We start from the raw sequence: 41,171 nt of genomic DNA, 5'->3' as shown, positions 1-41,171 counted from the left end.
GACATAAAAGTTACGAAACCGGTTCCTGCATAGGAACTTATATTGTGCTTGAGCCGTGTGCGGTGAAAGTCGCACGCACGGTTCTTAGGGGGGAGGGGTTCTGGCAACAGACCCTTCCTACCCTACCTACAGAGTGAAGTCTGTTAGCTATTAGGCCTCCGCTTCAGGCCAGCTCTCCAGTTCCCTTGCCAGCTTGCGTGTCACATATACCAAGCCAGGGTCCCCGCTCTTCCAGTTCCCACAGTGGGGACATTCAATCATTCCGACCGCCAAGCCGCTGCCAAATGCTTTACTGAACTGGTCTACTTCGAAAAGGTGGGCGCAACGGTCATTCGTACACTGCTCCAAGTGAACTGACATGGGAGTCTCCTGGCTGATTATTTTTATGCCGCATACCTGCGGATTTCCAGCATAGACATTCTTTTCCAAGTAGCAAGGGCTAACCTGCTAGTCTTGCGTCGGTTTTTCTTTCTTCCTTTACCGTCATTTTCCCGTAACTTTTACTCACTACTATGGCGTCACTCTGGCTTTTCCGAGTGAGGTTCACCTCAAGAGAACAAGCTGTTTGCACCGGAGCTGGCGGTGCGTAAAGATTCCGGCACCAGATCTCAAGCCCTCTCACTGTAGAGGGCTTCCCACTCTCCCGCTCCATTGGCATGGGTTCCTGTTGGTATAAAGTTAATTTTTACAATTGGTGCCTCGGCTTGAGTGACCTCAATAGCCTGAGCCATATCAAACTCTAGGATTCATAGACGCCTAACGCGTCAGCACAGAGCATTCGCATAAGCCAAGGCACTTCAGCGCGCTGAAATAGCAAAGGTTTATATACGAGCTACGAGCGCTGCAAAGAACAAATTGCCGGATAAGCAGCAAGAGTTCTCAGCCAGACATTAGCTCGGCTCACTAATGGAGACATCATGAAAGCCAAACAGATACTACTTCCTTCGCTTCTTGCGGCGACGTTCTCTACAGCTGCTACCGCTCAGATGCTTAACAACCCCTGGGGGAAGCCTTCTAAAGCCGACATTGAAGCGGCGAAGCAGAAAGATCGGGATCATCTCGACATGATCAAAGTGTGGGATCGTCTACCTTCACATTTGAAGCAGCAGATTACCAACAAGCTTTCTTCGCTGACAGAAGCTCAACGTCTCGCTCTCATCAATTCCATTCCTTCCCTCAGAAATCTCTCGACTACACAGAAAGAGATGCTTCTCGATAAGCTGGAGCAGGCAATACCGTACCCACCTCCACCAGAATCCGCTACCCCCGCTGTGACCAACTTCTGCGTAAGAGTTGTGGGAGAGGCACCTGAAACGGATCCGGTCTTGATCTCGCAAGCGATCGAGCAGGGATACATACCTCGATCGGTCGCTATCGAAGTCTACGGCTATCAGTACAACACGGCAGGATCGGAAGGGCCAACGGCTTTTAAATATGATGAGATCGCAGTCATCTCGCCGATGGTCACGTACGATTTTTATAATCGTGACTATCACACGATTCCGGTAGCCCAAGGGCAGTCAACCACCATTACGGTGAGTGTACGCGGGTCGTTGAATGATCTGACACAAGACGGCCTTGGTGGAACTGAGTTCTCAGCACCAATTTCTATGACTTACGTCTTACCGCCAACCCCGTACACGAGACCAGCAGGACAAAGTGTCGACCAACCATTGAACCTTTACCCACAGTGTTTTAAGTAAGCACGTGTAGCCAGCAGAAGCTCGCGGAGTCCTCTTCAGGAAGATTTCTAATCTAAGCCGGTCTAGCGTCGGCCTTTCTTTTCCCATAATGGGAATTTATAGCCAGCCGCGAACTGGGTTTTTCACGGCTCCCATATATGTAATAGAGAATTCAATAGTGCGGAGCTCATAGACTCTGCCGAAGGTCGGGCGACTTTGTTTTGAGAAATGGGGCCATATTATGCAAACAAGGATCCCAGATGTAGTATTGGCGGGCTCTATCAGATTAGTTAAATATTCTGCCGATGAAGGTTTAACAGTCGCACTTTCCGGATCGGGATTGCAGTAATACCTCAAGAGCCAGAGGCGTTTGCATCCGCTTCATGCAGCCACATGATGGCGCCAGTCATATCATTGTAGAAAACGCGATAGTCGCCCTCACCAAACGCCAACCGCGCAAGATAGGCAAGCTTTGCGTTTGGTACTACGATCGCACGTCGGAATGGAACTCGCTCCAGCCGTTCGTCCAGTGCGCGCTGTGACAGCACAACATCCACGGAAGGTGGCTCCATCTCGAGGGCGTCGAGCAAGACGCGCCCATGGCCGAGGTCTTCGACGAGCTGGAGAATCTGTTCCTGGCATTGGCGCAGTACCTGTTGCGTCGGTACGCCCCTGATACGCCCAAGGATGAGATCACCCACGGGTTCAACCCAGAGCTGGGGGATCGGTTGGTAGGTCGCGATTGTCATGGCAAGTGAAAAAAACAGATTTCCTCGAATCATACGCGCGCGTTTCGGCGTGACGGGAATGCCAGACAGAAATCTTGAGAACCATCAAATTACTGTCTCTGCCTTTTGTGTCGACGTTAGGCGAACCCAATAAAACGGGCAGCCAGTTTGCCGGGCTGCCCGTTCTAATCACACAGATCACACAGGTGCACCTTATCGCAGAGGCCTGGTGTAGCAAACCTCATGACGCATTACTTCTTGTCCGCATCAGATAAGCCGCGACCAGTTTTGTGTTGCAATTCGTCAATTTTCTTTGACGCTTCTGCTTTGGTCAAATCATCGTCTATCTGCTCATTCGCTTCTTCCGCCAGTGTAGTCAGATAGGATTTTTGGGCTCCGGTCATGGGCTCATCTCCAGTTGTCCAGTTTTGCGGATCCTTGACCATATTGCTCTTTTGGGCTTCGTTCTGGGTTTGCTTATCCATCTATCTCTCCATCTAAAAATCTGCAGTGCGGGAACAGAATGCCGTTTCACCAATGTAGCGATACAGGCAATAGCTTGTATAGAAAAGACTGTATGTTTATACAGCTTGTTCCCGCCTGAAAGGACAAAATGCCAGGGTATAAAGCCAGCTGTTTAGAAAAGCGACGCTTTCCAACATTAAATATTTACGACGCAGCATTGTTCTTCGGCGCAGTGGTATTCCACCGAACGTATAGCTGATTGACGATCATGCTATTGCATAACGACAAGCATTCTGGCCCATGATGTAAGGGCGTTGTCTCTGTAGACGCCCGATGAGCGCGACACCAGGCGCGTTGGAATCCACTAAGGCGCGTTTCCTATCTGTGCTACGGAAAAGGTGCACGCTATGCGGTAGGGAGGGAGTACGCCTCCGAGTGGATGCCGCGTTCGGCCCACGTCGAGTAACGCGAACAAAGTCTCCAACCGAATCCGACAAGCCGGTCGCCCTCCGATGTACTATGCGGGCTCTGCCACACCAGCGATGTGCTGGTCTGCGTATCCCTCACAGGAAAGCATCATGAAAAAAGTTGTTATTGTCGCCGTCGCGCTGGTCAGCCTGCTCGCTATGGCGAGTTATTTCAGCCCGCACTGGACGTTATATCGGATGCGCAGCGCGGTTGAAAGCCGGGATTACAAGGCATTTTCATCGTATGTCGATTTCACTTCACTGCGTAACAGCTTCAAACAGCAGATGACAGGGAAAGGCGGCGACGACAGGGCCGACCAGGATAGCGGCAATCCATTGGAGCCACTAACCCGCGCAATCGTCAGCGGCCTGGCGGGGCCCTTGATTGATGTGATGCTGACACCTGCCGGTATTATCGAGATGCTAGGCGCTGGCAAGCCTGGTGTAACGCAAGCGGTGGTTGCGAGCACTGTGACCCAGGTACCGAATATTTCGGTGCTTCCCGACATGAAATTATCCTATCGTGGTTGGGACAACGTGCTGTTTCGCGCTGAAGGATTGCCGGAAGCCAGCGGGTATTTTGTGCTGCAGCGCCAGGGATGGTGGAGCTGGAAACTGGCCGCAGTGGAATTGGAGACTGCGACGAAATAATTTGGTTGCGCGTCTCTTGCACCAGTTCCTGGTGTTGCTGAATCTGCATGCGGCTCCTATAGACATGGCATGTGTCCACGTCCGATACAATGTCGAACTGCTGTTTGGGCGAGCACTTACGCCATACCGGCAAATACAGGCACACAAAGCCACAGAGGGAAACCATGAAGCAACAAGGCTGGACAATCATTCAAACCATGATCGCGCTGCTGATCGCCGGCATCGTCGGGACCATTGCGGTGCGTGCGATCATTGACAAGCGTTGCGAAGAAGACGCGACTCGGTCAATCTGCGCCAAGCGCTAAGCTCCTGACATGCAACGATGCATCGCGTTGCAAAGCGTGTGAAGTCTCAGAACTTCAAGGCTTCACATCGCCATCAATGTATTTCGCTGCGCTCGGGTTCCGGTGTCGTCACAAGCTGATTGCCAGGCTTGCGTCGGCGTAGCAGGCGGCGCAGTAAATGCTCGAGATCGTCGATATAAGTAAAGACCGCCGGCACCACCAACAGGCTCAACAGCGTTGACGTAATCAGTCCCCCGATCACCGCTGTCGCCATTGGCGAACGGAAGCTCGGGTCCGCTCCCCATCCCAACGCCAGTGGCATCATGCCCGCTCCCATGGCGATCGTCGTCATTACGATAGGGCGGCTGCGTTTGTGGCAGGCGTCAACCAGCGCGTCGAATCGATTCATGCCCGCATAGCGCGCCAGGATCGCGTAGTCCACCAGCAGGATGGAATTCTTGGTCACGATACCCATCAGCATGATCAAACCGATCATCGACGGCATTGACAAGGCCTTGCCGGTTACCAGCAGCGCGACGAAGGCGCCGCCGATAGAAAGAGGTAAGGCCGCCAGAATGGTCACTGGCTGCATGAAGTCCTTGAAGAGCAACACCAGCACGCCATAGATGCACAGAACACCGATCAGCATCGCGGTGCCGAAGCTCGCAAACAGCGCCTGCATCTCCTGGGCGTCGCCGAGTTCCGCGATGCGTACCGAAGGCGGCAGGTTCCGCATCGATGGCAGGGCGCGTGCTTCGGCATTCAATTCTCCCAGCGAACGATTACCCAGTTCGACATCGAGCGTGACGTTACGACTGCGGTTAAGGCGGTCGATCTGCGCCGGTCCGCTCTCAATGGTGACGCTTGCGACATTGCCGAGCATGACCGGTCCGCGTTTGCCGGGCACGTTAAGACGCGCTATAGATTCCAGGTCGGCACGCACGTCATCGGGCAGCTTGACACGGATGGGTACCTGGCGCTCCGACAGGTTGAGCTTCGGCAGGCTGACATCGTAGTCTCCCGCCGTGGCGACACGGACAGTTTCGCCGATGCTGGATGCTGTCACGCCAAGATCGGCGGCTCGGGCAAAATCGGGGCGCACGATGATTTCCGGCCGCACCAGCGATGCGCTGGAACTGACATTGCCGATACCTTTTAGCGTACGCAACTCACGTTCAACCTTTTGTGCGGACTCCTGCAAGGCGATCGGGTCTTCGCTGCGCAATACCAGTTGCATCTTGACGCCGGTATCCGGGGGGCCGACATTGAAGCGGGCTCCCGGTATGTCGGCGAGCCGCTGGCGCAATTGTTGTTCGAGCGCCGACATCGATTCCTCGCGCTCGGTACGATGCACCGTGGTCAGCGTGAGCACCGCACGGCGCGCTTCTGCCGCCGCACCGGGTGCGAACGCATCACCACTGGACCCGCCGCCGATAGAGCTGAATACACCAACAATGCCATTCACCTGCATGGCCGCAAGCCGGGCACGTTCTGACACTTCACGGGTTTCAGCCAGCGTGCTGCCGGGGGGCAGTTCGATATTGATCTGTGTCTGGTTACGGTCGGCGGCAGGTACGAAGCCGGTTGGCAGCAGCGGCACCAGCGCAATCGAACCCACGAAAAATACCGCGGAGCCGACCGCCGTTATCAGCCGATGGCGCAGACACCACTGCATGACAACCATGTAACGCCGCATGATCCAGCCGTCTTTCTGTTCCTCCACTTTCGCCGGCTTGAGCAAATAGGCTGCCATCATGGGAGTGAGCAGTCGCGCCACGACCAGTGACGCGAGGATGGCGATGACGGCGGTCCAGCCAAACTGCTTGAAAAACAGGCCGGGTATCCCGCCCATGAAGGCGGTCGGCAGGAAAACCGCGACGAGAGCAAAGGTCGTGGCGATCACGGCCATGCCGATTTCATCCGCAGCTTCCAGCGCCGCCTGCATCGGTGTTTTTCCCATGTGCAGATGGCGCGCGATGTTTTCGATTTCGACGATCGCATCATCCACCAGGACACCCACCACCAGCGCCAGCGCGAGCAAGGTGACCGTGTTGAGGGTATAGCCGAAGTAAGACAGGCCGAGAAAGGTCGGAATCACCGACAGCGGCAGCGCCGCCGCGGCCACCAGGGTCGCGCGCCAGTCGCGCAAGAACCACCATACCACCAGGACCGCGAGCAAGGCGCCTTCGTAGAGCAGATGCATGGAGCCGTCGAAATTTTCTTCCACCGGCTGGGCGTTATCGATCACTTCCTTGAGCGCGATATTGGGATGCGCCTTTTGCAGTTCTTCAATGGCCGCGCGAGCACCTTTGGCGACTGCGAGTTCGCTTGCGCCCTTGGTACGGAAAATTTCAAAACCTACAACCTTACGGCCATCCTGGGTCGCTTCCGATCTTTGTTCAGCGATGGTATCGCTCACCGTGCCGATCTGATCCAGCCGGATACGTCTTCCATCCTGCAGGGGAATATCGAGGGCCGCGAGTTCGGATGCTGTCTTGACGGTAGCAATCGTACGTACCGCCTGCTCGGCGCCGCTGACATCGCCGCGACCGCCAGGGGCTTCCTGCTGCACCAGCCTCAGCTGCCGTGACACATCGATGGCGGAGACCCCCAGCGCGGTCATCCTGCCGGCATCAAGCTCAATGCGGATTTCCCGTGTTGCGCCGCCGATGCGTTTGATGGCGCCAACTCCTGGCACGGCAAGGATGCGCTTGGTCACGGCATCGTCGACAAACCAGCTCAGTTCTTGCTGGTCGAGGTGGCTTTCGATGCCCGGTGCGACGCTGGCGATGAAGGTCAGCACCGCGCGCCCGGCGGTCGGGTTCTTGGTGACCGATGGATCGCGCAATTCGCTGGGCAAGTCGGCGCGTACACGGGCGACCGCATCGCGCACATCGTTGACCGCTTCGGCGATCTGCTTTTCCAGGATGAACTCGACGCTGATCTGTACCTGCCCGTCGAGCACCTTGGTGTACATGTTCTTGACGCCCTGTACCGATGCGATCGAGTCCTCGATCTTGCGGGCGACTTCGGTTTCCAATTGCGCCGGTGCGGCACCGGGCAGGGAAGCGTTGACCATCACGATAGGCAGTTCGATATCGGGAAAGTCCTGTACTGCGTTCACGCGGTAGGCCAGCAATCCGGCCAGCGTCAGCAGCGTGAACAGCATGATGGCCGGAATAGGGTTCCGGATGGAGAAGGCGGAAAAGTTCACGCTGCGATCCTTATTTGGCGGCCGGCGTCACGACCTTGACCAGGTCGCCGTCGTTGAGGAAGCCGGCGCCGCTTGCGACGACGGCGGCCTCGGCGTTGATGCCTTCGAGTACTTCGACCCGGTCTGCAAGGCGACGGCCGGTTTTTACTTTGACCTGGCTGACACGATTGTCCGGATTGAGGCGGAATACATAGCTGAACCCATCGCGGACCACAATGGCTTGCTGGGGAACGGTCAGCGCTGTAGACATGCCGAGATCGAACTCGCCTTTGGCAAACATGCCGGCCTTGGCAGGTGCGACGTTATCGGCGGTCGGTGTGAGATCGACATAGACCAGTGCGGATCGGGTCTGCGGATCGACCGTCGGCGCAAACTTGCGAATGCGGCCCTTGATTTCGGTACCGTTGGCGGCGGTGACCACGGCAGGTGTGCCGACGCGCAGTTTGCCCAATTCGGTTGCCGTGACTTCGGCGCGCCATTCGAGACGGCCTTGACGGATCAGCCTGAACAACTCGGTGCCGGCAGGGACGACCGCGCCGACGGTGGCACTGCGCGACGAGATGATGCCGTGATCCGGGGCCGTCAGGCGTGCATACTTCAGGCGCAACTGTTGTGCTGATAGTGTCGCCTTGGCTGCCTCAACCTTGGCCTTGGCGGTCTGCTCGGTAGTAAGGTATTGATTGATCTGCTGGGTGCTGAGTGCGCCGGTCTCCTGCAGTGTACGGGCACGGGCTGCATTGCCCGCCGCATCGGCGGCATTGGCCTGTGCTTCCATAAGCGTTGCGCGAGCCTGTGCCACGTCCGCCTTGACGCTTTCATCGGCGAACGTTGCGAGGATCTGGCCTGCGCGTACCGTGTCACCAACGTTGACACGCACATCGGTCAGGCGCAAGCCATTGGACTCGCTGCCGACGATGGCTTCTTGCCAGGCCGCGATATTGCCATTCGCTCCCAGCTTGACAGGTACGTTGGCTTGGGACGGCTTGATAGTAGTGACGGTCAGTGCCGGTTTTGGACCCGGGCCACCCTTGTCATCGGCGGCGACCGACTTGCCCGATACCAGCATGATAGCTATCGCCGACAACACGGCTGCGGCAAACAAAGCAATCGAAAGCGGTTTGAGAAAAATGCGTTTCATGTTTTCAGTGTGTCCACGTCATAAGGGAAGTGCATGGGTCAGTATTAATCAGTATTGCGTGGTACGCCATCCGCCTCCGGCGGCTCGGTACAGCGCAATCCATGCATTGATACGTTCATTTTGCAGCGTGACGACGGCGAGTTCCGCGGCCAGGCGGGTGCGGCGGGATTCTTCCAGTTCGACCAGGCTGGCAAGCCCTCCCTTGTAGCGTGCTTCGGTCGCGGCGAAGGAATTGCGATAGCCTTCTGCCGCCACGCGCGCATCGTCGCTGCGTGAGGCTGTGCTTTGCAAGGTGACCAGGGCTTCCTCGACTTCGCGTACCGCTTGCCTGACCTGCGCCCGATAGCGGACCACGGCATCGTCATAACGCGCGCGTGCCGCTTCGGCATTGGCCGCGCGCCGCCCACCGTCAAACACCGGCAGGCTGAGCGCAAGCGGCCCTATTGACCAGGTCGTCAGATCAAGGTCCGTGCCGCCGGTACGGAATCGCGTCGCACCCACTGATCCGCTCAGGGTCAGGCGCGGGTAACGTTGCGCATCGGCGGCGCCAACGTCGGCACTTGCAGCAGCGACTTCACGTTCGGCATTGAACACGTCGGGCCGCTGCGACAAGATGTTGGCGGGCAGGCTGTCAACCGACATCAAAAAACTTTGCGGAAGCACTGCGGGGGAACTGGCAAGGCGTTGCCTGAGTGCTGCTTCGGGTAGCGTGGTCAGAGATGTCAACGCTTTCAATTGCACTTCGCATTGACCTTGTTGCTGAGTGGCCCGGCTGTTGGCATCCGCCGCGCTGGCCCGGGCAAGCGCGGCATTGGCCGGTGCCTGAAAGCCCGCGTCGGCACTGAGGCCGGCCAGACGTGCCGTCTCTGCGCGCGAAGTGGCATCTGATCTGGTAATGGCCAACAGCAGTTCGCAGCCGCATAGCTGGTAATACCGGATCGCCAGTTCAGCGGCGACCGAGACGCGCGCTTCATGCCAGCCGGCCTGCGCGCCAGCCAGGCGTTCCTCCGCTGCGGTAAGCGCTGCCCGATTGCCGCCAAACAGATCGATTTCCCACCCTGCCTGCAGGCCGGCCTGCAAGGCGCTTCCGGTTGGTGTCGGCGGTTGCGAACGGGCGCGGGTTGCGCTGACAGAACCATCCAGTGCGGGCAGCAGGGCCGCGCCGGCAGTGGTTTGGCTGGCGCGCGCCTGGGCAATCCGTGATGTGGCTGCGGAGAGAGTGGGACTGGCCTCCTGTGCCGCCGCAATCAATTCGACAAGTAAAGGATCGTTGTGCTGTTGCCACCAGTGCGAAAGGTCTTCCACGCTTCCGCCATGCGGCAAACCCGGTCGTGCATCGGCGGGTGCGGCGGGCAGGGCGGCGTGCCACTGCGGCGGTGTGTTAGCCTCCACCTTGACCGGTGGCACGGTGGCCGAGCAGGCTGCGAGCAAGAGTGGCAAGCTGGTTGTTGCAAACAGTCGAAATGTCTTCATGCTTCTTTCATATGGGTAGTCATATGCGTATTGCATGCATGGTTGTCATGGGCTTACGGTCGCAGACCCGCTATCAGGCAAGAAAATTGGGCAAGAAAAACAGGGAATGCCATCCCATAGTTCCATACCATGCGAAAACTGCATTAAATCCCGCCATGGTATAGGCAAAAGACAGCCGGTTACACCGCATTCAATGACTATAACGCGCCTGTCGCTGCACGACTTTCAGATACCAGAGCAGGCCGGCCGCAACCAGTGCAAGGCTGGCGCTATTCCCCATCCAGAAACCTGCGGCCCCCTGCAGTACCGGCGGCGCAATGCCATAGGGATTCAGTCCGAGGATATACCCGCCACCGAGTCCGATACCCCACAGTGCCACTGCATAGATGAGGGTTGGTACGACGGCTACCTTGTAAGCCCGCAGCACGAATGCCGTTGTCACCTGAACCGAATCGAAAAGCTGATAAAACGCAATGAAAACGAACAGGGGTAGCGCTGCTGTCACGATCGCCGGGTCGGGCGTGTAAGCGCGCACGATCAGGCCTCGTGATAACCACACCAGGCCTCCGATACTGACCGCCAGTATTGCGGCAAGCCGGATGCCGGATGTGCCGATACGGCGCGCGGTTTCCAGGTTGCGAGCGCCGATCGCTTGCGCGACCAGGGTGCCGGTGGCATTTGCGATCGCCAGCGGCAGCATGTACAGAACAGTCGCAAAGTTGGCCGTGACTTGATGACCAGCCAGGGTAGTTGCCCCCAGCCTTGCAATAAACAAGGCCATGAAGGTGAAGGCAGTGACTTCGATCAGATAGCTCAGACCCATCGGAATGCCGAGCCGAAGCAACTCGCGCTGAGCCTTCCAGCTTGGCAGGATGAAGCCAGTGCCAAACAGTCCGTAAGCATGGTAGCTTGTGCCAGTGCGCAGGATCACCGCGCAAGTGATGAACATGAACCATGAAATCAGCGTGGTGGCGAGCGCACAGCCGGGACCACCCATGGCTGGAATACCCAGGCCACCGAAAATGAACAAGGCATTGACTGGCACCTTCAAGACCAGGCCGGCGATTTGCAGCGCCATCACCATTTTCGGTCGCCCGATTGCGGTATTGAGCGACGCGTACAGGCGAAATCCCATGGTCGCCGGCAGGGCGAATGCAAGCGTACGCAGGTAAAGCGTCGCCTTGTCATTCAGTTCAGGTGAGGCGTGCGCCAGCGACAGCAAGGGTGTGGGAAAAACCAGCGCCATGCATCCGGCAATGGTCAGGAACAGGGCCAGCCATGCGCCCTGTTTCATTTCAGTCCCGATATCGTTGTAACGTCCCGCCCCGAACAGTTGTCCGACGACCGGAGAGATCGCCGCCAGTACACCGTTCAGACCGACGAAAATACTTACGTAGACCGATGTGCCGATGGCGAGCGCGGCCAGATCCGTTGCCGAAAAGCGTGAGGTCATCGCTGTATCGATGACCCCGTTGGCGATCACTGCCAGCTGGCCGACCAGAATGGGCCAGGCGAGGGCGGCAATGCGTGTGGTGTGGTTGCGAGTTTCTTTCAATTCAAGCGTTCAAATAGCCGGAAGCGCTCGTCCTTGTCTGACGGACGGCGCCCTTCCCAGAGCAGGCGCCATTTACTGCCGCCATACTGGACAGTCTTGATGTTATCCCGGCCACGTTTGCTATCCTGAAGCAGTAAAAACCGGCAGTCCGCATCATGGAATTGCGAAAACGGCACTTCCCCGAAATACACGAACGATGCGCGTTGCGCCGGGCCGACATTGGTATTGATACAGTACTTTCCCTGCGGCAGACGTTCGGCAAGCTGATGAGCGACACTTGCGTAACTCTTGCCGTAGTTAATCCATGGCAGCCACAGCGTCATCAGCAAGAGCCAGCACAAGATCACACCACCGGACGACAGCACTACCGCTCGCCACAGCACGGATGGCCGCCGCGCCACGCGCCAACGCACCAGCAGCACCCAGCCGATGCTGGCAAAGACTGCGACAAGGAAAGCCAGCAGGTTGAATTCCGGTTTGAAACCCGGAGCAAGCTTGAACGCATTCTTGGCAATCTGTGCCGGCCACCCTGTCTGCTTGGCAATCCATCCGATCCAGATAAACCCGGCGCAAGTCGTCAGCGTCATGACCGAGAACCAATCGACAGCATTGATCGCGCCGCGTTTCATCGTTGGGAGGCCAAATGCGGCAAGGATTGCCAACGGCGGCAGCATTGGCAACAGCACACCGTCCTCGGAGCGGGTATGAAACAGGGCGAGCAGGGCGCAGGCAATAAAGAAAGTTAGCGGAATGGTGATATGCGGCGCCTGATACTGCCGACGCCAGGCATAAACCGCCCATCCTGCAAATGGCCATGCTGGCCAGGCAAACCAGATACCGTTCTTGAAAAAGTTGCGCAGCGTTTCATACGATGGCAAGCCAAGCTGTCCATAGTTCCAGAGCATCCATGCATCATACGGGGTACTGCCGAATGGCCGAACGATGTTGCTTGCGATCAGCCAGGGACTGGCAACTGCGATTGCTACCGGAAACGTTACTGCCACCAGCCGCAGGACAATGGTGCGTTCACGAAATGATGCGAGAGACAGCAGCCCGAGCCAGAGCGCCAGCGGAACCACCCAGCCGCGCGACAGGACCAGCAGACCCATGCTCAGGCCCAGCAAGGCCGCAGCCCGCAGTGAACATTTTTCAAACAATGTCGTGGCAGCGTACAGACAGAAAGCCACCATTGATACCTGAAGCGCTTCGGTGCTGGTGCTATGGCTATGCAGCAGCAGGCCGAGGCAGCCAAGGAAAATGAGCAAGGCACCGTCAGCGAGTGTACGTCCGTAGTCACTAGGCTCAGGTTGGCCGCCGAAAGCCAGCTTCAAAGGCTGTGCTTCCTGCCGCCGCCCCAGCAGATAGGTGGTGTACCAGACTGCCATCGAACCAAGCAGGAAGAAACCGGCAGGTGCGATCCGCGCTGCAAGCGCGTCGCCCATGAGCCAGCCGAACAGCTTGATGCAAACGGCGCCGATCCAGTAAGCCAGCGGCCCCTTTTCCGCCATCGGCAGACCGACGATATGCGGGAATAACCAGTCTTCCAGTGAACCGTGCGCCATGGTCCACATGATGCCGAAGCCAGCCGCATCATCAGTTTTCCAGGGATCGCGTCCGATCAGGCCCGGCACGATATAGAGCAGGCAAAGCGCGAACAAAGCCGCGCGTGGAAGCGCCTGCGTAGCAGCGGCAGGAAGGCGGACAGGCTTCATGATGGAAACTGGAATGGTTTTTATGTGTCCAGCTGCGGAATGCCGACGCAATTCATGGAATTGGTGTTCAGCAAGGTACAGGCTGGAACCTTGTTATTGAGTTCGGCGTAATTGTGCCGGAAAAGCACTACCCATGCTGCCTGAAAAGCAAAAAAGGCAGCCTGAGCTGCCTTTTTCCAAACAACACGCAAACAGCAGGAAATTAACCTGCGGCTTGTGTCTTCGAACCACGTGTGCCGAACTTCTGGCGGAATTTCTCAACGCGGCCGGCGGTGTCGACGATCTTGTGCTTGCCAGTGTAGAACGGGTGGGACTCAGCGGAAACTTCAATCTTGACGAGGGGATAGTCCTTGCCTTCGAAGTTGATGGTTTCCTTGGTCTGGATCGTCGAACGTGTGATGAATTTGAAGTCGTTGGACATGTCCTGGAATACGACTTCGCGATAATTCGGGTGTGCGCCTTCTTTCATGCTTTTCCTCTGATTAGTTTGGTAGCCAATCGGCACTTCGTCGGTCGTCTTGCTTCTTGACCCGATTGCCGGTCACTTGCCGTGGGTGAAAACCGGAAATTATACATCAATCGAAAGGGTGGCTTCCGCTCTTTGCTATCGGTGAACAGTTAATAATCGTAGTTGATTAAATTGCAATATGGCTGGAAAATCCATCTCCGAAATACGGTTCCGTGTAATTTGCCTTTCCAAGGATCAGTGATGTTTCAGTGCCAATTTGAATTAAATAATCAGCCCATGAGCACTTTCAGGTTAAGTGGGCAGGTCTACTCAGCGTTTTCCGGCTTAGGCATACACGCAAACCAGCGCTCTTTGGCGTGTATGAAACAAATCGGGCCCATTCCTCCTGGAAGGTACTTTATCCTTGACCGGCAATCTGGAGGCCGCCTAGTGTAGTGTCCCGCAAAAAACTTCAAATAAGTGATCGCACTTTTGCGGCATCCGATAGCCATTTGATTTCCAATATTAAATAAAGATATCTGCAGGACACCACACTAGGAAAAATCAGGGACTTGCTATCTGGAAGAACAGATTGGTTTGCCTTATATGCGATAGACCAACGACTTGATGACGAGACCTATTGCGACCAAGTTAGAAGAGGTAATTTCAGATTACATCCGAAAGGGGCGCTTGGAAGAAGTGAAGGATGTGTGGTTATTGATCAGGAGGCTGATTTTCGCCACCTTCGCATGGTTTTAACCAGTGTAAGCCCTGTAAAGGTTACAGGCACTAACCTCAAAGTTTACGGGACATTGCAAGTCTCATGAAAATTAGACTGTACCTTTGGCCCGGTATCTGCAGCCTGCTACTTTCCATTCAGCTAACACGATGGTGGCTTCAAACCGAATGGTCCGAAAAGGTCTGGGCCTGGATTAATTACAAAGTTGATCGGGGAGCGGATCCTGGCTTTGCTTCTGATATCGAACTTTTACTCACCTTGGTGGTGTCAATATTGCCATCGGTCGGATGTGTATTTCTATTTACCAGATTGTTGCGGAGCATTTTCCGCAAACCAACTGTCAAAACCTGACTGAGCCCGAAATAACATCGAAAAGGTAGTACTTCAGCAAGTGAGTTTGTGTCTTAACTTCCTGAATCCCAGACAGACATGAAAAAAGGGCGCATGCGTGAAGCATGCGCCCTTTGTCCGAGCAACAAATTCCTTAGTTTCCGCCGCGTCGCATCATGTCGAAGAACTCAAGATTGTTCTTCGTCGACTTCATCTTGTCGAGAATGAATTCCATCGCTTCGATCTCGTCCATGCCGTAGAGCAGCTTGCGTAGTACCCAGATCTTTTGCAGCTGATCCGGCTTGATCAGCAACTCTTCGCGGCGGGTACCGGATTTGTTGAGGTTGATGGCAGGATAGACACGTTTCTCGGCAAGACGGCGTTCCAGGTGAACTTCCATGTTGCCCGTGCCCTTGAATTCTTCGTAGATCACGTCGTCCATGCGGCTACCGGTTTCGATCAGCGCGGTAGCGATGATGGTCAGCGAACCGCCTTCTTCGACATTACGCGCGGCACCGAAGAAGCGCTTAGGGCGCTGCAATGCGTTGGCGTCAACACCACCGGTCAGTACCTTGCCCGATGCCGGAATCACCGTGTTGTAGGCGCGGGCGAGGCGGGTGATGGAATCCAGCAAAATGACGACGTCACGCTTCATTTCCACCAGGCGCTTGGCCTTTTCAAGAACCATTTCGGCGACCTGCACGTGCCGTGTGGCCGGTTCGTCAAAGGTCGACGCGACCACTTCGCCGCGCACCGAGCGCTGCATTTCCGTCACTTCTTCAGGACGTTCGTCGATCAGGAGCACGATCAGCACGGTATCCGGATGGTTGGTCGTGATCGCATGTGCAATGTGCTGCAGCATCACGGATTTACCGGACTTGGGCGATGCCACCAGCAGGCCGCGTTGACCGCGGCCGATCGGTGCGATCATGTCGATGATGCGGCCGGTAATGTTTTCCTCGCCGCGCATTTCGCGTTCGAGGTGGAGTAACTTGTTCGGGTGCAGCGGCGTCAGGTTTTCGAACAGGATACGGTGCTTGGAAGCCTCCGGCGGTTCGCCGTTGACCTTGTCCACCTTTACCAGTGCGAAATAGCGCTCGCCATCTTTCGGGGTACGGACTTCACCTTCGATGGAATCGCCGGTGTGCAGGTTGAAGCGGCGGATCTGCGAAGGAGAAATATAAATGTCGTCAGTCGACGCCATGTAGCTGGCATCGGGGGAGCGGAGGAAACCGAATCCGTCCGGCAATACTTCGAGAGCGCCGTCACCGAAAATCTGTTCACCGCCTTTTGCACGCTTTTTAAGAATGGCAAACATTAATTCCTGTTTGCGCAAGCGGGCGGCGTTGTCGATTTCGAGACCGATGGCCATGTCCAGCAGAGCCGAGACGTGGAGCGCCTTGAGTTCAGATAAATGCATAGTGGATGTCCCGGGATGGGAAGTAAAAGGTGGGGGAGGGAACTGCGAGGATGGTTAAATCAAAAATAGAGCGTTAATACAACTGCGGCGGTACGAATGCACCGCCGCAATCTTACATTAAATGTTGCTGTCGATGAACGAGGTTAGCTGGCCTTTTGCCATCGCGCCGACCTTTTGTGCAGCCGGAACGCCGTTCTTGAACAGGATCAGTGTCGGAATGCCACGAATACCGAACTTGGCGGGCACCGCCTGGTTGGCGTCAACGTCCAATTTGGCGATCTGGATCTTGCCGTCATATTCCTTGGCGACTTCTTCCAGGATAGGAGCGATCATTTTGCAAGGGCCGCACCATTCTGCCCAGAAATCGACCAGCACCGGCTTGTCGGACTTGAGAACGTCAGACTCGAAAGATGCATCCGTAATGTATTTGATATTTTCGCTCATGGTTTCCTCAGAAGAGGTTCAAAGGTATAAATCAGCGCCTGCGACTGACCTTGCTCGATCCCGTTGACTACTATGTCCGGAATTGCAATAAGCAAGTGGAGACGTCATTGCGCGATTTCAAGCCCGTAGAACGGTGCTGCAAGACGTAGTGCGGCGGGGAGTTGGTAAATCATAACCGATTTTCGTGAAAAGTGTAGCCGGTACCTCAATTTTTGCCGGGACTCACATAAAATGCGGAAAGAGTCAGGCGCAGCCTGTGTCCGCTTTCCCTATCATTCTGCTACCAGATGCCGCTTACTTCCCTCCTGCTTCCCCCATCCGCCAACTTCTGGCCCCAGCTTGCACGCATCCTGCTCAGGCAATGGAGGGAATCGGAGCCGAATAGCCATGCAGGCGATTTTTCGACGGTGAGGGTACTGGTTCCCAATTTCTGTCATGCGCAACTGCTGAAGAGCGCCCTGGCCGCCGAATTGAACCGCACCTTTGTGCCGCCACGCATCACGACGTTGCAGGCCTGGCTGAAGATGCTGCCGCCCGATCCGGACGAAGTGCCGATCAGTTCCGGGACCGAGCGCATGATGTTGCTGTATGCGGAACTGCGTCAGCACGCCTGGCTGAAGAAACTGTTCGCTGCGCGCCGCAATGTCGACCTGCTGCCGTTGGCGCAAACCCTGATGACGCTGTTCGATGAACTGAGCGAAGCGCTGCTGCCCGCAATGCACATCGAGCCGAACGCGGCGGAAGAGAAATGGCAGGCGGCGCTTGAACAGCTTCCCCTGCCGGCACGCAATATCCTTTCCGACGAATCGCAACTGGTCTGGTCGCTCTGGAAAACCCAGCTTGGCAGTAACGACTCTACCGCGGCTTGTCTTGCTCGCATGATGCGCCTGGCGGCGCTTGCCGATGCGCCCTTGGTGTGGATCAGCCCAGGCAAACCAGATGCCTTGCATGACGCTTTCCTGCGGGCCTACGGCGAACGGCAGGCGGTCCAGCAAGTCCGGCTGGACTGGCATGCCGATGTCATTGCGCCGGTGTTTGCGAAGGCGTGGCCGGAAATGCCGGAGCAGGATGAGCACCAGCCTCCGGCATATGTCGACGAGACACACATCACCAGGCCAGACGGCGTGTCGCTGCACGCCTGCGGCAGTCTCGAAGAAGAAGCCCAGCATGCGGCGCAGACCATCATCGGCTGGCTGCAGCAAGGCAAGTCCTGCATCGCCATCATCGCGCAAGACCGGGTGGTGGCGCGCCGTATTCGTGCGCTGCTGGAGCGCGCTACCATTTACGTGTCCGACGAGACCGGCTGGAAACTCTCGACCACGCGTACCGCAGCAGCGATCGCCGCTCTGCTCGATGTCGTCAGCATGCGCGCAGAAACCGTTGCATTGCTCGATCTGCTTAAGTCGCCATGCGTATTTTCCGACCGGCCGGACAAGCCTGACCGCGTGATGGAAATCGAACATGCACTACGCCGCTACAATGTCCTGGGCGGTTGGGATGCGGCGCTCAACGTACTGAAGAACGCGCCGGAATCACGGCAACTGATTGAATTGATCGCTGCGCAGGCGAGCACACTGACCGGCCGCAAGACACTCAGCGAATGGGGTGAGGCAACAGACAATGCCTTGCGTGCGCTCGCCATGCGCGACGCGCTCGAAACCGATGAAGCCGGCGTCCAGGTAGTGTCGCTGCTCGACATGCTGATCCACGACTGTGGCGATACGCATCACGCATTCTCGTTTGCCGAATGGCGCGCCTTCCTCAGCCTGCAGCTGGAATCCACACCATATGTGCCGGAAGATTTCGATCGCCGTGTCGTCATGCTGCAATTGAACGGTGCTCAGCTGCGGACATTCGACGCAGTCATCATGGTGGGCGCCGATGCCGATCACCTGCCGTCTCAGCTCAATGAAACCCTGTTCTTTGCCGATGCCGTACGGCGCGAACTTGGCCTCGCGACAAAGGAAATGCGGCAACGCATGCAAATGCGGGATTTTGCCGAGTTATTACATGCGAATCCGCATGTAGTGCTGTCGTACCAGTCATATCGCAACGGTGAGCCGAACGCAGTGAGCACCTGGGTCGAGCGCCTGCAACTGACACTGGAACGCGCCGGTGCTGAAATACTGCCTATGCACAGTATCGACATCGCTCGCCAGGTGCTGAAGACGTTGCCGGTACGCATGCCGTCGCCGGCGGCGCCGCAGCTATTGCCGCGCAAGCTCTCGGCAAGTGCCTACAACAGCCTTGTTGCCTGTCCCTACCAGTTTTTTGCAACCCGCATGCTGGGTCTTGCCAGCCTCGACGAATTGTCCGATATGCCCGAGAAGCGCGATTACGGCGATTGGCTGCATGCCATCCTCAGGACTTATCATGAGACCGTGCGCGATCACAAGATTGCCGTGACGGCGCGCGAGGAACTGTTGCGTGACATCTCGCAAAAAATCTTTGACGACGCGCTGGCACAGAGCGCCGCTGCGCTCGGCTACTATGCGCGCTGGCAGAAGGTGATTCCGGCCTACCTGGAATGGGCTAATGAGCGCGAAGCCGGCGGATGGCGGTTTGTGTTTGGCGAACAACGTTTCGAGAAAAGCCTGAACTGGGACGGCGGGCAGATCACCCTGCATGGCTGCATTGATCGCATCGATGAACATGAAGATGGTTCACGTGCGGTGCTGGATTACAAGACCCGCAATGTGCAGGCGCTGCGCGACAAGATCAAGGAAACCGAAGACCATCAGCTTGCCTTCTATGGCATGTTGTCCGATCTCCCGGTCGCTGCGGCGCACTTCGTCGCACTCGAAGTCACCAAGGACAAGACCGGCGATGCCGAAGCAAAGAATTTCATCGAATGGCAGGCCATGCTGGAAAAACAGATTGTCGATAACGTACGCGCCATCGCCACCGGCGCACCGCTTCGGGCAAGCGGCATTGAACGTATATGCGTATTCTGCGAAGTGCGCGGCTTGTGCCGTAAGGGAGCATGGTGATGACGCTGCGTTCCGCACGTGCTTACGAAGCCAATGGCGAAGCGGTCGATGCCGCATCCTTCACCCGGATCGCCTGCGACCCCGCGCGTTCCGTCGTCGTCGAAGCCTGCGCGGGTAGCGGCAAGACCTGGTTGCTGGTTGCACGCATGTTGCGCCTGCTGCTCGCCGGCGCCCAGCCAGCAGAACTACTCGCGATCACGTTCACGCGGAAGGCGGCACAGGAAATGCGTGAGCGCCTGATGCAACTGCTGCATGACCTGGCCTTGCAACCCGAAGCCGACGTCACGGTACTGCTGGTTGAACGTGGTGTCCCGCAGCATGAGGTGCCGCGCCTGTTGCCGGTCGCACGCAGCTTGTATGAACGCGTTCTGTCCAGCCCGCAAAGCCTTTCCATCGACACCTTCCATAGCTGGTTCGCGAGGTTGGTGCAGATTGCGCCGCTGTCCTCCGGCGTTCCGCACGGCTACAGCCTCACTGAATCGACCGGCGAGTTATTGCGCGAAGCCTATGGCCGTTTCATGCAGTCGCTCAACGACGATGACCAGCAGCCCGTCAGGGCGGCCCTGATGCAGTTGTACGAGATGGTCGGCGACTGGAACGCACGCGGCCTGATCGATAGTTTCGTCAGCAAACGGGCAGAGTGGTGGGCGAGTGTGCAGCAGTCGACCGACGCGCCGCTGGAGTGGCTACGCGAGTTGTGTGGCGAAGACGGTGTAAGCGATGCGCGATTGCTTGTCTGGGAAGACGAGAAGCTGCGCGCCCGTCTGCTCAATATCGCTTGGCTTCTCGGACAGGGCGCGAAGCGCAATCAGGACCGCGCGGTTGCCATCGAAAGCGCCTTGACGGCAGGCGCCTGCATCGACAATTTCGACAAGTTGCTGAGCCAGTTCTGTGACGACAAGGGCAAGCCGCGTGGAAATGACCATCGGCGCGGCAAGCTGCTCACGGCGCTCGAATCGAACATCGGCCCGGACGGCCCCACTATCTTTGAAGAAGAATTCACCTCGGTCGCCGAGCACTTTCTGCAATTGCAACGTCGTAGTTGCGAGCGCCAGGTACTGGCATTGAATGAGGCCTTATTTACGGTTGGTCCGGCCTATCTGGAACACTATCAGGCCGCCAAAGCGGAGCAACGTGTATTCGACTTCAGCGACCTTGAATGGCAGGCTTACCGTTTGCTCAATGACATTGATCATGCGGCCTATCTGCAGAGCCGTCTTGATGCACGCTACAAGCATATCCTGCTCGATGAATTCCAGGACACCAATCCGCTGCAGTGGAGCATCGTCAGGGCCTGGCTGAATGCTTATGGTGGTGACACGCAGGCACCGAGCGTATTTGTCGTCGGCGATCCCAAACAGTCGATCTATCGATTTCGCCGTGCCGAGCCGCGCGTATTTACGGCGGCGCGCGACATGCTGGCCGGACTGGGCGCTGATGTGTTACGCACCAACCAGACGCGACGCAATGCATTGGCGATCGTGGACGTGCTGAATGCAGCATTTGTCGGCAATCCCATCTATGCGGCGCAGACTACCCTGGGCAGCGAAGGCGGCACGGTGTGGCGTCTGCCACTGATCCGCACCGAGGAAGAAGAACCGGTGGCTGCTGGCGGCTTCACCTTGCGCGACCCGTTGAGTGTTGCACGTGAGGAAGAGGAAGATGCCCGTCGCCTGGACGAGGGCAAGGCCGTTGCGGCGGTGATCCGCGCCGCCATGCAAGACCTTGGCACGAGACAGGACACGCCGGTGAAATGGTCGGACGTGATGCTGCTGGTCAAGAAGCGCAGCTATCTGACGGCGTATGAAAGTGCCCTGCGTGCGGTCGGTATTCCGTTCATTTCGGACAAGCGCGGCGGCTTGCTGGAATCCCTGGAGGTTGCCGACCTGATAGCGCTGTTGGGATTCCTCATCACGCCGGGCGATAACCGGGCGCTCGCACACGTTCTCAAATCGCCGATCTTTGGTGCCTCGGATGAAGATCTGATCCTCCTTGCTCAACGGCCCGAGCCGACATGGTGGTCGCGTCTTCAGGCGGCAGGGGAGACCGTCATATCACCGGCATTGCAACGTGCTTCATTGCTGTTGCGGCATTGGCTTGACGCGGCCCCTCGACTTCCAGTGCATGATCTGCTCGATCTGATTGTGCACGAGGGCAGCCTCGTCGCCCGCTATGCGCAATCCGCACCGCCGATGGTGCGTGCACAGGTGCTGGGCAACATTGATGCCTTTATCGAGCTCGCACTGAATCTGGATGCCGGTCGGTATCCCAGCCTGCCAAAATTCATTGATGCAGTTCGTTTGCTGCGCAATGGCGCGGTGAACGACGCACCGGATGAGGCCAATGTGGACGCCGCGATCGATGCGGTACGCATCCTGACGATCCATAGCGCGAAAGGACTGGAAGCGCCGATTGTGGTGCTGGTCGATGCCAATCACAGCGACCCGGCACGCGACGATGCGGGCATCCTGTGCGACTGGCCGCAGGACGCCGATGCACCGACACATTTTTCCTGCTTTGGACGCAAGGCCGAGCGCGGTGCGGCCCGCGATACCTTGTTCGCGGCGGAAGAAAGTTTTAAGGAACAGGAAGACTGGAATCTGCTGTATGTCGCAGCAACACGTGCCAAGCAAGCCCTGATAATCAGTGGCGTAGCGGCGACCCGGGGCGCTGTTGACAATGGCTGTTATGAAGGTAGCTGGTATCACCGTCTGCTTGCCGTGCCGGAGATGCAGGTTGATACGGTGATGTCGGTTACCGGCCGGACAATGACGGTCGACGCCGAGTTCGAGCTATCGCTATTCGAACCCCCTGTGCTGTCAGGTCCTGCACGGCCGATCAGGGAGTTCACCAATCGCGCCATCCAGGAAGGACTTGCACTACATGCCTTGCTGGAGCGGATGACTATTGGACCGCAATGGCCCCTCATTTTGCCGGATACGCGACAGCTGTCGCGCTGGCTGCGCTGCACACCGGATATTGCAAGGACAGTGCGTGAACAGGCCGTGCGCATCCTCAGTCATCCCACGTTGGAAAGATTCTTCAATCCCGCGCATTTTAATGCGGCGTTCAATGAACTGGAAATCATCACGCTGACCGAAGTGATGCGCTTCGACCGTGCCGTCGTCTGCGAGCGGGAAGTATGGATTCTTGATTACAAGCGCGACTTGCTGGATGCGGAGCGTGCGGGCTACCAGGCGCAACTGGATCGTTACCGGGAAGCGGCGAAGGAAGTCTTCCCGGGCAAGGAACTGCGCGCAGCACTGATCACGTCCGATGGCCAGTTGTGGCAAATCGAGGAGCTATAACAGCACGGAAAGTATTGGCAGTGCTGCCGCTTATTCACCGTTGCGCTGCGTTCGCTGACGAAGCATCGCCCCGATCTTGTCCAGCGGAAGAATCAATTCGGCGGCATTCAGATCAGCCGCCGCGCGCGGCATGCCATATACCGCGCTACTCGTCTGGTCCTGCGCAATAGTCGTCTTTCCGGCATCACGCATCGCCAGCAAGCCGCGCGCACCATCGCGTCCCATCCCGGTCAGGAGGACGCCGACTGCCGGTTTTTGCCAGTATTTGGCTACGCATTTGAAAAACACATCGACTGAAGGCCGGTAAGGATAATCGCGTGGCGTAGCGCTGTAACTCAATCGATGTCGGCCATCCATGACCAGGTGGTCATTGGTCTTCGCGATGTAGATCCTGCCACGCGCGAGGCGGGTACTTTCATCGATCACAGTGATCGGCACACGAATCTGGTCACCCAGCCAGCTGGCAAAACTATCGGTGAAATTCTGGTCGATATGTTGCACGATGACGGCTGCGCCATCCTCTGGTGGCGTCCACTGACCAAAGACCTTGGCCAGTGCCATTGGCCCGCCGGTGGAAGCGCCGATCGCGACCAGCACTTCAGGTTCCTGCTCCAGATTTGCGGAAGAGTTGGGACGGGTGGATGCCGGGTGCACTGCCTGGGCGTCAGCGCTGATCAGTTTGCCAATGGTGCGTATTTTGGATAGCAGCGCGAGATCGGTTCCCGGCTGCCCGGTGATGAGCGGGGTAGCCGTAACATCAAGTGCCCCGGCGCCAAGCGCGCGAAATACCATGCCGGTGTTGTCTTCCGGCGATGCTGTTACCAGGAGGATCGCGCAAGGAGAATGCTGCATGATCTGTCGCGTGGCTTCAACACCATCCATCCCAGGCATCACGAGATCCATGAGGATAAGGTCGGGGCGATTATTCATGCAGAACTGCACTGCTTGTTCGCCGCTACGTGCAACCCAGATCACCTGATGTTCTTGTGTATTGGTAATGACGCGGCGTAGGGCTTCGCCAATAATCAGTACATCATTGACGATGGCAATTCTCATTTGTCGCTTTCTCCGATCAGGTCAACCACGGCGTCCAGCAGGGTCTCATCATGGAAACTGCCTTTTGTCAGATAGTAATCGGCACCGGCGGTGATGCCGCGCGCCCTGTCTTCGGGTCTGTCCTTGTACGACACAATCATTACCGGAATCGTTCGCAGCCGCGCGTCCTGCTTGATCAGCGTGACGAGTTCTATGCCATCCATGCGCGGCATGTCGACATCAGTGATGACCAGGTCGTAGTTCACGCTGCGCACAGCGTTCCATCCATCCATGCCATCCACTGCGACGTCGACCTTATAGCCACGCGTGGACAGCAACTTGCGTTCCATCTCCCGTACCGTCAGCGAGTCGTCGATTACCAGTACACGTTTCGCCATCGCATCGAGTTCTTGTGTCACACGCTGTACCTGCCGTAATGAACCCTCGCTGGCAAGCTTGTCGATGCTGGTCAGTACATCATCAATGTCCAGAATGAGTACCGGTGAACCATCGTCCAGCAATGCGGCCGCCGATATGTCGCGCAGCTTGCCAAAGATAGGGTCGATCGGTTGCACGGCGAGGCTTTGTTCGCCGATGATGGCGTCCACTGCAAGCGCATGACGGCGCTGGCCCGAGCCGACAATGATGACCGGCAGGCTACTCTCTGTCGCGTGGGTATCGCCAAGTTCCAGCAGCTGCGCGGCAGATACCAGGCCGATATGGTCTTTGCCGATGGCGAAGAACTGTTTGTTTTCCAGGGAAAAAATATCGGATCGCGAGATCTCCATCACTCGATCGATCTTAGTAATCGGAATGGCGTACGGTTCTCCCGCGATATCCACTACCAGCGCACGAACGACGGACTGCGACAAGGGAAGTGTGATGGTGATGAAAAATCCCTTGCCGCTTTCGGTTTCAAGGCGAACGGTGCCGTTCAGCTGCCGCACCGTAGCGGACACGGCATCAAGCCCGACACCGCGGCCCGAGACGTGGGTCGCGGTGTCCTTGAGACTGAATGCCGGCAACAGTAGAAAGTCGAGCAGCTCAGCACTGCTCATTTCGGCGGCCATTGCCTCACTAGCCATCTTCCGTTCGATAAGTTTTTTACGGATGCTATCGAGATCCACGCCCTGACCATCGTCGCTGATGAGGATGGTCAGCATGCCGGCACTGTGGCGCGCCTCCAGGCGCAAGCTTCCCCGTGCGGGCTTTCCATTGGCGAGGCGCTGTTCCGGCATTTCCATGCCGTGGTCAATGGCATTGCGCAACATGTGGTTGATCGGGCTTTCAATTCGGGCAAGTATGTCGCGATCGACCAGCGTATCTTCACCGACAATCTCAAGACGCGCATCTTTCCCTAGACTTTTTGCAAGGTCTCTCACCATTCGTGGAAAGCCCTGAACACCGTCGCGGAAGGGGCGCATACGCAGTATCAGCACTTCATCCAGTATTTCCTGTGACACCGCCAGCAGACGCCGCTCATACGCTTCCAGTTCTGCAATACGTGACACCAGTTCCTGGCGTACGGGATCGATACGCTGGCGTACCTGCAGCAGCCGCTCGCGCACGGTATCGTCTATTGGCATTGAAGACAGTGCATCCGACAGCTGTTCGAATGCCGTCACCATTTCATGCTTCTTCTTTTTATAGCGCTGCATCGCTTGCATGTAAGGCCCCAGCGAATGCGTGGCTACCCGCGATTCACTTGCCAGCGACAGGAGCCGGTCGAAGCTGCGCACGCTGACTTTCAATACTTGTTCGTCCCGCGGAATGGCGGATGGAGTAATGGGGGCAACGGGAACGGCTGCTGGCACGACCGTAGGGGTGGCGGCAGCATATGCATCGGCGACAGATGGCGCAGGCGCAGTGGCCGAAGGTAGCGAAGGTAGCGGAGGTACGATGGGCGATGGTTCATTCAGCTTGGCCGGATCGGCCGCTTCGTACATGCTAACCAATAGATTTGCGACATGCAGTTTGTTCTGTTCGAGCCAGGCGGGCGTGTCGGCTTCACTCAGGGAGGCGAGCTGCGTGATCAGATCAACTCCTGACAGCAGGCGGTCTATGCGTGTACCGGTCAGCTGTAGCTTGCCTTTTTGCGCCGCGACGAAGCAATCTTCCATCACATGCGACAGTCTTTCAATCGGCTCCATGTTGACGATGCGTGCCGCACCCTTGAGTGAGTGGGCAGCACGCATCAGTGGCTCGATCGCTTTCAAGTCCTGGCCGTTCCGGTCCAGCAAGAGCAGCCCCTGCGTCAGTATCTGCGCTTGGCTTTCGGCCTCGCTGCGGAATAGCTGGTGCAGCGACAGGTGGCTGTAGTCGTCTTCGCCGTTCATCGCAGCTCCCCGGCAAGCTGATGGCCAATCAGCTGCGCATCAAGGCAACCCACGCGTCGATCACCGACCACCAGCATGCCAGTCAGGAAGCGTCGCATCGCGCTGTTGAACGTGGCAGGCAAGGCTTGCAAGTCATGTGCAGCATAACGGTGAATGCCGGTCAGGTCCTGTACCGGCAAGGCAAAAGCCTGTTGCTCGAACTGCATGACCAGCAGGCGGGGATAGACACGCTGCCCCGGAACTGCCGGCGGCTCATCGGGAGAGATACCCAGCAGGCGGTCGAGCGACATGCAGGGATAAAGCCTTCCCTTGACATTGATGATCCCCAGCAGGGAGCCGCCATGCCGATGCGGTAATCGATGCGGAAGTGCACGCTCGGCAATGGTGATCGTCATTCGCGCCGGCAAAGCCAGCCATTCATAGCCCAGACGGAAGACCAGCGCGCTGTGGTCGACCGCGGCTTCCGTTATCGCCACGGGTGCAAATTCCCGTGCCCACTCCTGACGGTAATCTGGTGGTAGGTCACGTTGCAGTAGTGCGGAGGCAGCATCTGCATGTACATCGCAGTGCCGGCAATGCCCATGCTGCGGCAGTCGGTCGCAGCTGCGATCGCCGCGTACGCCGATGCGGTTCCAGCAGTCCTCAACCGATTGTTCAGTCATATGCTGGCTCATGGTTCGTTTTGCTCCGTGCTTCTGCGCTGATAGACACGCGCAGCGCGCCTTCGGTATTGTTCAGAAGTGTTGTTATCGCCTTCATGCCCGGCCAGCAACGCCAGGTGACACAGCGCGTCGTAATGATTCGGGTCAAGATAAACAGTGCGCCTGAGATATTCGGCCGCCTCAGCAATGTTGTCTCTCTGTTCGTTCAGCAGCCCCAGCATGAAGTAAGCTTCTGCACAATCCGGCGCTATCTGCAGGCACTGTCGATAGGCCCGCTCCGCATCATCCAATGCGCCGCGATCCGCCAGCTCGCGTCCGTGCCGGAGCAGATCATCGAGGCGAGCGGTGGGAGCCGACGCTCCGGATATCTGGAGACGTGGGCGATTTTCCACGACTGCCGCTGCAGCAGTACGCATGGGACTTCGACGCTTCGGCGGCTTGGGGTTGGCCAGCGGTGCACACTGGACCACGCTGTTTGTCTTGCGCAGCGCAAAGGCTTTCGGAAATGGCGCCATCGAAAATCCATACTGGCAAAAAGTGGTGGCTTCCGCATAGCCGGCAAACAGAAGGCCGTCGTTCATCAGCAGATCGTTTAACCGCGCTATCGCCGCACGCTGCGTGGGCTCATCAAAATAGATCAACAGATTACGGCAGAAAATAAGATCGAAGCGACTTGACTGCAATTCCTGATCCGGGTTGAGCAGATTTCCGCATCGGAACCGGACCATCTTCCGCACCTCAGGGGCGAGCTCGAAAGCATCAGCCTGGCTGGTGAAAAAGCGGTCACGAAAGCTGAGGTCCGGCGTTCGAAATGCATTACGCTGAAAGATGCCTTGCCTGGCGCGTTCAATTGCCTGAAGACTGATGTCGATGCCTTCGATGATTACGTCATTTTGCGACAACCCCGCGTCGAGCAGCGTCATCGCCATGGAGTAGGGTTCCTCGCCGCCGGCGCAAGGAATGCTGAGTATGTTTACCGGGCGTCTGACCTCGCGTAGCCTGGTCACGACGAAGGACCTCGCGGCATTGAATGCATCGACGTCCCGGAAGAACCAGCTTTCAGGTACAACGACCAGTTCAATCAATGCCGTCAGCTCGTCCTGCTTGTGCATCGCTTGCGTGATGTACGCAATACGGTCATTTGCATGAAGGTCTTTCATTCGCTTTCGTACTGCCGTGTCGACAGCGGTACGTGTCAGGTCGAGACCGGTGAGCTGACGCAGGCGTAGCTGCAATGCCGCCGTTTCCGTGCTCATGAGACACTCCGTTCGGCCGCGACAAACAACGTATCCCTGATCTGTGCGGGTAATAACAGAGGCAAATCAACCAGTTGCAGCAACTTGCCGTCTTGTGCCGTCACTTCTCCCAGGTAAGGCGCCTGCGGATTGGAAACGCCGGTGTCGGAAAGCTGATCCGCATCGATGTTTGCGAATCCGGCAACACCCTCGGCAATCAGGCCGAGATCGTGCAGATTTCCGGTCGCATCGGGATACGCGACAAGCAGGATGCGCGTGTCGTAGCGCGCGGTGTGCGGCCTGCCAGACGCAAGTGCGCACAAGTCGATCACCGGGACCGGAGCGCCGTGCAGGTTCATGATTCCCGCCACGTAGTCCGGTGCCTGAGGTAAGGCTTTCAGTTCCATCAAAGGCAATACACGCACGAGTTCATGCGTCGCCAGACCGTATCTGTCCTTGCCAAGATGGAAAACCAAGTAGCGCATCGTGTCCTGAATCCTCTTGTCGATGTGATTTATTGCGGTACTTCGCGTTATGCCTGTTACGCGCTGACCGCAAAGCTTGACACGCCCGCCTGCAGATCCTGTGCCGCATATTGCAATTGCTGCACTGCTTCACTCGTTGCCTTGAGCGCATCGACTGCCTGTTGGGTTGCCTCGTTCAGTTGCGTCATGGTTTCGGTAATCTGAGAGGCGCCGATGGCTTGGGACTGCATACCTTCGAGCACCATGTCGAAGCGGGGCGGAAGCTTCTGAACTTGTTCAATTACGCTGCCGAGCGTATCGCTGACCTGCTGCGTTTCTTCCACGCTGCGCCGGATTTCTTCCGAAAATTTGTCCATGCCCATGACGCTCGCCGATACCGCGGATTGCATTTCCTTGAGCATTTGCTCGATATCCCATGTCGCTACCGAAGTCTGGTCCGCAAGGCGGCGGATTTCGGTGGCGACCACCGAAAAGCCACGTCCCGCTTCGCCCGCCTTTTCGGCTTCGATCGCGGCATTCAGCGACAGGATGTTGGTCTGGTCAGCGACCTTGGTAATGGTCGTCAGAACGGCGTTGATGTTGCTGGCCTTTTCCGACAGCGCGGCAAGCTTGCCATTGATGGATTCGGTCGCATTGACCATCCGCTGCATGGTCAGGTCCATGCGGCGCAAATTGCCTACTGCATCCGTGGTAGCCATAGTCGTATCGTCGGCGACCTGGTTCACTTCTTCCATCGCTTTCAGCAACTGAGCGGTATTGGCGGAAATCTCCTTGGTCGTGCTTAGCACTTCGATACTGGTCTGGGCCTGTTCGACGCCGGTGGATTCCTGCTGGCGCGCCGATGCAGCGATCTCGGTAGTCGAAGTCGCTACCTGTATGCCTGCCTTTTGCACACGGTCGAGCAGGGCGCGTAAATTACCGAACATCCGGGCCAAGCCGTCGCCAAGCTGTCCAATGGCATCGTTGCCACTCACTGTCACGCGACCGGTCAGATCACCGCGCGCAGCACGGGAAACAACTTCCAGCAGCGAATCGACCTTGCTGCGCAATTCGTTGGTGGCTTGCTGTTCGCGCGCCTGGTTTTCCTGGATCGTGTCGGCCATTACGTTGAACTGGGCGGTAACTTTGCCGAGGTCGTCCATGCTGATAATCTCCGCGCGCGCGGATTGGTTTCCTTTTGCTATCGCCTGCACCGCACTTGTCAGGTTGGTCAGCGGACGCAGGATAGATCGAGCAAGTGTGACGGCGATCAACAATGCGGCTAGCACAGAAGTAAGACCTCCCACCACTAGCAAAAGCATCGAGTTACGCCGCTGCTCGTCCGCATTCGCCGCACGTTCCGTCAGGAGGCGGTTCTCTTCTGCGTTAAAATCCGCCAGGATATCGTGCACACTCGCGATGTGATTGAACCCGGCGGTAATGACCGGGTCGCGAGCCACCTGATCGATCGAGTTCGATGTATTTGCCATGTCGCGGCGCTTTGCAATGTTTGGACGTACGACGCCGCCCATCCAGTCACTGATCAGGGGTTCAATTTTCTTCAAGCGCTCGTGCTGCACGGGATTGTCCGCCGACAGGGCTTTAACTTGTTGAAGATACAGTTGTACCTCCCTTTCTTTTTCGCCAATGCCTTGTAAAAATTTTTCATTGGCGGTCAAAAGGTAACCCCGGTACCCAGCCTGAATATCGAGCAGACTTGCTTCAAGTCCATTGCTCTTTAACAGAAGCTGGAGAGTGTGCCGGTCCCAGCTATTGGCCTCGGTGAGCTTGTTGAAGTTGTTATACATTGTCATCAGCAAGGCCAGCAGCAGGATGACAATTGCGCCGAACCCGGCGTACAGTTTTTTTTGTATGCTCAAATCTCTCAACATGTGTTCTCCGTAGTCCTCCGGGCCATCATCGGCCGAACGGCGCGTGCAACGCCGCAGGAAGTGTGCCAAGTGTAACGCGAACTGTTTCGACTGATGTAGTCCAGGTGGAATGGACGGCAGGAACGGGCAGGGCGGACTCCCGTCAATGGAGAACAAACCATGTATTGGTGGCGGAAACAGGAGGCATGTAGGGGGAGTGGTTCGGAAGTGCTGTCGGCAGGTTCGGCGCCTTCGCGGCCTATGCCAAGTAAGGATTCCGGCAACATATATGGTGGAGCGGAGGAGGATCGAACTCCCGACCTTCGCGTTGCGAACGCGACGCTCTCCCAGCTGAGCTACCGCCCCATGCCGGAATTTTAGGGCGCACATCGTGGAGCGACAAGACGCGACGCCGCATATCGCTAAGACGCCTCTTCAAAAAAACGACCCAAGTATTTGAATCTATTGACGGAAATTCCTTTAGGCCACTATAGTTGCAATATGATTGCCGAATTTCATCAACTTTCCGAAAAAATCACCCGGTTGGCCGAACTGGCTCAGTCCCTGCGTCGCGAGAACGCTGAGCTGCGCCTCGCGCTGGCATCGGCGACGGCAGAGAATGCGGATCTGGCCAGACGCATCGAAGAAGCATACCAACGTGTGTCCGCCTTGCTCGACAAGATCCCTGCATCGGATGAACCGAATGAATCGAATGAGGAGGTGGCATGATCCAGCTTGACGTAACCATCATGGGTCAAGCCTACAAGCTCGCTTGCAAGGAAGGCGAAGAACAGGCTCTGCAGCAGGCGGTAGATTACCTGGACCAGAAAATGTGCGCGATTCGTGACGCAGGCAAGATCAAGGGAACCGATCGTATTGCAGTGATGGCAGCGCTTGGCATCGCGGCGGAACTTTTGGCCACCAAATCCGGTGAAGGGCCATTCGCCGGCATGGCGCTCGCGGAGGTGAAAGAGAAAATTGCCGTGATGCATACCGTGCTCGATACTGCATTGGCGCCTCAGGAAAATCTCTTTTAGTTCATTGGAAACACTCTCAAAAATCTTCGGCAAAGGCTTTGACATGCGGCTCGATTGGGGTAATATGAAACCTCCTGCCGTGTTCGCGATTGCCATATATTCCTTGAACCATTTATGTGCATCGGTTGCGGAATTTTGTTCGATGGGCGTGAGCGTCGCTAGTCCGATGAACCCGAAATTGAACTAACTGTGACCACCTTGAACCGTAAGGTTCGGGATGCCGGCAAAGACGGCACAGGCGGGGCTAATTCTCAAAGCGGCTGCATCATTGCAGCCGCTTTTTTATGCGCGTCACATTTGTCATTGCATGGCAAATGACCTGATTTTCGTGCGACGTGCGGCATTGCAATTTGCAATGCACGCGTACAGACAACACTCAGATAACGACTAGGGCAACAAGGTACGACATGCAGTACTGGCTGATGAAATCCGAACCCGACGAGGTTAGCATTGACGATGCGCTTGCTGCACCGGGTAGCGTGGTTCCCTGGGTTGGCGTACGCAATTATCAGGCACGCAATTTCATGCGCGACGCAATGCGCGTCGGCGATGGCGTGCTGTTCTACCATTCAAGCTGTGCTGAACCCGGCATCGCCGGTCTGGCTGAAGTTGCCAGTACCGCCTATCCGGATCCTACGCAGTTCGATGCGAACAGCAAGTATTACGATCCCAAGTCAATGCCTGAAAATCCGCGCTGGCTCATGGTCGATGTCAAGGCAACGTACAAGACGCGCCTGATGCCATTGGCGGAATTGCGAAGCCTCCCGGACCTCGGTGACATGCAGATCCTCAAGCGCGGCAATCGCCTTTCCATCACGCCTGTATCGCCATTCGAATGGCGGTGTATCATCCAGCACATCAAATAATCACCGGAAAGATCTGGATGGACATTTCGCTTATCGCAGGCTTGCTCGTGCTTGGCGCTGCGGTTGGATTTGCGGCTGGCTTGCTCGGCATCGGCGGAGGCATGCTCCTGGTGCCGTTCATCACGATGATCCTAACGGCAAAGCACTTCCCGCAGGAGTATGTGATCCATATGGCGATTGCGACCTCGCTCGCCACCATCATGTTCACATCGATCTCTTCAGTGCGGGCGCATCATGCACGCGGCGCAGTGATGTGGAACATCGTTAAACTGCTGGCTCCTGGCATCCTCATCGGATCATGGGTAGGTCCCTGGATCGGCGCGCATTTGAATGCATCGACACTGGCCTTGTCGTTCGCAGTATTTGTGGCGTTTTCCGCGACGCAGATGCTGATTGATAAGAAGCCGGCAGCGGCGCGAGACCTTCCCAGTGCAACCGGTATGTTTGCCGCAGGCGGAGGCATTGGTGTGCTCGCCGGACTGGTCGGTGCCGGCGGCGGTTTCGTATCGGTGCCGTTCATGACCTGGTGTAATGTAAAGATCCACAATGCAGTCGCCACCAGCGCCGCCCTGGGATTTCCGATTGCGCTCGCCGGTACCCTGTCCAATGTCTACTTCGGCTTGCAGGAAGATAACCTGCCGAGCGGCTCGCTGGGCTTTATCTACTTGCCGGCACTGCTGGTGATCTCGCTTGCCAGCGTCACCACGGCGCCGCTTGGTGCGAGGACCGCGCACAAACTTCCAGTCAAATCGCTGAAAAAGATTTTTGCCGTGTTGCTGTACTCGCTCGCCGCTTATATGCTGTACAAGGCGTTTGCCTAGAGCGGGTTTCATATTTGTGTGCGGAGAAACAGGTCGATTTGGCGTGCAGGGCAAGGCGCGCGGAGCGCCGTGTGGCGGGCCACACAAGCGACAAGCAACGCCGCCCGGCGCGTCAAGGCGGCCCGAGGCGACAGTACATCAATATGAAATCCGCTCTAAACTGCTCAGGCCAGGCAAATGCCTTGGGCGATAGTCATGGATGGTCTTTGAACTGATCCCGCAAGACATTCTTTTGCACTTTGCCCATCGTATTGCGCGGAAGGTCATGCACGAAAAAGATGCGCTTGGGTACCTTGAAGTTGGCAATGCGTGACTTCAGGTAGCCAATGATCTGCGCTTCATCCAGCGCCGTATCGGTCTTGGTCACGACCACCGCGGTAACGGCCTCGCCAAAGTCGGGATGCGGCAAGCCAATCACCGCCGATTCGACGACACCTTCCATCTCATCAATGAAGGATTCGATCTCCTTCGGATAGACATTGTAGCCCCCCGAGATGATCAGATCCTTGCTGCGTCCGACAATGCTCAGATAGCCACGCGCGTCGAATCTGCCTACATCACCCGTCTTGAAGTAGCCGTCAGCCGTAAATTCTTCCGCTGTCTTTTCGGGCATGCGCCAGTATCCCTTGAAGACGTTGGGCCCTTTTACCTGGATGTCACCGATCTCATCCACCGAGCAAGGTGTGCCGTCGCCCTTTACAACGCGTACCGAAACGCCGGGAAGCGGAAGGCCAACCGTGCCGCCGATGCGCTCCCCATCGTAGGGATTGGAAACCAGCATGGTGGTTTCGCTCATGCCGTAGCGTTCCAGGATGGTATGTCCGGTCCGTTCGGCAAAGGTCTTGAATGTGTCGGTCAGCAAGGGAGCCGATCCGGAAATGAATAGCCGCATCCTGGCGCAGAGTTCCCGATCAAAACCCGGCTCGGCGATTAACCTCACATAGTAGGTCGGCACGCCCATGAAGACGGTCGCCCGGGGCAGGCATCGTAAAACTTCAGCAGTGTCGAAGCGCGGCAGAAAAATCATCTTGCTGCCGTTGAGCAGCGCGCCATGCGATGCAACGAACAAGCCGTGCACGTGAAAGAGAGGCAGGGCATGCAGGAGCACATCGCCCGCTTGCCAATGCCAGTACTCCTGCAGCACATGGGCATTGGACGCGAGATTGTCATGCGTGAGCATGGCCCCCTTGCTGCGGCCTGTTGTACCTGACGTATACAGGATCGCGGCAAGGTCTTCGGGGACGCGATGCACGGTGTCGAAACTGTTTGATTGCAGCGCAGCGCGCGTCAACAGCGTACCCGTCCGATCATCGCCGAGGGTAAAGACATGCTTGGTACCGCTGGAAAAGGCAATTTGCGATACCCACCCAAAATTCTGAGGTGAACACACGACAACCGACGGTTCCGCATTCTCGATGAAGTAAGCCATTTCAGCTGCCCGATACGCGGTATTGAGCGGCAGATAGACATAACCAGCGCGTAGGGTAGCCAGATACAGGATCAGGGCTTCCGGGGATTTTTCGACTTGTACGGCGATGCGCGCATCCATCGGGAGGTCAAGAGCGGCAAGCAGGTTGGCCAACTTGGCGCTGGCGCGGTCAATATCGTTCCAGCTGTAGTAAAGGCCATCGTGCGTTTCAATGCAGCACGCCGTCATGTCCTCCGGAAAACGGCTCTGGAACAGTGCGTAAAGGTTTGCGTTCGGGGTTGCATTCATTATTGTCATTTTCCTTTGAATACAGGTTTGCGTTTTTCGAGAAAGCTTGCAACGCCTTCCTGGTAATCGTGGGATTCAAGCAGGGAAAAGGCCTCCATCGACTCTGCGTCGCTCAGGGGTGCGGCCTGCGCGGCGAGACGATGCACAAGTTTTTTATTCATGCGCGCGGCCAGGGGGGCACCTTTGGCGATGCGTTGTGCGGCCTCATGGGCAGCGGCGAGGGCATCGTCGGCAATGCGCGTTATCAGGCCTTTGTCCTTTGCTTCCGCTGCGTCGAAAACACGTCCTTCGAGCAGGATATCCAACGCAACCGCTTTTCCGACGAGAGCGAGCAGATGTCGCATTTCGTTTGGTGCGAGTGCGAAACCGAGGCGGTTGATTGGTATGCCGAACCTGGCGTTGGGGGCGGCGATGCGCAAATCGCATGCGCTGGCAATTTCAAGTCCACCGCCGACACAAACGCCTTCAATTGCCGCGATTGTCGGATGCATGCATCCCGCAATGGCGTCCAGCGCGCCCCCGATCAGATCGTTGTGGTAGTGGAGCCCTTGTTCGACCGTGCTACGTACCAGCTTGAATTCTTCGACATCGGCGCCTGCGGCAAACTGATGATTATCACCATGGATAATCACGCAACGCAACGTCTCATCGGCGGACAGTGGCGCAAATGCTTCTTTCAGCGCCTTCCACATGGCGAGGTCAAGGGCGTTCAGCTTGCCTTCATTGCAGAGTGTGACAGTGGCAATATCGCCCTGGCGGTCAACGTGTATTTGTCCCATGTCGGTCAGGTAGGATATCTGCGATAGGTGACGATCAGCGCCACCACCCCGAAAACAACCATCGGCAGGGACAGCATCTGGCCGGCTGAAATCGTGATGCCGGCGAAACCGACCTCATAGTCTGGCGTCCGGAAGTATTCGGTGAAAAAACGTGCAAGACCATACAGACCGACGAAAGCCGCGCCGACTGCCAGCGGCGGACGTTGTTTGCGTGCATAGATCCAGAGAATGATGAAGAGCAGCAGCCCATCGACCAGCGCCTGGTAGATCGGCGACGGGTGACGCGGTATGTTGTCCACGTTGGGCCAGATCATTGCCCAGGGCAGGGAAGGGTCCGCCGGGCGGCCCGGCAGTTCGGCATTGATGAAATTCCCGATGCGCCCGGCCGCATAGCCCAGCGGGACCAGGGGCGCGATGAAATCGTAGACAGCGACCGTGGTGCGGCTCTTTCTCCGCGCCCAGAGCGCCATGGCGATCAGCACGCCGATAAAGCCGCCGTGGAAGGACATCCCACCCTTCCAGATGGCGAAGATTTCGAGCGGATTGGTGAGATAAAAAGCCGGATGATAAAAGATCACCTCTCCCAGGCGTCCCCCCAGTATGACGCCCAGAACACCGTAGAACAACATGTCATCAAGGTCCTCCGGCTTCCAGCCTGCCGCTGCCATATGCGGTTGCCGGGCACGTATCCGGCCAAGGACCAGGAATTGGACAAATGCCAGCAGATACATCAAGCCATACCAGTGCACGGATAACGGTCCAACTGAAAAGGCAATCGGGTCAGGAAGCGGGTGTGTCAGCATCTATCTCTTTCTTAATATTTCCAGGAAGGTGCGCAGGGCTGGTGACGGATTGTCGCGCCGCCAGGCCAGCCCGGTTTCCACGGATACGGTTTTGTCAGACAAGGGTTTGTAATCGACACCGGGCCGTTTCAGGTTCGACACGGATTGTGGCACAAGAGCAATGCCCATGCCGGCGGACACAAGGCCCACGATAGTCTGCATCTGGATAGCTTCCTGCCCGATGCGCGGCGTCAATCCGGCATCACGAAAGCAACCAACGATTGCATCATGGAAAGCCGGAGCGATGCGCCGCGGAAAGATGATCAATGGCATATCGGCGACTTCCGCCAGTGCGACAGCCGCTTTGGTCTGCAGGTCTTTGAAACCATGAGGGAGGGCGAGAATCAACGGTTCCGATATCACGGTGACATAGGCAAGTTCTGCTTTGGCCTTGTCGTGCAGGGGAGGAATCAGCAAGCCGGCGTCGATGCGACTATGCATCAGATCATCCACCTGCAAGTCGCTGGTGGCTTCACGCAGGTCGATCTGAATTTGTGGGTAACGTTCACGAAACTCGCGCAGCAACGGGGGAAGCACACTGTAATCAGCGGTCGATACGAAGGACAGCGACAGCAAGCCCGACTCTCCGGATGCCGCTCGCCTTGCGATATCCGGGAGGCTGGCTGCCTGCTGGAGGATACGGCGTGCCTCGGGCAGCAGGGCGGCACCGGCCGCCGTCAGGGCTACGCTGCGCTTGGTGCGTTCAAACAGCGGCGTTCCCAACTCGGCCTCGAGCGACTGTATGGTCTGCGACAACGGCGGCTGGGTCATGTGCAGACGCGCGGCCGCCCTTCCAAAGTGATTCTCTTCAGCCACGGCAACGAAATAGCGTAATTGCCTCAGTTCGATGCTCATAGGGTTTTTAATATGCAATTCGACTTAATCAGGAATGAATCATATATTTGACACCTAGCTGGGGGCAAGGCAATCTAGCGGTCTTCGCCGCTTCGTCAGGAGCGGCCATATGACGAGCTACCTGGAGGCGACCATGCCGCAATACCGTTCCCGCACCACCACCCACGGCCGCAACATGGCCGGCGCGCGCGCCCTCTGGCGCGCTACCGGCATGAAGGATGGCGATTTTGACAAGCCCATCATCGCCGTGGTCAATTCCTTTACCCAGTTCGTTCCGGGCCATGTTCACCTGAAAGACCTAGGCCAGATGGTAGCCCGGGAGATCGAGGCCGCCGGCGGCGTCGCCAAGGAATTCAATACCATCGCCGTCGACGATGGTATCGCGATGGGACACGGCGGCATGCTGTATTCGCTGCCTTCGCGCGAACTGATCGCCGACTCAGTCGAATACATGGTCAACGCGCACTGCGCGGACGCCATGGTCTGCATTTCCAATTGCGACAAGATTACCCCTGGCATGCTGATGGCTGCGATGCGCCTCAATATTCCGGTTGTATTCGTGTCCGGCGGTCCGATGGAAGCCGGCAAGGTCATCGAAGCCCTTCACGGCAAGCAGGAAGGTACCCAGAAGATCATCAAGGTCGACCTGATCGACGCTATGATCCAGGCTGGCGACCCGAACGTGTCCGATGCCCAGGTCGACAATATTGAGCGTTCCGCCTGCCCGACCTGCGGTTCGTGTTCCGGTATGTTTACCGCCAACTCGATGAACTGCCTCACCGAAGCCCTTGGTTTGTCCTTGCCGGGTAACGGCACGATTGTGGCGACCCACGCGGATCGCAAACAATTGTTCTTGCGTGCCGGCCGACTGGTGGTCGAACTGGCGAAGCGTTATTACGAACAGGACGATGCTTCGGTCCTGCCGCGCAATATCGCAACCAAGACCGCATTTGAAAATGCCATGGCGCTGGACGTATCGATGGGCGGTTCCACCAATACCGTGCTGCACTTGCTGGCAGCGGCACAGGAAGCCGGCGTTGACTTCACGATGGCCGATATCGACCGGATTTCACGCAAGGTTCCCTGCCTGTGCAAGGTCGCTCCCGCCACGCAGGACTACCATATCGAAGATGTCCATCGCGCCGGTGGTATCGTCGGCATTCTCGGCGAACTCGATCGCGCCGGCCTGCTCGACACCAGTGTATCGACGGTCCACGCCAGGACCATGGCAGAATCGATCGCCCAGAATGACGTCATGCTCAATACCGGTGCCGATGTGCGGCAGCTTTATCTGGCCGCACCAGGCGGCGTGCCGACCCAGGTGGCCTTTTCCCAGGACAAGCGCTTCGACAAGCTCGACACCGACCGGGCCCACGGTTGCATTCGGGACAAGGAGCATGCTTATTCCAAGGACGGTGGTTTGGCGGTCTTGTATGGCAACCTCGCGGAGAAGGGCTGCATCGTCAAGACGGCCGGTGTGGATGAAAGTATCCTCCAGTTCAACGGAAGGGCGCGCGTGTTCGAAAGCCAGGATGCGGCAGTCGATGCCATCCTCGGTGATATCGTCAAGGAAGGCGAAGTGGTGATTATTCGCTACGAAGGTCCGAAAGGCGGCCCCGGCATGCAGGAAATGCTTTACCCGACTTCGTATATCAAGTCCAAGGGCTTGGGCAAGAAGTGCGCGCTGTTCACCGATGGCCGGTTCTCAGGCGGCTCGTCGGGCCTTGTCATTGGCCACGCATCACCGGAAGCAGCAGAGGGCGGCGCAATCGGACTGGTCAACGATGGCGACCTGATTGAGATCGATATTCCGAATCGCCGCATCAACCTTGCGATCAGCGATGCGGAACTGGCGCAGCGCCGGGCAGCGATGGATGCCAGGGGCGAGAAGGCATGGAAACCCGAAAATCGGGATCGCGTTGTCTCGCAAGCCTTGCAGGCCTACGCTGCACTGGCCACTTCCGCCGACCGTGGCGCAGTGCGTGACATTTCACAGCTCAAGCGCTGATTCCATGAGGTGTCGGGCCGATTGATGGATTGGTCCGCGTGTTTGCGTTATCAATAAACGACTACGGGGCGCCTTGGCGCCCCGTAGTCGTTTATTGATTAATTAGAGCGGCTGTCAATGTCGCGCGCTGTTTTCGACGGGGGGCACCGAGGCCTCTTGGCCGTGCGCCCCATATTGTTGCCGTCGGTGCGCCTGTCACCGTCATGTTGACAGGCGCTTTTATGATGGGTACTTGTCCAGAACAGACTTATTTCTTGAATGCGTTGCTGACGCGCTCCTTTCGCGCTTTTTCCTGCTGATCGTTTGCCTTGCGCTTGTCCAGGCCAAGCAGTCGTTCGATAAATTCGAACCAGATAAACGCCACCAGAAACAGCCCCCCGATCCACCACCAGGAAAATTCAGCAAACGGCCCGACTTCAAAATAACGAAGAATGGACAACAGTACGATGGCAATGATGATAGGCATGGCGGCTCCTTTCCTGCAGGATAGAAGGAAAGTTTGTAACGGTCAATCTCGATGGTCAACCTGTGCTTGCGGTGTCGCGTTGGTTTGACATGTGTTACCCAACATAAATGATGAACACTGTAAAATGGTGCGGTTTTTCAACTGGAGATAGTGATGAAACGTTCTTTGTTGGTATGTTTGGCTGCGGGTGCCTTGGTATCCAACGCCGCGATGGCGAATGCCGATCTGGCGAAGTCTAAAAACTGCATGGCTTGCCATGCGGTAGGAAACAAGGTTGTTGGTCCGTCGTTCAAGGATGTGGCAGCTAAATACGCTGGCCAGAAAGACGCTGAAGACAAGCTGGTACAGAAAATAATCAAAGGTGGCGCAGGCGTTTGGGGTGCCGTCCCGATGCCGGCAAATCCCCAGGTTAGCGAGGCAGAAGCGCGTACCTTGACGAAGTGGGTGCTGTCGGTGAAGTAATTGTAAAACTTGTTTTGCTCGGTGCAGCAGTGCTGGAATACTAAAGCAAGGGAGCTAAACAAACCAAAACAAAAAGCGCTCTTTCGAGCGCTTTTTGTTTTCCGGTCCTACAAATGCTGTTCCGGTGCTGGTCTCGAGCGTTGAGAGGCACAATCGCCGCCCGAGTCTGGATCGCCAACATTGTTCAAAATAGGGTTTGTCCATTTACTGCGCAGATTGGTAAGAACTTTGTTCTGCCATGCCGCGAGCGATAGAGGATCAGAGCTCCAAATCCAGGGAGTGCCAGCATCAACGCCAGGCGAAAAAAAGCCCCGGTAATAACCGGGGCTTTTGCACAGCCAGAAGTGAATTACTTCACGACAGCGATTTGCTCACGCTTGCCACCCTTGTAGGTGTACAGGGTCAGTGTGCCATCCTTGATGTCGCCCTTCGGGTCGAAGACGATATTGCCAGTCACGCCCTTGTAGTTGATCTTCTGCAGTTCTGGCAGGTACTTCGCCGGATCCGCGGAGTTTGCCTTCTTCATCGCTTCGACCATCGCCATGACGGAGTCATAGACGTACGGAGCGTAGATCTGGACGTCGGCATTGAACTTCTTCTTGAAGGCAGCACGGAAGTCTTCCATGCCCTTCTTCTGCGCTTCTTCCACACCGCCTGCTTCCGCGCA

General features: G+C 56.9%; 35 protein-coding genes, 1 tRNA gene and 1 other RNA gene. 14 read left to right on the top strand and 23 right to left on the bottom strand.

The features are described 5' to 3' along the window. Positions 1–917: 917 nt before the first annotated feature. Complete coding sequence (locus tag ACFQUU_RS25675; protein ID WP_382250969.1) at positions 918–1,703, top strand: hypothetical protein; 786 nt, start codon at positions 918–920, stop codon at positions 1,701–1,703. Between the two features lie 332 nt (positions 1,704–2,035). On the opposite strand, the gene ACFQUU_RS25670 is transcribed toward ACFQUU_RS25675, so the two are convergent. Together ACFQUU_RS25670 and ACFQUU_RS25665 are read right to left on the bottom strand one after the other, a co-directional pair. After that, entirely contained in the window at positions 2,036–2,464 is a 429-nt protein-coding gene (locus ACFQUU_RS25670) for a hypothetical protein (RefSeq protein WP_382250968.1), read from the bottom strand. A 197-nt stretch (positions 2,465–2,661) separates the two neighbouring features. Beyond that, positions 2,662–2,895, bottom strand: coding sequence for a DUF3072 domain-containing protein (locus ACFQUU_RS25665; protein WP_382250966.1), 234 nt, complete (start codon positions 2,893–2,895; stop codon positions 2,662–2,664). A 558-nt stretch (positions 2,896–3,453) separates the two neighbouring features. On the opposite strand from ACFQUU_RS25665, the gene ACFQUU_RS25660 reads away from it, so the two are divergent. Beyond that, on the top strand, positions 3,454–3,993 hold the full coding sequence (locus ACFQUU_RS25660) for a DUF2939 domain-containing protein (RefSeq protein ID WP_382250964.1): 540 nt from the start codon (positions 3,454–3,456) through the stop codon (positions 3,991–3,993). A 164-nt stretch (positions 3,994–4,157) separates the two neighbouring features. Beyond that, positions 4,158–4,298, top strand: coding sequence for a hypothetical protein (locus ACFQUU_RS25655; protein ID WP_382250963.1), 141 nt, complete (start codon positions 4,158–4,160; stop codon positions 4,296–4,298). A 73-nt stretch (positions 4,299–4,371) separates the two neighbouring features. Here the strand turns inward: ACFQUU_RS25655 and ACFQUU_RS25650 are convergent, their stop codons facing one another. The 6 genes from ACFQUU_RS25650 to ACFQUU_RS25625 all read right to left on the bottom strand — a co-directional run bounded on the left by ACFQUU_RS25650 (position 4,372) and on the right by ACFQUU_RS25625 (position 13,838). Then, a complete protein-coding gene (locus ACFQUU_RS25650; protein ID WP_382250962.1) occupies positions 4,372–7,491 on the bottom strand; it encodes an efflux RND transporter permease subunit in 3,120 nt (1,039 codons plus the stop codon). A 10-nt stretch (positions 7,492–7,501) separates the two neighbouring features. Continuing rightward, positions 7,502–8,629 carry an efflux RND transporter periplasmic adaptor subunit gene (locus ACFQUU_RS25645; RefSeq protein ID WP_382250961.1) on the bottom strand — a complete coding sequence of 376 codons (1,128 nt, stop codon included), beginning with the start codon at positions 8,627–8,629 and terminating at the stop codon, positions 7,502–7,504. A 48-nt stretch (positions 8,630–8,677) separates the two neighbouring features. Then, positions 8,678–10,102, bottom strand: a complete 1,425-nt coding sequence (locus tag ACFQUU_RS25640) for an efflux transporter outer membrane subunit (RefSeq protein WP_382250960.1) — start codon at positions 10,100–10,102, stop codon at positions 8,678–8,680. Positions 10,103–10,292: 190 nt separating this feature from the next. After that, positions 10,293–11,657: an MATE family efflux transporter gene (locus ACFQUU_RS25635; RefSeq protein WP_382250959.1), complete on the bottom strand. Its 1,365-nt coding sequence runs from the start codon at positions 11,655–11,657 to the stop codon at positions 10,293–10,295. Further along, entirely contained in the window at positions 11,654–13,369 is a 1,716-nt protein-coding gene (locus tag ACFQUU_RS25630; RefSeq protein ID WP_382250957.1) for an ArnT family glycosyltransferase, read from the bottom strand. Before ACFQUU_RS25630 ends, ACFQUU_RS25635 begins: the two co-directional genes overlap by 4 nt. Positions 13,370–13,571: 202 nt before the next feature. Continuing rightward, entirely contained in the window at positions 13,572–13,838 is a 267-nt protein-coding gene (locus tag ACFQUU_RS25625) for a type B 50S ribosomal protein L31 (RefSeq protein WP_382250956.1), read from the bottom strand. A 240-nt stretch (positions 13,839–14,078) separates the two neighbouring features. On the opposite strand from ACFQUU_RS25625, the gene ACFQUU_RS25620 reads away from it, so the two are divergent. Both ACFQUU_RS25620 and ACFQUU_RS25615 read left to right on the top strand, forming a co-directional pair. Then, positions 14,079–14,273 carry a tlde1 domain-containing protein gene (locus ACFQUU_RS25620; RefSeq protein ID WP_382250954.1) on the top strand — a complete coding sequence of 65 codons (195 nt, stop codon included), beginning with the start codon at positions 14,079–14,081 and terminating at the stop codon, positions 14,271–14,273. 83 nt (positions 14,274–14,356) lie between these two features. Further along, entirely contained in the window at positions 14,357–14,644 is a 288-nt protein-coding gene (locus tag ACFQUU_RS25615) for a tlde1 domain-containing protein (protein WP_382250971.1), read from the top strand. Positions 14,645–15,040: 396 nt separating this feature from the next. Here ACFQUU_RS25615 and rho read toward each other — a convergent pair whose 3' ends face one another. Both rho and trxA read right to left on the bottom strand, forming a co-directional pair. Beyond that, positions 15,041–16,306 carry a transcription termination factor Rho gene (gene rho, locus ACFQUU_RS25610; RefSeq protein ID WP_382250953.1) on the bottom strand — a complete coding sequence of 422 codons (1,266 nt, stop codon included), beginning with the start codon at positions 16,304–16,306 and terminating at the stop codon, positions 15,041–15,043. Positions 16,307–16,423: 117 nt separating this feature from the next. After that, on the bottom strand, positions 16,424–16,750 hold the full coding sequence (gene trxA, locus ACFQUU_RS25605) for a thioredoxin TrxA (protein ID WP_057289690.1): 327 nt from the start codon (positions 16,748–16,750) through the stop codon (positions 16,424–16,426). A gap of 287 nt (positions 16,751–17,037) precedes the next feature. Between trxA and ACFQUU_RS25600 the strand changes: the two genes are divergently transcribed. Further along, positions 17,038–19,740 carry a PD-(D/E)XK nuclease family protein gene (locus tag ACFQUU_RS25600; RefSeq protein ID WP_382250952.1) on the top strand — a complete coding sequence of 901 codons (2,703 nt, stop codon included), beginning with the start codon at positions 17,038–17,040 and terminating at the stop codon, positions 19,738–19,740. After that, positions 19,734–23,048, top strand: a complete 3,315-nt coding sequence (locus ACFQUU_RS25595) for a UvrD-helicase domain-containing protein (RefSeq protein WP_382250951.1) — start codon at positions 19,734–19,736, stop codon at positions 23,046–23,048. The genes ACFQUU_RS25600 and ACFQUU_RS25595 overlap by 7 nt, the downstream gene beginning before the upstream one ends. 30 nt (positions 23,049–23,078) lie before the next feature. Here the strand turns inward: ACFQUU_RS25595 and cheB are convergent, their stop codons facing one another. From cheB to ACFQUU_RS25560, 7 genes are all read right to left on the bottom strand, one after another. Beyond that, positions 23,079–24,104: a chemotaxis-specific protein-glutamate methyltransferase CheB gene (gene cheB, locus ACFQUU_RS25590; protein WP_382250950.1), complete on the bottom strand. Its 1,026-nt coding sequence runs from the start codon at positions 24,102–24,104 to the stop codon at positions 23,079–23,081. Next, on the bottom strand, positions 24,101–26,419 hold the full coding sequence (locus tag ACFQUU_RS25585) for a hybrid sensor histidine kinase/response regulator (protein WP_382250949.1): 2,319 nt from the start codon (positions 26,417–26,419) through the stop codon (positions 24,101–24,103). Before ACFQUU_RS25585 ends, cheB begins: the two co-directional genes overlap by 4 nt. Beyond that, entirely contained in the window at positions 26,416–27,093 is a 678-nt protein-coding gene (locus ACFQUU_RS25580; protein ID WP_382250948.1) for a chemotaxis protein CheW, read from the bottom strand. The genes ACFQUU_RS25585 and ACFQUU_RS25580 overlap by 4 nt, the downstream gene beginning before the upstream one ends. After that, complete coding sequence (locus tag ACFQUU_RS25575; protein ID WP_382250947.1) at positions 27,090–28,337, bottom strand: CheR family methyltransferase; 1,248 nt, start codon at positions 28,335–28,337, stop codon at positions 27,090–27,092. Before ACFQUU_RS25575 ends, ACFQUU_RS25580 begins: the two co-directional genes overlap by 4 nt. Continuing rightward, entirely contained in the window at positions 28,334–28,801 is a 468-nt protein-coding gene (locus ACFQUU_RS25570) for a chemotaxis protein CheW (RefSeq protein ID WP_382250946.1), read from the bottom strand. The genes ACFQUU_RS25575 and ACFQUU_RS25570 overlap by 4 nt, the downstream gene beginning before the upstream one ends. Positions 28,802–28,857: 56 nt before the next feature. Further along, positions 28,858–30,672 (bottom strand): methyl-accepting chemotaxis protein, encoded by a 1,815-nt coding sequence (locus ACFQUU_RS25565; protein WP_382250944.1) that lies wholly within the window; start codon positions 30,670–30,672, stop codon positions 28,858–28,860. Positions 30,673–30,941: 269 nt separating this feature from the next. Beyond that, positions 30,942–31,017, bottom strand: a tRNA-Ala gene (locus tag ACFQUU_RS25560). Between the two features lie 135 nt (positions 31,018–31,152). Here ACFQUU_RS25560 and ACFQUU_RS25555 point away from each other — a divergent pair. The 5 genes from ACFQUU_RS25555 to ACFQUU_RS25535 all read left to right on the top strand — a co-directional run bounded on the left by ACFQUU_RS25555 (position 31,153) and on the right by ACFQUU_RS25535 (position 33,375). Continuing rightward, a complete protein-coding gene (locus ACFQUU_RS25555; RefSeq protein WP_382250943.1) occupies positions 31,153–31,380 on the top strand; it encodes a DUF904 domain-containing protein in 228 nt (75 codons plus the stop codon). Next, positions 31,377–31,688 carry a cell division protein ZapA gene (locus tag ACFQUU_RS25550; protein WP_057289700.1) on the top strand — a complete coding sequence of 104 codons (312 nt, stop codon included), beginning with the start codon at positions 31,377–31,379 and terminating at the stop codon, positions 31,686–31,688. Before ACFQUU_RS25555 ends, ACFQUU_RS25550 begins: the two co-directional genes overlap by 4 nt. A gap of 68 nt (positions 31,689–31,756) precedes the next feature. Further along, positions 31,757–31,937, top strand: a non-coding RNA gene (gene ssrS, locus ACFQUU_RS25545) — 6S RNA. 158 nt (positions 31,938–32,095) lie between these two features. Beyond that, positions 32,096–32,554, top strand: a complete 459-nt coding sequence (locus ACFQUU_RS25540; protein WP_382250942.1) for an EVE domain-containing protein — start codon at positions 32,096–32,098, stop codon at positions 32,552–32,554. Between the two features lie 17 nt (positions 32,555–32,571). Further along, positions 32,572–33,375 carry a sulfite exporter TauE/SafE family protein gene (locus tag ACFQUU_RS25535; RefSeq protein ID WP_382250941.1) on the top strand — a complete coding sequence of 268 codons (804 nt, stop codon included), beginning with the start codon at positions 32,572–32,574 and terminating at the stop codon, positions 33,373–33,375. Between the two features lie 193 nt (positions 33,376–33,568). Here the strand turns inward: ACFQUU_RS25535 and ACFQUU_RS25530 are convergent, their stop codons facing one another. From ACFQUU_RS25530 to ACFQUU_RS25515, 4 genes are read right to left on the bottom strand one after another with little or no spacing between them, the layout of a single operon-like run. After that, entirely contained in the window at positions 33,569–35,092 is a 1,524-nt protein-coding gene (locus ACFQUU_RS25530) for a malonyl-CoA synthase (protein ID WP_382250940.1), read from the bottom strand. 5 nt (positions 35,093–35,097) lie between these two features. Next, positions 35,098–35,871, bottom strand: a complete 774-nt coding sequence (locus tag ACFQUU_RS25525; protein ID WP_382250938.1) for an enoyl-CoA hydratase/isomerase family protein — start codon at positions 35,869–35,871, stop codon at positions 35,098–35,100. A 5-nt stretch (positions 35,872–35,876) separates the two neighbouring features. After that, positions 35,877–36,674, bottom strand: a complete 798-nt coding sequence (lgt, locus tag ACFQUU_RS25520; protein ID WP_382250937.1) for a prolipoprotein diacylglyceryl transferase — start codon at positions 36,672–36,674, stop codon at positions 35,877–35,879. Continuing rightward, positions 36,675–37,568 carry a LysR substrate-binding domain-containing protein gene (locus ACFQUU_RS25515; RefSeq protein WP_382250936.1) on the bottom strand — a complete coding sequence of 298 codons (894 nt, stop codon included), beginning with the start codon at positions 37,566–37,568 and terminating at the stop codon, positions 36,675–36,677. Between the two features lie 133 nt (positions 37,569–37,701). On the opposite strand from ACFQUU_RS25515, the gene ilvD reads away from it, so the two are divergent. Continuing rightward, a complete protein-coding gene (gene ilvD, locus ACFQUU_RS25510) occupies positions 37,702–39,576 on the top strand; it encodes a dihydroxy-acid dehydratase (RefSeq protein WP_382250970.1) in 1,875 nt (624 codons plus the stop codon). 247 nt (positions 39,577–39,823) lie between these two features. Here the strand turns inward: ilvD and ACFQUU_RS25505 are convergent, their stop codons facing one another. Beyond that, a complete protein-coding gene (locus tag ACFQUU_RS25505; protein ID WP_382250935.1) occupies positions 39,824–40,042 on the bottom strand; it encodes a TIGR04438 family Trp-rich protein in 219 nt (72 codons plus the stop codon). 153 nt (positions 40,043–40,195) lie between these two features. Between ACFQUU_RS25505 and ACFQUU_RS25500 the strand changes: the two genes are divergently transcribed. Beyond that, on the top strand, positions 40,196–40,504 hold the full coding sequence (locus ACFQUU_RS25500) for a c-type cytochrome (RefSeq protein WP_382250934.1): 309 nt from the start codon (positions 40,196–40,198) through the stop codon (positions 40,502–40,504). A 349-nt stretch (positions 40,505–40,853) separates the two neighbouring features. Here ACFQUU_RS25500 and ACFQUU_RS25495 read toward each other — a convergent pair. After that, a partial coding sequence (locus ACFQUU_RS25495; RefSeq protein ID WP_382250933.1) for an ABC transporter substrate-binding protein occupies positions 40,854–41,171 on the bottom strand: 318 nt, incomplete at its 5' end.

Origin of the sequence: Herbaspirillum sp. GCM10030257 (assembly GCF_042666555.1) — a bacterium.
In the GTDB taxonomy this organism is placed as follows: domain Bacteria; phylum Pseudomonadota; class Gammaproteobacteria; order Burkholderiales; family Burkholderiaceae_D; genus Noviherbaspirillum.
The sequence above is the reverse complement of the archived record's forward strand: the minus strand, read 5'-3'. Positions and strand labels throughout refer to the sequence as shown.

Excerpts from the sequence above, each read along its gene's own strand:
- ACFQUU_RS25675 (WP_382250969.1), top strand. The coding sequence starts at position 918 with ATGAAAGCCAAACAGATACTACTTCCTTCGCTTCTTGCGGCGACGTTC.
- trxA (WP_057289690.1), bottom strand. The coding sequence starts at position 16,750 with ATGAGCGAAAATATCAAATACATTACGGATGCATCTTTCGAGTCTGAC.
- ACFQUU_RS25575 (WP_382250947.1), bottom strand. The coding sequence starts at position 28,337 with ATGAGCACGGAAACGGCGGCATTGCAGCTACGCCTGCGTCAGCTCACC.
- ACFQUU_RS25585 (WP_382250949.1), bottom strand. The coding sequence starts at position 26,419 with ATGAACGGCGAAGACGACTACAGCCACCTGTCGCTGCACCAGCTATTC.
- ACFQUU_RS25535 (WP_382250941.1), top strand. The coding sequence starts at position 32,572 with ATGGACATTTCGCTTATCGCAGGCTTGCTCGTGCTTGGCGCTGCGGTT.
- cheB (WP_382250950.1), bottom strand. The coding sequence starts at position 24,104 with ATGAGAATTGCCATCGTCAATGATGTACTGATTATTGGCGAAGCCCTA.
- ACFQUU_RS25625 (WP_382250956.1), bottom strand. The coding sequence starts at position 13,838 with ATGAAAGAAGGCGCACACCCGAATTATCGCGAAGTCGTATTCCAGGAC.
- lgt (WP_382250937.1), bottom strand. The coding sequence starts at position 36,674 with ATGCTGACACACCCGCTTCCTGACCCGATTGCCTTTTCAGTTGGACCG.
- ACFQUU_RS25640 (WP_382250960.1), bottom strand. The coding sequence starts at position 10,102 with ATGAAGACATTTCGACTGTTTGCAACAACCAGCTTGCCACTCTTGCTC.
- ACFQUU_RS25645 (WP_382250961.1), bottom strand. The coding sequence starts at position 8,629 with ATGAAACGCATTTTTCTCAAACCGCTTTCGATTGCTTTGTTTGCCGCA.
- ACFQUU_RS25630 (WP_382250957.1), bottom strand. The coding sequence starts at position 13,369 with ATGAAGCCTGTCCGCCTTCCTGCCGCTGCTACGCAGGCGCTTCCACGC.
- ACFQUU_RS25660 (WP_382250964.1), top strand. The coding sequence starts at position 3,454 with ATGAAAAAAGTTGTTATTGTCGCCGTCGCGCTGGTCAGCCTGCTCGCT.
- ACFQUU_RS25620 (WP_382250954.1), top strand. The coding sequence starts at position 14,079 with ATGTTTCAGTGCCAATTTGAATTAAATAATCAGCCCATGAGCACTTTC.
- ACFQUU_RS25525 (WP_382250938.1), bottom strand. The coding sequence starts at position 35,871 with ATGGGACAAATACACGTTGACCGCCAGGGCGATATTGCCACTGTCACA.
- ACFQUU_RS25505 (WP_382250935.1), bottom strand. The coding sequence starts at position 40,042 with ATGCCTATCATCATTGCCATCGTACTGTTGTCCATTCTTCGTTATTTT.
- ACFQUU_RS25555 (WP_382250943.1), top strand. The coding sequence starts at position 31,153 with ATGATTGCCGAATTTCATCAACTTTCCGAAAAAATCACCCGGTTGGCC.
- ACFQUU_RS25655 (WP_382250963.1), top strand. The coding sequence starts at position 4,158 with ATGAAGCAACAAGGCTGGACAATCATTCAAACCATGATCGCGCTGCTG.
- ACFQUU_RS25600 (WP_382250952.1), top strand. The coding sequence starts at position 17,038 with ATGCCGCTTACTTCCCTCCTGCTTCCCCCATCCGCCAACTTCTGGCCC.
- ACFQUU_RS25670 (WP_382250968.1), bottom strand. The coding sequence starts at position 2,464 with ATGATTCGAGGAAATCTGTTTTTTTCACTTGCCATGACAATCGCGACC.
- ilvD (WP_382250970.1), top strand. The coding sequence starts at position 37,702 with ATGCCGCAATACCGTTCCCGCACCACCACCCACGGCCGCAACATGGCC.
- ACFQUU_RS25540 (WP_382250942.1), top strand. The coding sequence starts at position 32,096 with ATGCAGTACTGGCTGATGAAATCCGAACCCGACGAGGTTAGCATTGAC.
- ACFQUU_RS25580 (WP_382250948.1), bottom strand. The coding sequence starts at position 27,093 with ATGAGCCAGCATATGACTGAACAATCGGTTGAGGACTGCTGGAACCGC.
- ACFQUU_RS25550 (WP_057289700.1), top strand. The coding sequence starts at position 31,377 with ATGATCCAGCTTGACGTAACCATCATGGGTCAAGCCTACAAGCTCGCT.
- ACFQUU_RS25500 (WP_382250934.1), top strand. The coding sequence starts at position 40,196 with ATGAAACGTTCTTTGTTGGTATGTTTGGCTGCGGGTGCCTTGGTATCC.
- ACFQUU_RS25595 (WP_382250951.1), top strand. The coding sequence starts at position 19,734 with ATGGTGATGACGCTGCGTTCCGCACGTGCTTACGAAGCCAATGGCGAA.
- ACFQUU_RS25530 (WP_382250940.1), bottom strand. The coding sequence starts at position 35,092 with ATGAATGCAACCCCGAACGCAAACCTTTACGCACTGTTCCAGAGCCGT.
- ACFQUU_RS25570 (WP_382250946.1), bottom strand. The coding sequence starts at position 28,801 with ATGCGCTACTTGGTTTTCCATCTTGGCAAGGACAGATACGGTCTGGCG.
- ACFQUU_RS25565 (WP_382250944.1), bottom strand. The coding sequence starts at position 30,672 with ATGTTGAGAGATTTGAGCATACAAAAAAAACTGTACGCCGGGTTCGGC.
- ACFQUU_RS25665 (WP_382250966.1), bottom strand. The coding sequence starts at position 2,895 with ATGGATAAGCAAACCCAGAACGAAGCCCAAAAGAGCAATATGGTCAAG.
- rho (WP_382250953.1), bottom strand. The coding sequence starts at position 16,306 with ATGCATTTATCTGAACTCAAGGCGCTCCACGTCTCGGCTCTGCTGGAC.
- ACFQUU_RS25515 (WP_382250936.1), bottom strand. The coding sequence starts at position 37,568 with ATGAGCATCGAACTGAGGCAATTACGCTATTTCGTTGCCGTGGCTGAA.